This window comes from Clostridium sp. (assembly GCF_029267215.1).
GTDB lineage: Bacteria > Bacillota > Clostridia > Clostridiales > Clostridiaceae > Sarcina.
Map to the genome: position 1 here is coordinate 115344 of NZ_JARIDH010000042.1, position 57671 is coordinate 173014.

Consider the following 57671-nt stretch of genomic DNA (forward strand, 5'->3'; position numbering starts at 1 on the left):
AAAACATCTCTTTATAGCAGTTGTTTCAAATTTATCATTTAAAGGAGTACTAGTTCCATGAGCATTTATGTATGAAACTTCATCCTTATTTATATTTCCTTCTGAAATTGCATTTTCTAAAGATCTCATTGCCCCTTCTCCTTCAGGATCTGGTGATGTTATATGATAAGCATCGCATGTAGCTCCATAACCTATTATTTCGCCATAAATTTTAGCACCTCTTTTTTTAGCACTTTCCAAACTTTCTAAAATTAATATTCCTGCCCCTTCACCCATGACAAATCCAGATCTTTCTTTATCAAAAGGAATTGAAGCTCTATTTGGAATATTATTAGTATTTAATGCTTTAAGATTAGTAAATCCAGCAATGGACGCTCTTGTTATTGCAGCCTCTGCTCCTCCAGAGATAATTATATCTGAATAACCATGTTTTATATTTCTATAAGCATCTCCTATAGAACTTATACCTGTTGCACAGGCTGTAACAACTGATTCACATATACCTTTTGCCCCATATTTAATAGCTATATTTCCAGCAACTAAGTTTATTATTCCAGCAGGAATTGCAAAAGGAGAAACTCTAGATGGTCCTTTATTTAATAAAACATCAAATTGATTTTCTAAAGTTTTATATCCACCTATTCCAGATCCTATAATAACACCAACTCTATTTCTATCTATATTTTCATCATTCAAATCTAAGTTAGCGTCTTTAATAGCCTCTTCTGTGGCAACAAGTGCAAAATGAGTAAATCTATCTAAACGTTTAGCTTCTTTTTTATCAATAAAATCTTCTACATTAAAATTTTTAACTTCCCCTGCTATTTTAACTTTATAATCAGTTGTATCAAAAAGAGTTATCTCATCAATTCCACAAACTCCTTTTTTTGCATTATTCCAAAATTCATTTACATTATTTCCAATAGGAGTGACAGCTCCCATCCCCGTTATAACAACTCTATTTTCCATAAAAAATCCTCCTACATTACCATTCCACCATCAACATTAATTACCTGACCTGTTATATAATTTGATAAATCTGATGCTAAAAATCCTACTAAGTTTGCAACATCATCTGGATTCCCAAGTTTCTTTAAAGGAATATTTTTAGCTGCTTCCTCTTTAACTTTATCTGATAGTCCTTTTGTCATATCAGTATTTATAAATCCAGGTGCTACTGCATTTACAGTTATTCCTCTACTTCCTAATTCTCTTGCTAAGGATTTAGTTAACCCTATAACTCCAGCCTTAGAAGCTGCATAGTTAACCTGGCCTGCATTGCCTGTTATTCCAACAACAGATGTCATGTTTATAATCTTACCAAACTTTTGTTTCAACATTATGGCAGAAGCATGCTTTGCACAATTAAATGTACCTTTTAAATTAACATCTATTACATTATCAAAATCCTCTTCTTTCATTCTCATAATAAGAGTATCTTTTGTTATTCCAGCATTGTTTACAAGTATATCTATTTTTCCAAACTCATCTTTACATTTATCAATAAGATTTTTAGAATCTTCAAAATTACTTATATCACACTTAACAGTTAGAACTTTTACTCCCTTTTCTTTAAGTATAGCTTTTAATTCCTCTGCTTCTTTATCTGAATTTCTATAGTTTACAACTATATTAACTCCTTGATCTGCCAATTTTAAAACAATTGCTCTTCCAATTCCTCTAGTACCACCAGTTACTATTGCTACTTTATCTTTTAACATATTTTAAATTACCTCCATCTCTTTTAATTTTGATAATGTTTTGTCTAATGAATTTAAATCTTCAACATTAAGAACTGTAACATTTTTATCTATCTTTTTAACAAATCCACTCAATGCTTTACCAGGCCCTATTTCTATAAAAGTATCAACGCCAGCATCAATCATATTTTGTATGTCATTTATAAATAAAACAGATTTTTTTACTTGAGAAGTTAAAAGTTCAATTATACTATCATCCTCTGAGTATGCTTCTCCTTTAACATTAGACATAACAGTTCCATTTATTTTATTTATTTTAATATTTTCTAATTCTTGTTCAAGTTTTTCAGCTGCTGGCTGTAGCATTGAACAATGGAATGGTGCTGAAACTGGAAGTTTAATAGCTCTTCCTCTAGCCTCTTTTACAAATTCAATTGCTTTCTCTAAAGCCTTTAATTCTCCAGATATAACTATCTGAGCAGGTGAGTTATAGTTTGCACCTTCAACAATTCCAAATTCAGAACTTTTTTTTATTACTTCATCTACTTGTTCTTTATTCATTCTTAAAACTGCAACCATGCCACCTTTTCCTTCTTCAACAGCTTCTTGCATGAATTTCCCTCTTTTTTTAACTAGTTTTACTCCATCCTCAAAATTAATAGCACCACTATGGATAAGTGCAGAGTATTCTCCTAGACTTAAACCACAGCTTATATCAGAGTTTATTCCTAATTTTTTTAATACTGATAATATAGCCATATTTGTTGTTATTATTGCAGGTTGAGTGAATTCAGTTTTATTTAATAATCCTTCTTTATCGTTAAAACATAATTCTTTCATATCTATTCCTAATGCATTACTACTTATTTCAAATATTTCTTTACTTTCATCAAATTTATCAAAGAATTCTTTTCCCATACCTACATATTGAGCTCCCTGCCCAGCAAATAAAAATCCTAGTTTAGCCATTAAAAATACCTCCTAAAACCATTTTGATTTAAAAACTTATTAATTTTATAAATAAAACAGATTATAATCTAACCAAAGTAGCTCCCCAAGTTAAGCCACCACCGAAACCAACTAATATTATATTATCGCCTTTTTTTATTTTTCCGCTTCTTACAGCCTCACAAAGTGCTATTGGAATACTTGCACCAGAGGTATTACCATAATTATTTAAGTTTAGTACAAACTTATCTGTTGAAATATTTAGTTTTTTACCAACATAATCTATTATTCTTAAGTTTGCTTGGTGTGGAATTATTGCATCTATATCATCTATTTTAATATTTTCTTTTTCTAATATATCTAAAATACTTTCTTCCATTACTTTGGTAGCAAATTTAAATATTTCTCTACCATTCATTTTTATGTAATTTTCAACAACATCATTCTCAGGTTTAAATGGATTATTAAGTGGTAATCCTTGAATAATAAGTGAATCTCCTTTAGATCCATCTGATTTAACATTTACACATCTTATTCCACAATCATCTTCAGTTGAAGTTAAAACCGTAGCCCCTGCTCCATCTCCAAACAAAACACAACTTCCTCTATCTTCCCAATTTAATGACTTTGATAAAGTTTCAGCTCCTATTATCAATGCATTTTTAGCTTCTCCTGACATTATTAAAGATCTTCCCATCTTAAGTGCATATATAAATCCAGTGCAAGCTGCATTTATATCGAAAGCCCATGCATTTTTAGCTTTTAATTTATCTTGTACAATACAAGCTGTTGAGGGTGTAAAATTATCTGGTGTTACAGTAGCTAATATTATTACATCTATATCATCTGGATTTAATCCTGCTTCTTCTAAAGCTTTCATAGAAGCTTTCGTTGCTAAGTCTGATGTATTTTCCCCAGTTGAAATATATCTTCTTTCTATACCAGTTCTACTTCTAATCCACTCATCGCTAGTATCTAAAAATTCTTTTAATCTTTCATTTTCTATTAAATTTTCAGGTGTGTACAAGCCGAAGCCTATCATTTTAGCATTTTTCATTATTAAATCTCCTTTGATTTTATAAGTTCTAGCTTCTTTAAAAAGAACTTATCTAGCTTCTCTAAAGAACTTATTAAAACCTCCTCTTCATCAACACACAGTTCCTCTAGAACGTGCTCTATCATTTCTTCATGAAAAGTTTCATGTACTTTATAAGCTAAAGTTCCTCTTTCTGTAAGCTCTATCATAACAACTCTTCTATCTTCTTCTATTCTTCTTCTATTAACATAGCCTTTTTTTATTAATTTGTTTATAGCCGTTGTTAATGTCCCTACAGTAATATTTAAATCAAGTGCAACCTCTGACATTGTTCTTGATTTATTTATCCCTATAGCTTCTATAGTATGCATTTCTGTTATAGATAAATCATTAAAAGGTGCACTTTTTAGCGCAAATTCCTCTATTCTTAAAATATTATTAAATAATTTTACTAAAACATTGTTTAACACTAATTCGCTTTGTTTCATCTTAAAACGCTCCCTTACAATCAAAAATTTAGATATCAATTTTCAAACATTTTGAATATCAAATCAAATATTTTGATATTCAAAATATACTATAATCAATTTAAATTGTCAACTCTTCTATTTTTTATTTAAAAAGCTCATAGGAGAAAAATCCTACGAGCTTACTATTTTAAACATCTTCTGGTCTAAATGATATTAATAGATTTTCTCTTTTGCTATTTAAATATCTATACTTTATATTTGCTTTTTCAAACATAAGTTTAGATGCTTTTACAATATCTGTTTCTTTATATTTATCTGATAAATAAATTACTTCTTTTATTCCAGACTGAATTATCGCTTTAGCACACTCATTACATGGAAATAAAGTAGCATAAACTCTGCAATTTTTAACACTTTTACCTGTACTATTTAAAATTGCATTAAGTTCTGCATGACATGCATATGCATATTTTGTATCTAGGAATCCTCCTTGATTTTCCCAAGGTAATTCATCATCTGAACACCCTTTAGGAAAGCCATTATATCCAATTCCAACTATTTTATTATCATCATCTACAATGCAAGCTCCAACTTGTGTATTTGGATCTTTACTTCTCTTTGCACTTATAAGTGCAATCCCCATGAAATATTCATCCCATGAAATGTAATCTTCTCTTTTGCTTTTCATGTTACCCCTCCTAAAAAGAACTTAACACTAATTTAAATGTTTTTTATATTTTTTTCAAGGGGATATAAACCATTTATTGATAATTTATGAAAAATACTATGCTATTCTCTAATGTTTATTACCTTTTTAGGACATTTATCTTTACAAATTCCACATGAAGTACATTTTTCATAATCAATTTTTGCAAGGAAATTTTCAACTTTAATTGCTTCATTTGGGCAATTTTTCTCACATATTTTACATCCTATACATCCTGTTGAGCAGTTTTGATTTACTAATTTTCCAGCATCATTTGAATTACATTTGATGGTAACTTTGTTATTATCTTTTATAATACTTATTAGATTTTGTGGACAAGCATTTACACAGGCTTTGCAACCTACACATTTTGATTCATCAACTTTTGCTAATCCATCCTCAATTTTAATAGCTCCAAACTTACATACAAAAGCACATTTTCCTAATCCAAAACATCCATAATTACATCCAGCTACTTCATTATTAGATATGAATTCCTTAGCTTCATCACAGCTAATTCCAGATGGAAGATTAAGAACAATCTTCTTTTTATTACAATCTCCATTACATTTTACATATGCAACATTTTTTTCAACTTCTTTTACTTTAACTCCTAAAACTTCTCCTATAGCCTTAGCTACGCTTGGCCCACCAACTCCACACAAAGTTGCATCTGCCCCATCTTCAACAACAGCTGTAGCGTATGCATCGCATCCTGGATATCCACACCCTCCACAGTTTGCACCAGGTAATATTTCTCTTATTTTTGGAATTTTTTCATCAACTTGAACTTCAAATTTTTTAGAGGCAAATCCTAAAAGAATTCCAAACAAAAAACCTAAAATCCCCAAAATAAAAATTGAATATAAAATACTTATAAAATCCATATAACTCTCCTCCTAATCTATATAAGTCCTTGGAATCCTAAAAATGCTATAGACATAAGTGCTGCCGTAAAAAGAGTTATTGGTAATCCTCTAAAATATGGATGAATTTCTTCATTATCACCTATTTTTTCTCTTAAAAATGACATTAATACAATTGCAAGCATAAATCCGCCAGAAGCCCCTAAGGCATGGACTAACGATTGAATAAATGTATATCCTTCTTCAACATTTGTAACGGCCATACCTAAAACTGCACAGTTTGTTGTTATTAAAGGAAGAAATATACCTAAAGCTTTATAAAGACTTGGGCTATATTTCTTTACAACCATCTCAACAAATTGAACTAAAGATGCTATAACAAGTACAAATACTATGGTTTTTAAATAAGTTATACCTAATTTATCTAAAACCAAGTTATAAACAAGCCAAGATATAGCACTTGCTAAAATCATTACAAAGGTAACTGCAAATCCCATACCTACTGCAGCCTCCTTCTTTTTAGATACACCTATAAATGAACAAATTCCTAAGAATTTTGATAATACAAAATTATTTACAAACATTGCTCCAATAAAAATAAGAAATAATTCCTTCATTTATTTCACCTCTAATCTCTAAATTTAAGATTTCTTTCCACAGCCTGAGCATGTGCTACAATTATGTTCTAAACATTTAGCTTTTGAACCTTCTTTTTCTGCTTTCTTTATATTTCTATAATTTAAGAAAGTCATTAATGAGCCTAAAGTTAAGAAGGCACCAGGTGCTAAAATCATTATAGTAGCTGGCTTAAAACTACTTGGCATAATACTCATTCCTAAAAAAGTACCAGCTCCTAATATTTCTCTAAATGTTCCTATTGAGAAAAGAGCAATTGTAAAACCTATTCCCATTCCAATTGCATCAAATATTGAAGGAATAACTGGATTTTTTGATGCATAAGCTTCTGCACGTCCTAATATTACACAGTTAACGACTATAAGCGGAATAAATATTCCAAGTGATTTATAAAGTGATTGAACATAGGCATTCATAAGCATATCAACTATTGTAACAAATGAAGCTATGATAACAATATAAGCTGGTATTCTTATTTTACTTGGAATAAATTTTCTTAAAGCCGATATTATCATATTAGAAAATACTAAAACAATTGTAGAGGCAATTCCCATACCTACTGCATTTTCTACACTTGAAGTAACTGCAAGTGTAGGACACATAGCTAACACTTGAACAAATATTGGATTTTCACTAACTATACCATTTTTTAATCTTTCAAATAAAATCTTCACCTTTTTCACCTCATTAATTTCCTAAATTATTATTATAAAAATTAAGTACATTTGTAACTCCTTTTATAATAGCCATAGAACTTTTAGTAGCTCCTGTTATGGCATCAACATTTAGTACTTCTCCATAAACACTCATATCAATTTCTTCTGTATTTTCTTTAATATTTGTCTTATCTAATGCTGATATTCCAATAAATTCATTTAAAAATTCTTCTTGTTCAATAAGATCTCCAAGACCAGCTGTTTCTTTATGATTTATTATTTGAACACCAGTTATTATTCCTTCTAAAGAAAGACCAACTCCAAAAGTTATAGGATTATCTTTATACATTCCAACCTGACTTCCTTCTATAGCATATCCAACTTCTCTTCCATCTTTAGAAACTAAATAAACTTTATTTATACCTTCTTCTAAATTTATAGTAAGTTCTTTCATTTCACCATGAAGATTTAATTTTTTTAAGTTTAATTCTTTTACTTCTACTACTTCTTCACCTAAGATATTTCCCTTTAAAAAATTCAAAGCATCTTTAATCCCACTTAATACAGCATTTGAAGAAATAGTAGCTCCTGTTAACCCTTGAATTTCAGTATTATTTTTAGGGCTACTTTTAACAATTTTAACCTCTTCTTTTATTCCTATCCCTTTGAATTTATCTGTAAATTCTTTTTCTTCAACTCTAGCTCCAAGTCCTGGAGTTTCAGCTTGTGATAATATTTTTATTCCACTAATTTCACCTTCATTACTTATGCCTACAACCATATCAATTGCTCCATTAAAGCCTTTAGGAGAAACCTTTAAAACAAATCCTTCAGTATTAGAATCTTTTTTTGCCTCATAAACTTCAGAAACTTTAGAATCCTCTGATTTTTCAAAGGCATAATCTTCTATTTTGTTAGCATTAGGTAAAATTTCCTTTAAATCATCTGAACTTAACTTTGAATTTTGAGCTATAACCTCCTTAGTAAAATCATTAGCTACCCCTAATAAGAGACCTGCAAATGATGTTATCAAAAAAAGTATAAGTCCTAATTTTAGATTTTCCCTCATAAATAAAATCTCCTCCTATAAATAACATAATATTTAAAAATCTAAAATCATTAGTAATCTGATTTTTTTATCTTTAAGTTTACTAATTTACTTCCTTTGAATAATATTAGATATATGTTATTCCTTTAACATAAACTTACTTCTAAGCCTATATTAAAAGGTAGTATATTAATCTTAAAAATATTACAAAAAATAAAAAAACATAAGACTAAATTTGTATAGTCCTATGTTTTTCTTTTAATTTATAATACTAAAAAGTTCTTATTAATATATATATCTTTTTTCTATGCTTGATTCAGATATTATTGGAGAAATATCTATCTTAAGTTTTGAATCCTTAGTTAAGTTTTCCATAGATATTATTGTTATGTTCATATTAGCTTTTCCAAGTATTTTAACTGGAGTGTTATTACAAAAAATCACACTTCTTTCTTTAAATCTTCTATAAACCAATCTAAATATATCATAGAATATATTGTTTTTTATTTCTCTTGCTACTCCAAGACCATGAACATTACCACATTCTATAATTCCTATTTCCATATCTTTATCAGCTTTAAATAAACAGCCATATCCTATATTTTGTCCTTTAGCTACTTTATAAGTATTTACTGGCTTTGCGTAATATTCATAAGTTTTCTTTATTCCTTTATTGAATCCTATGTATCCATAAAGAACATTTCCAGCCCTTGCCCCTGTTGTGAAATCACAAGCTTTTCTAAGTTCATCATTAACTATGGCACTAGATGCCATACAATGAATAACTTTTACTTTATCCACATATTTCTCAGCAGTATTTTTAAATACATTTATCTGATTTAAAGTATAATTTACATCTTTAGCATTATGTAAATGAGTGTATATTCCCTCTATCTCTATGTTAGGAAAATCTTTCTCCACTCTATTAATAAAATCATCTAGTCTTGATGGTTTTATTCCCATTCTATTCATACCTGTATCTACATATATATGTACTCTTTTTTTCGTATTCTTTGGAAGTTTATCTAATATCTCTTCATTATCTAAAGTTAGTATTAGATTTTCTCTTTCATCCTTAAAATCTTCCTCTGTACATAAAGGAGAAAGTATAAGTATATCCTTATTTATATCTTTTAAAAGTAAACTTTCCTCTATGTTACCTACTGCAATTATATCAACCTTATCCTCTATGAATTTAGCTATTTCTACACTACCTAATCCGTAAGCATCTCCTTTTATAACAGATATAAGTTTTTTGTCACCTATAAGCTTACGTATAACATTTATATTATTTTCTATGCTTTTTAAATCAACATCACACCAAAAAAAATTACTCATGCTTAATCCTCTTTCTAACTAAAATTACATTTTATATAATATCATCTTTTTAAGAATATTTGAATATAGTCATTATTTATATTAAATAATAACATAATTTCAAAGTTGTTTTCTACAATAAACTTTTAAAACCTAAGCTTAATAGAAACTCTAAACTGATTATTAAGATGGTCATAAAGTTCTATCTAAAATCATCAACACTAGTTTAAAACAGAACCTAAAATAAAAAAACCTCTACTTAAAAAGTAGAGGGTAAACTAAATTCCTACGTAAGCCTTATTTAAGACTCAAAAATATTATATTCTATTAAAGTATATTTTATTCATATTTTAAAATTCAAAATTATTTTTTATCTTTTTTTAACATTTCTCCAATGGCTGCTATACTTCCTAAAGAAGAAAGTGTTTCGTTTGGCAATATAAGTTTATTTGCTGGATTATTAGCCATTTCTTTTAAGGCTTCAATTTGTTTTAATGCAATTACTGTTTCATTTGTTCCAGATTCAATTATTGAAGTGTTTATTCTAGCAATGGCTGCAGCTTCTGCTTTAGAAACCTCTTCAATAGCTTTTGCTTTACCTTCAGCTTCAAGAAGTTGAGATTCTTTCATACCTTCTGCATGTCTAATATTTGCTTCTTTTTCAGCCTCGGCTTTTAAAATCTTAGCTTGTTTCTCTGCTTCAGCTTTTGCAATCTCACTTTGTTTTAAACCTTCAGCTTGTAATATTGTAGCCCTTTTATCTCTTTCAGCTTTCATTTGCTTTTCCATGGCATCTTGTATTTCAGCAGGTGGAATTATGTTCTTAATTTCTACAGATAATATTTTTATTCCGTAAGCATCTGTAATAGAATCTATAATAGTTAAAAGTTCTAAGTTTATTTTATCTCTTCCTGATAAAACTTCGTCTAAAGTCATATTACCTACAATATTTCTCATGTTTGTTATAGTTGAATAAACTATACCTGATTTAAAATCTTCTATGTTATAGACTGCATCTTTTGCATTTAAAATTTTATAAAAAATAACATTATCAATTTCAATTTTAACGTTGTCTTTAGTTATAACATATTGAGGTGGTATATCTAATATTTGTTGCTTTGTTGATATTTTCTTTCTAACAAAATCAGCAAATGGGATAATTAAATGCCATCCAGGTTCTAAAATTTTACTAAATTGTCCAAAACGTTCTAATACATAAACATACCCTGTATTTACAACCTTAATTGAAGAAAGTGCTGCAAAAACTACGATTAATAATAAAATTATAATAATTATAGTAGCTACCATAAGTAACCCCTCCTATTTCTCTTTTTTTACTAAAATTTTATTTCCTTCTATTCCAACAATTTTAACTTCTGTCCCTTTTTCTAAAGGACCGCTAAGACTTTTGAATGTCCAGTAAATCCCATCAAATTTTACTAGCTCTGATAAATTAACATCTTTATCTAGTGTTAATTTTCGTCCTATATAAGACTCTTCCATTGTCTTAGTTCCTATATTATCTACTTTAATTTTCTTTTTAATCTTTGGATAGACGTAGAAGAAAAAGAAAATTGTTATAACAGAAAAGAACAGAAATTGGAATATTACATTAACATTAAAAAATGCTAATACTATTCCTATTAAAGCACCAAATGAAAATCCTACAAAAAGAACATCTGAACTTAAATAATCAATTATCACACCTAATAAAATGACTACTAACCAAAGCCATACCATTCACTTACCCCCTTTTTTTATTTTTTTATTAATATTTTATTAAATTTTACTTAATTATACAATTCAAACAATATTTTTTCAAGTACTATTAATCACTTTTTAAAATATTATTTATAAACATATTATATAGTATAAAAAACATTATTAGTCATTGGTTGATTTTATTTAATTTTCACATTAATATTTATAATATAAAAGTATTTAGTAAAAGTTTCTATGGTAATTATTATATATGTTTTTAAATTAAAATTTATTTTAAAGTAATATTAATTTTGAACATAAATATATAGAAATATTTTTAAGCATTTTAAAATTTAATTTACTATTTAAGAATAACAGTTTAATAAAGAAAGTTTATTTGACCTTAAATTACTTTCTTCAATTTAAAATATTCTATCTTAAAATAAATTTATATTAGGATAAAGTATTCTTATATAGAAATACTAAAAATAAAAACAACTGGAGATGATATTATGGATTTCATAAAAGTGGGTGCAGCTTCACCTAAAATAAAGATAAGCGACACAAAATATAACCTTAAAGAAATAGAGTCTATGATTTCAAAAGCTGTGGAAGAAGAAGTTAAACTTATAGTATTCCCTGAGCTTTGTATATCAGCATATACTTGTGGGGATTTATTTACAAACCAAAAACTAATAGACAATTGTAATTTAGCATTAGAGAGTTTAGTTGAATTTTCTAAAGGAAAAGATATTTTAATAGCTGTTGGTGCTCCTTTATTATATAGATATTCATTATATAACTGTGCTTATATTATTTTAAATGGAAAGGTACTTGGAATAGTTCCTAAAAGCTATATTCCAAACTACTCAGAATTCTATGAAAAAAGATGGTTTACTGAAGGTCTTAATATAAAAGGGCTAAATGTTAGCCTTCCATTCCAAGAAGAAGTTCCCTTTGGAACTGATTTAATATTCTCATGTGGAGATTTAAAGGTTGGATTTGAAATATGCGAAGATTTATGGGTAACTATACCACCTAGCTCAAATTTAGCCCTTATGGGAGCTAATGTAATTTGTAATCTCTCAGCTTCAAATGAGCTTGTATCTAAAAGTTCTTATAGAAAATCCTTAGTTCAAAATCAAAGCGCCAGAACAATGAGTGCTTATATATATTCTTCAGCAGGTGTTCATGAATCTACTACTGACTTATTATTTAGTGGACATATGCTAATTGCTGAAAATGGATCTATCCTAAAGGAAAATAAAAGATTTAAAAGAGAAAATGATTTATTAACAGGAATTATTGATTTATTTAAATTAAATGCAGAAAGAACTAAAAACATAAGTTTTAGAAATTCTACTTTTAATGAATCTACAGAGCCAAGATTTATACCATTTACTTTTGAAAGTATAAAAATAAGTAATTTTGATAGAGAAATTGATAAGCATCCATTTATACCAAAATCTAAGTATGCTATAGAAGAGAGATGTGAGGAAATACTTAATATACAAGCCTCATCCCTTGCAAAAAGATTAGAACATACCAATTTAAAGAAAGCTGTAATTGGTATATCTGGAGGATTAGATTCTACCCTTGCCCTATTAGTAGTTGTTAAAACCTTTGATCTTTTAAATATTAAAAGAGAAAACATAATAACTGTAACTATGCCAGGTTTTGGTACAACAGATAGAACTTACAATAATGCAGTTGCTTTATGTAAGGAGCTAAATTGTGATTTTAGAGAAATAAATATTGTTAAGGCTGCCCTTCAACATTTTGAAGACATTGGACATAATAAGGATATTCATGATGTTACTTACGAAAATGTTCAAGCAAGAGAAAGAACTCAAATTCTTATGGATATAGCTAATAAAGAAGGTGGACTTTTAATAGGTACTGGAGATTTATCTGAGTTAGCCTTAGGATGGTGTACTTATAATGGAGATCATATGTCTATGTACTCTGTTAACTGTTCAATACCTAAGACCTTGGTAAGATTCTTAGTTAAATACTTTGCAAATAATGAAATTTCAGAGTCAGCTAAGTCTGCACTTCTTGATATATTAGATACACCTGTAAGTCCAGAGTTACTTCCAAAGGATAAAGAAGGAAAAATCACTCAGAAAACTGAAGATATTGTTGGACCATATGAACTTCATGATTTTTATCTTTATCATTTTATAAAACATGGATCAACTCCAGAAAGAATATTATTCTTAGCTAAAAATGCCTTTAAAAATGATTATGATGAAGAAACTTTAAGAAAATGGTTAGATAAATTTACAAGAAGATTCTTCACTCAACAATTTAAGCGTTCTGCTCTTCCAGATGGTCCTAAAGTTGGGACAATATCACTTTCTCCTAGAGGAGATTGGAGAATGCCATCTGACGCAGTTTATAATGATTTTTTAATTTAAAATTTTAATTATTAATTAATCTTTTAAAACCTTTCAACTTGTTAAGATTTTTTCTTTTTAAATTGAAAGGTTTTTATCTTTTTTATAAATTTCACATATCTATATAAATTTTATAATTTTAATGTAATTTAAATTTGTAGAAATAAAAGTACTTTTATAAAAGGAAAATAATTGAATATTATCCATATAAAGACTTTAAAATATAAAAAAATATAAAAACTTAATAACATTGACATATTTTTGCCAAAAACATATTGTACACTTACATATATATAATGTATAATTAACATTTAGACAGATACTTATTTTTATTAGGTATTTAAAAATATCTTTTATACAAATTATAAAAAAGGAGGAGCTATTAAGCTATGAGTAGTAAATATGATAAAAAACTTAAAAAAGCATTAGCTCAATATGAAAAAGGAAATTACGAGGCAACATTAGATATATGTGAAAAAGTTCTTGATAAGGACTACAATAATGAAGAGGCACTTACTTTAGAGGCAAGATCTCTTGAAAAGTTAGACAGAATAAGTGATGCAGTAGTTTCTTGGAAAATAAATGCTGAATATAATAACAATGAAGAGGCTAGAAAAAAACTTAATCAGTTTGATAATATAGATGAGAAAAAATTAGCTATGAGTACTATTTTTAGTAATTCATTAAAAGACGAAATAAAGGCTAAACTTCAAGAAAATGCTCAAAAAGAATTTTCTAAACAATTAGAAAAAAGAGAAAAAGAAGTGACAATTAATAAGCCTACTGAAAAAATTAATATTAAAGAGGAAATTAAAATAGAAAAGACTCCTAAGGAATCTAAAAATAAAATAATAAATGAATTAAAGGAAAATGAGACTTTTAAAGAAAATAATATTCATAATGTAACTAAGGTTGATTTTTCTAAGAAAGAGGAAGTTAAGTTTGAAAAAAGTACTATTACACCTACAATAGAGGATAACTCTAAAGTAGAAGAACCTAAAGTTATAAGTACTCCAAACTTTAAAAATGAAAATTCTAACTCAAAAAAATCTGGAAAGAAAAAGCCAGTTAAGTACATTGCAATAGCAATTTCAGGAGTAATAGTTTTAGGACTTGCATATGGTGTTAATAAGCATATGAAAACAGCTGCTAATAAAAATCAAGTGGCAGTAGCTGATAATATTGATAAAAATACAAATAAAAATAATCAAACTAAACCACAAACTCCAAAAGAAGAAACTAAAAAAACTGAAGCTCCTAAATTTAATGTAGATGAATTAAACAAAGCTATTCAAAACGATGATATGAATGCGCTTTATACTATTTTACATTCTACTCCAAAAGATAAGGTGCCAGCTAATGATTTAGATAGTTATAATAATGCTGTTACTTTTATGCAAAACGAAGGGGTTAGAAATTTATATTTAACAGGATCTAAATTCTTTGAACAAAAGAAATATGAAGATGCTTTAAATGAATTCAATAAGGCATATGAATTCTCAAACAATTCATACTTAAAACCTCATTTAATTTACTTTATGGGTTCTGCTAATCAAAACTTAGGAAATGATGCTGAGGCTATAAAATTATTCCAAGATTACTTATCAAATTATAAAGCTAAACCAGGTGATAATGATGTAATGTATACTCCTCAATGTCTATATAATTTAGCTACTATATATGATAAAGAAGGAAATAAAGCAGAAGCTAAAAAATACGCTCAACAAATAGAAGATTCTTATCCAAATTCAATGTTCTATAATGATGTAACTAAGAAAATAATATACGGCTAAAATAAATTTTATCAAAAATCAAAAGACCATAGAAATTTTTCTATGGTCTTTTTTAGTAATAAAAAAGCTTGATTAATTATATGTAATTATTCCATGTTATATAAATTATATTGCCTTTACCTCTGGAAAAATCATATTTGCAACTTTTTCAAACTCTGATCCAACGTATTTTGAACTGTGTGAATCTGATCCTAAAACCATAGGAATATTATACTTCAAACATAAATTTAAGAATACTCCTTGAGGGTGTACTTCTCCACACTTCTTTCTTCTTAACCCTGAGGTATTTAGGTCTATTTCATATTCACCTTTTTTCATTTCCTTCAAAACTTTCTCTAAAAGGTCTAAATTATACTTTTCATTAGGAAAATCATCTTTATATTTTCTAACTAAAGTTGGATGTCCTATTCTTTTAGGCTTATACTTTCCTAAATCAGCTTTTAATGATTTAAGCATTGTTTCATAGTATAAATCATAAAGCTTGTCCATACCACCAATTTTCTCTACTAATTCACCAATCATATCAGAACCATTTCCAATTTGATAGTACTCATTATTAAACTTAACTATGTGAACTGAAAGTATTGCATCATCTAAAAATTTACCATACTTATCTAAAATAGCTTTAGTTTCTTTTTCATATCCTTCAATATAATCAACTTCTAAACCAACATTTATTTTAATTTTATCTTTATACTTCATTTTAAGAGCATCAATTCCAGCTAAGTACTCTTCTAACCTATAAAAGGCAAGGGCACTATTTTTTCTTGGTGATGGATCTTCTATAGGAATTGGCATATGCTCCGTAAATGTTATTTCATTGATGTTGTTCTTAAGTGCAGTATCTATATACATATCTAAGGAGTCATCACTTCCATGAGGACAATAAGTACTATGCACATGTCCATCTCTTCTTATGTTTAAAATCATATTCTTCCTCCGTAACTTTTATTTAAATTTCACATAACTATTATACATTATTAATTTAATATAATAAAATTTTAATTTAACTTTACTAAATTCTATAAATACATAAATTATAGAATAATTATTTTATATACATACTTTTAATTAAAATGAAAAAGCAATTACTTTGTGTTCTAATCCAAAGTAATTGCTTTAAAATACTTACTTTTATCTTTAAATTAAGTAGGTCTTATGAGATATCTAAAATAAACACTCTCTTAAAACAGGATCTTAAATTAAAACTTAAGTGATGAAATTTGCTTAAACATATTTATTTCTTTTTCAGATTCAACAGCATTTAAGGTTTCATTCCAATTTTTGTCAAACTTGATTTTATAAAGTTCAATATCCTCTTTATGATTTTTAGGTGCCATAGCAACAAACTCTTCTCCACATACTAATCTTTGTTCTAATATAATATAATCAATTTTCTTTCCATTTTCATCTCTAAAACTTACTATTTGTTCATTCATTATATTTCCTCCTTTACATTTTTATCCAATTGAAATTTCTTTTTCTTTTATTATTTTGTTTTGTTTTTTTAATTTTATTCTTTTTTTTGTTTATTACTCATTTACGAGTATATTATTTAAGAATATTAAATGGTCTTTTTTAAATACTCATCATATGTAATTTCTTTGTTACTTACTTTTTTTCATATTTACTTTTAGATAATATTACTGCTCCTTAATTTATAAAAAATTATTTACTTATTTTAATATCTCCTAATAACCTTTTATTTAATTACAAATAAAAATACCATATAGAATAGGCTTTTTAAATAGTCTATTCTATATGGTATTTTTTGTTATTTACTATATTTTTTAGATTTTATAAAAAGAATCATTAGCCAAAAAATTTGTATTAAAAAAACTACTATTGCTACCATTATAAAGTAATAATATGCTAATAAATTAGAAAATAAATTAGATTTTATTACAAAAATCAATACACTTGCCATTATTAAGCTTATTTTTGTTTGTAAAATACAAAATGTATCTTTTTTATTTTTAATTGCATAAAAAATTATTACTAGAAATGCTACTGCTAAGACCAATGTAATTATTGACAATATATTTAATTTTTCAACTGTTAAAATATTTGAATATTCATACCTTTTAAAATATACATAATGCATTACACCAGCACTTTTTTTAGTCATATTCTGAATAACACAAACGCCAACCCACATTAATATTTGAATTAACAGTATAAATGGATATACTATTTTTACTACTCTATTATTTTTCATATCTATTTTCTTGGTTCTCCAGTTTCTGTTGGCAATCCAGCATCACTCCAACCAATCCATCCATCACTATATATTGATGTATTATGAAGTCCCATTACATTTGCATAGGTATAAACTTCAGCAGCTCTCCAACCACTTCCACACATAAATGCAAGATGATTTTTTAAGTTTATTCCTTGCTTTTCCCACATTTTTTCTATTTCATATCCATTTCTCATAGTATTATCTACATTTCTATAATAATCTAAGGATGTTGAACCATGTGTACCTGCATATCCATATACAGCACCTGGTATTCTTCCTTTTTTATCATGGTAGCTATAACCTGATATTTTTCCTATATACTCATCCCAAGAACGATTATCAACTAATGTAAAATCTGATTTTTTTAAATCTTCCTTAAGTTCTGGAATTGTAGTCATTACACTTTTATCACTTGGTATTTTTTCACCAAAACCATTCCCTGGCTTTTTAGGATTAACCTTAGTTTCTAACTCATATCCTGCACTAGTCCAAGCACCATTTCCTCCATTTAATACTCTTACATCTTTAACACCCATATATTTTAATACACTAGCCACTCTGTAAGATGCCATTTGTTCTTCACCTGTAAGTATTATAGTATCATCTTTATTAATGCCAAAATCTTTTGAAAAATTACTTAGCTTTTCTGGTGATGCTAAAAGCCATTGTGGTGGATTTTTTGTAGGTGGTTCAATTATATCTGTATTTATATGTACACTTGTTGGAACATGTCCTTTTTTATAACTTGGGCTATCCTCTCCCCAACTTGCTTCAAATACTTTTATATTCTTTGCATTCTCAAAAGTTTCTGGTTTCTTACCATCAATTACTTCTTTAAGTATTTTAGCTGGCACTATTAAATCATAATCAGCATACTTTTCTAAAGGAAGATTCTTATCCTCTGCCCATTTTTTAATATCATATGAATAAAGATTTTTATATCCTTTATCATAAAGATAACTAGCTACAACCTTTGAATCTTTTCCATTTGCATCATATAAAATTATATTTTTATCCTTTGTTATTCCTTTAGTTTTTAAAGCTTCCTCTAATTTCTTTTCTTTTTCCTTATTATCCTTAGCTTTAAATGTTATCCAATTTGCTGAAAAATCTTCTGCATTTGGAATATGTCCCCCTCTTTTTTCACCATCTAAAATCCATCCATTATAGGAGTCACTTAGACGAGTATCAACAACGATCCAAGATTTATTCTTTAAATCATTTTCCACCTCTTTTGTTGTTAAACTCTTAAGATTTACATCTTTTATCTTGCTTTGTTCTTTATTATCACAAGAGATTAATGTAAATATAGAAGTGACTAAAATTAAGCTTAAAGACGCTTTTTTTAATAAACTCATAAATCTACTCCTTTGTTTTACATTGGTTTTATTGTCCTTTTAAAGGATATCAAAATTATTTTATTTAGTAAATAACCATTTGAATTTTTATGAATATTATACTTAGGTACAATTAAAATTACATTTTGATCATTTTCTAGCTTTTTAATTATTTTTTTAACAAATTTAACTTCAAATTAAAACTTTTTACATAAGAATACTTAAGAAATAATGAACTATTTTCGATATTTAGTAGATTATAATGATTTATAAGTAATTTTATAGAAGCCAAAATTCTAATTTAGATGTATTATAAAACATATGACATTTAATTTTAAGAGGTGACTATTATGGAAATGAATAAAAGCATAGTTAAAAGTATTGCTGAAAATCTTTCAGATAAAAGTTTTAATTTAAGATTTTGGGATGGAGAGGTTATTACTTATGGTAATGATGAAAACCCTGAATTTACTCTAATAATAAATAGCTTTCCTAGCAAGAAAGACCTTTTATCAGATGCTAGCTTAGCTTTAGGTGAAGCTTATATGAATGGAGATATAGAAATAGAAGGAGATTTACAGAAGTTTTTTGAAAGTATTTTACGTAATAAAAATAGCTTCATGAATAAAAGTACTTTATTAAAATTAGCATCTAAAATAAAAGCTCCTTCACTATTAAAATCAAAAAAAGATATTGCACATCATTATGACATAGGAAATGATTTTTATAGCCTTTGGCTTGATGAAACAATGAGTTATTCATGTGGATATTTTAAAGAAGAAACAGACACTCTTTATGATGCCCAAATGAATAAAATTCATCACATACTAAAAAAATTAAATTTAAAAGAAGGTCAATCTCTTTTAGATATAGGATGTGGATGGGGCTATTTAATAATAGAAGCTGCTAAACTTTATAAAGTTAAAGCTTTAGGAATAACTCTTAGTGAAGAACAATTCAAAAAAGTTAATGAAAGAATAAAAAATGAAGGTTTAGAAGATTTAGTAAGTGTTAAATTAATGGATTACAGAAACCTTGAAAAATCTGGTTTAGAATTTGATAGAGTTGTAAGTGTAGGAATGGCAGAGCATGTTGGTCATACCAATATACCATTATTTTATAAAAATGTAGATTCAGTATTAAAAGAAAGTGGATTATTCTTACTTCACAATATAACAAACTTAGTTGAAACTGAAGGAAACAAATGGATCACAACTTACATATTCCCAGGTGGATATATTCCAACTTTAAGAGAAGAACTTTCAATTGCTGCAGATCTTAACTTCCATGTTATAGATATAGAAAGTTTAAGACTTCATTACATGAGAACATTAGAAGAATGGGTTAAAAACTTTATGGCTCATTTAGACGAAGAAAAAGAAATGTTTGATGAAAGATTCTTAAGAATGTGGCATTTATACCTAGCAACTTGTGCTGCTGCTTTCCACTACTGGGATATAGATATACACCAAACATTATATTCTAAAGGAATAAACAACTCTCTTCCTATGACAAGAAAATATTTATACGAAGACTAAAATTATAGATTTATAATATTTAAATACATAAAAATACCCATGAACAAAATTTCATTCATGGGTATTTTTTTATATTAAATTCTCTTCATCTAATAATTTGTATAAAGTCGGACTTAAATTAAATTCTTCCACTAAGTTATTGACTTCTTTTAAAGACTTCTCTTTTTTATCCTTTGAAACCTTTCCCTTTGTTGCCCTTATTAGAATATTTTTAGGTGAATGTGCTATGTCTATAAATTCTAGTAACTGAGTTTTATATCCTGCACACTCTAAAAGATTAGCTCTAACTGAATCTGTCATAAGAGCTGATATTCTTTCTTTTATAATTCCATAGTTAGTTAATATAGAGAATTTATCAGTTTTTATTTGGCTATTAAACTCATGTTGACAGCATGGCACTGAAAATATCATTTTAGCATTCCACTTTATTGCATTATATAAAGCATAATCAGTTGCTGTATCACAAGCATGTAATGTTATTACCATATCTACCTTATTGTTATATTTAAAACCATTTATATCTCCAAGTTCAAAATGTAAATTCTCATAGTTGTATTTCTTAGCTATATCATTACATTTTTTAATTACATCAGCTTTTAAATCTAATCCTATCATATTAACCTTTATTTTCTTTATTTCAACAAAGTAATAATAAAGAATAAAAGTTAAGTATGATTTTCCACATCCAAAGTCTAGTATTGTAAGTTCTTTTTGATCTATTTTTTTAATCTCATCATCTACGATTTCTATGAATCTATTTATTTGCTTGTACTTATCATACTTTGAATTTACAACCTTTCCTTCCTTAGTAAAAACTCCAAGGTCTATAAGAGGTTCTATGATCATACCCTCTTCTAAGATGTAATTTTTCTTTCTATTATGCTCTTTCTTAACTACTTTTAAATTATCACTATGCTGTATTCCTAAAAATACTTTTCCTTTTTTAGAAACCTTAAGATCAAAGGATTTATCCTTTGAAAAAGCATTTAATTGTTTATAGTTTGAAGTAAATATTTCTAAAATCTTATCTTTTATTTCTGATTTCTCTATATTTTCATGAAAAACTTGCTTTTCAGTATATTTTTCTATTTGATAAAAATCTTTTTTATTTTTCTCTTTAAGCAAAAAAACTATCTTCTTATATTCAACATCCTTATTAAGCTTATTGCTTATTACTACCTTTACTAATTCCTCTTCATTAACCTTATCAATTGCTTTTATTAATTCTTCCATTAAATCACCTTACAAACTTTTCTTATTAAGCTAAATTAATTCACAAAACTTAACTTGCTATATAATATAATACCTAAGATTTTGTCATATATCAAATAAAGTTAATATAGTTAGGTTTTACTTAATAAGATATGCCAGTGTAAATTCATTGATATAAAATAATATTTTTTACACAATAAAAAAGAACCTAGCTTTTATTTTGCTAAGTTCTTTTTGTAATATTAAAAGCATCTTTTACAAGCTACGTATCCTTTTGCCTCTGCTTCACTTCTTGTCATCTTTATTGCACCTTCCATTTTATGTGCAGTAGGTGAACTATGATATTTGTTGCTTTTTGATCTTCCTCCATTTACATACACATAATCACCTTGTGGTTCAGATTGATTCACTGAAGGTGTAGAATTATTTGAAACATTTTTACTTCCATTACTAACACTATTACTGTTATTGCTAGAATTTGATTGTTGTTGTTCTAACTGTTTTTGATTTTTTATTTGAACCTGTTGTTGTGCTTGTTGTTCTTTTTTCTGTTGGATTTCCTGTTTCTTCTCTTCAAGATTTTTAATTTGCTCATTTTTCTTATCTAGTTCATTTTGTAATGTTTTATTATCTTGTTCTATTTTTGTATTTTCTTTTTCCATATACGCTAAAGAATTATTGATTTTTTCAGTTTCGCTATTAATCTTTTTTATTTCATTTGCTTTTGCATCATATTGGTTTTTATAATCGGTGGGATTTAAAAAAGCTATAATAGAAAATATTATTGCTATTATTATTGCGATTTTGTATTTAAATAAAAATTTTACAAATTTATTATCTTTCATAATTACTTAACTTCCTCACTTAACTCTTTTATTCTTTTGTCTGCATTTTCTATTTCATTATGCAAACTGTCTTGATTAGTAATTAATTCCTGTTTCTTTTCTGATAATTCTTGTCCTTTTGTTTTAAAATTTTTATTTAACTTATCAAAATCTTTTGCTAGTTTTTCTTCTTTGCTTTTAATCTCATTATATTGATCATAATTAATTTGCACACTCTTCTGAGGAAATGGAGTTAATATAATAGAACAAATAATAAGTGCTAAAAAAAATACGCCTAATTGTTTTAAACCTTTGGTTATAATTAAATAATTCTTGTTTTTCATAAAACCTCCTAAATTAAGATTTTTTTACATAATTCTTTTAATTATAACATTTTTTAATAACAAAATAAAGATACTAAAAAAGAACCTAGGACGAGATTTAGTGTAGAAATAAAACTCAATGTACATTTTATAAATTTAATGCTGTATTTTATTAATTTCAATAGTTATATAGTGTTTTAACTTTCTTATTTTTAGTTATTAATTTCACAACATTAGATCTTTAAAAATTCACTATAATATTTTATAAATATTTTTAAAACACATAATTTCCACATATTTACATATTATTTTATTTAATAAAGCCTAATATTTTCTATAATTGTTTTAAGGAGGATTATAATGATGAATACTAATAATAATGTATTTGAAAAAAGTCTAGCTATAAATGATAATATAAAAGCAATAAAGGTATTTGATAAGGATAATAATATATGGAATTCAAAGTATTTTAGAATTCCAAATCTACAGTTATTAAGTGATGGCACTATTTTAATATTTTCAGATATCCGTTATAATGGTCCAAATGATCATGCTTATATAGATATCGGTTGTGCTAGAAGTACTGATTTTGGAAAGACATGGAGTTATGAAATAGCAATGAAGAATGATCGTATAAACTCTACTTTTTCTCGTGTAATGGACTCAACAACAGTTATTACAAATACAGGTAGAATAGTATTAATTGCAGGCTCATGGAATACAGATGGTAATTGGTCAATGACTACTCCTACCTTAAGAAGTGATTGGTCTGTTCAAATGGTTTACTCTGATGACAATGGATTAACTTGGTCTGAGAAAATAGATTTAACCACAAACTCCTCAAAAATAAAAAATCAGCCTGAAAATACAATTGGATGGCTAGGTGGTGTTGGCTCAGGTATTGTAATGGAGGATGGAACAATAGTTATTCCAGCACAAATCTCCTTAAGAGAACATAATAAAAATAACTATTATTCATTAATTATTTATTCAAAGGATAACGGTGAAACATGGGCAATGGGAAATAAAGTTCCAAGCTCAAATACCTCCGAAAACATGGTTATAGAATTAGATGGATCTTTAATTATGAGTACAAGGTATGACTATTCTGGTTATAGAGCCTCATATATATCTCACGATTTAGGAAGTACATGGGAAATATATGAACCTTTAAACGGTAAAATTTCAACTGGAAAAGGAGCAGGATGCCAAGGTTCTTTTATAAAAGTAACTACTTCAAAAGGTCACAGAATTGGATTAATTTCAGCACCTAAAAACACTAAGGGTGAATATGTAAGAGATAATATAACTCTTTATATGATTGATTTTGATGATTTATCCAAAGGGGTTCAGGAAGTATGCATCCCTTATCCTGAAGAAGGGAATAAATTAGGTGGTGGATATTCTTGTTTATCATTTAAAAATGAACATTTAGGAATTGTGTATGAAAGTGATGGAAATATAGAATATAAAGATTTAACCCCTTATTATCTACTAATTAATAAACAATAATACCACTATTAATAGACCAAGATGTAAAGTCCAGAAAAAAAATTTACTGGACTTTATATCAAATTACAAATCAAAATTAAATTTTAATAACAATATTTTTTAATCACCCTTAACTTCAAAATCTTTTAAAGTCTCAATATCTACTGGCTTTGAATAAAAATATCCTTGAATATACATTTTTTCATATTGAACTAATTTAACAATATCAACTTGATACTTTTCTTCTATTCCTTCAAATATTATAGTTCTATTACATAGCTTACATATTTCTACTATGAATTCTATTGTCTTTTCATTTAAAATAGACTTATTTAAATTATCAGCAAAATACTTGTCTAATTTTACTATGTCAGAATCTATCTTATTCAATAAATCTAAGTTAGAATATTCAACACCAAAATCATCTATAGCTATTAAAAATCCATATTCTTTCAATAAACTTAAAGTGTTTTTTATCTTATTTGCATCTTCCATACCAAACTTTTCTACTATTTCTAAACAGATATTGTAATTTTCCATATCATAATCTTTTAAAATATTCATTACTCCTTTTAAAAACTTAGGATTTTCTATTTCTTTGAAAGAAACATTTAAAGATATGTAAAAATTAATTCCTTTAACACTTTTATAGTCTTTTATTTTATCATAACCTAAAAAAACTTTTCTTAGAATCCATAAAGCTAAATCTAAAGACATATTATTTTTTTCGATTTCATTTATGAAACTATATGGACTTAATATTTTACCATCTTTCTTTAATCTCAAGAGAGTTTCAAAGCCTTTTACCATATTTCTCTTTGGATCTACTATAGGTTGATAATATAAAAGATATTTATCATTTTTCATATAATTTTTAATTTTTCTTCTAGTTTTTATCTTATTTATCCTATCTTTTCCTTTTGTATGTACATAAGCTAAAATTATAACCATAAATATACGAATTAATATTTTTTCCATTTTTAATTTATATAAATATTTATTAAAATATTTTGAATAAACATCATATCCTAAGTTCCTATTATTTTCTTGGATTTCTCCAAGTACTGAATCTATATTTTCAATTAATTTTTTATTTTCTTTCCTAGCTACTATGTAAACTGGACCTGCGGAAAACTCGAAAAACTTTTTAATGTTTTTATCTTTAATATTTAAATTGCTTCTTGTATTTTCTACAATAAAGTCAACTTTATTATTTAATAAATATTCTTCTGCCTTATAATAAGATGGAACATTTACAAGTTTTACATTTATGCCTTTATTTTTTAAAATCTCTAAAATAAATTGATTATTTTGGTATCCTTTTAAATAAGCCATTTTCAATCCGTTTAATGCTTTTAAATTTCCAATTTTTAAATTTTTATTAGTATATATTGCAAAATTATCATTATTTATATACTGATCAGTAAATTCAAATTCTTTTTCTCTTTCTTTAGTTTTAACTATTCCAAATACTAAATCAACTTGTCCCGATTTAAGTTTTTGCAAAGTTTCTGTTGCTTCACAATTTACATATTCATAATTAAAATTCAACTTTTTAGCTATTATTTTTAATAATTCATTATAATATCCATAGGGCTTTAAGTTTTTATTAAGATAATAACAAGGATGATTTTCATAAAAAGCCACTTTTATTGTTTCCTTATTATCATTAAATTTATTTATATTGAAATTCAATATTATACATCCAATAATTACACCTATTAAAGTTATAAGAAATATTATACTTGCAAAAAGCCCCCTTTTCTTCATAAATTAACCCCTTTCCAACTTTTGATATAAAAAATATCTATTTTAAATCTTTATACCTTGTAATATTAACACAATTCATAATATAATTAATTTTAAACAATTATTATATTGCTATTAATAAGCTAAAATATAACTATTTTCATCATAAAAAAAAGATAATTTATAGAAAATAATTATATAATATCCTTTTAAGGAATTAATATATTATTTTGTAATTATTAATATAAAGTTAAATCAAAATTTTATAAATAAATAATATAGAAACAAAATTCTTTTAATAATATAAAAAAAGAATGAGTTTAATATAAAAAATCAAACTCATTCTTCTTATAAATTACTTAGTGAAATACTCACTGCATATAAAATTTAAAAGAAAACACCTTAAAAAGCACCTTCTAAAATCTTACGGCTTACTTCTAAAGTTATTTCTCCTTTTTCTCCTATTGAAGTCATATTATGCTCTTCTAAAGCTTTTATTAAATCATCAATACTTTCTTTCTTAACTCCATAATCACCTAATCTAGTTTTAATTCCTAAGCTTTCAAAAAATTCTCTTGTCTTAGAAATGGCAAGGTCTATTCTTTCTTCTTTACTTCCTTCAGTTATTTTAAATACTCTCTCTCCATATTGTAATAACTTTTCTCCTTTACTCTCTCTCATAACATTCCAAAGTGATGGTAGTATTATTGCAAGAGTTTTTCCATGGTCTATTCCAAACATAGCAGTTAATTCATGTCCTAAAAGATGTGTTGCCCAATCCTGAGGAACTCCAGCCCCAATTAATCCATTTAACCCCATAGTTGCACACCAAACTAAATTTGCTCTTAAATCATAATCAGTTGGATTATCTATAGTTTTTCTTCCAATCTCGATTAATGTTAAAAGAATTCCTTCTGATGCTCTATCTTGGAACCTTCCTTCAGCTGGATAAGTTAAATATTGTTCAAGAACGTGTATAAAAGTATCTACAATTCCATTTGCAACTTGAGTTTCTGGTAATGTATAAGTTAATGTTGGATCTAAAAATGAGAATTTAGGAAATACTAATGGATTACCAAAGGATCTTTTTCCAACCTTAGAAGTAATTACTCCTCCACTATTCATTTCTGACCCTGTGGCAGGTAAAGTACAAACAGTTCCTAAAGGAATTGCTTTAGAAACTTTTCTAGAATTAGCCTTGTCTCTTAATAAGTCTAATGCATCTCCTTCATAATAAGTGGCTAAAGAAATAAACTTAGTTCCATCCATAACAGAGCCCCCACCTACAGCTAAAAGAAAATCGATATTTTCCTTTTTAACTATATCAACAGCTTTCATTAAAGTATCAAACTTTGGATTTGGCTCTATGCCTGAAAACTCTATAACCTCTCTTCCTTTTAATCCTTTTAATACCTTATCTAAAGTGCCAAACTTTTTAACACTTCCTCCTCCATAAGTTACAAGAACCTTTGCATCTTTTGGAACCACCTTATCTAATTCCTCTAATCTATCTTTTCCAAATATTATTTTTGTTGGATTGCAAAAGTCAAAATTATACATATATATTCTCCTCTCAAAATTTAATCTATGTAATTTCAAACTCTGTTTTGAGTTAATTTTTTACTATATTATTTCTTTAATCTTATTTATAAATATATCCCTAACTTCTTTATATTCTAATAAACCTTTTTCAATGAAGCTAACCTTAATTCCTTCTTTTTCAAGCTTATTTTTCCAAGAATCATCCTTCAAAATCATATCCTTTTTAGTATGCCACCCAGCAAATATCATCAAAGGTATTATGGTTATCTCTTTTATATTCTTTTCTTTAATTCTTTCTAACACATTAGAAAAACCAATATCTCCTTCTAAAACTCCAACTAATGTATTATTATATCCAAGTTTATTAATCTCAATTTGCAAAGTCTTATACTCACTATTATACATATTATAACTTCCATGACCAATCAATAAGGTATTTTTATTATTACTTATTAATTTTTCTATGCTATTTATAAAATTATTATAAGGCTTAGAATTCATATGGTCTTTATTTATTAATATATTTTCATCACTTAATGAATTTTTAAATAATAAGGGGGTTCCAATTTTTATACTTTCAAAGGATTCTTTATATTCAAAAAATATATCTTCTACTCCCCTATATTCTTCTCCATTCATTATATATATAGGTGCTATTACAACCTCTTTATATCCATCTTTTTTTAATTTTTCTAATACAATATTAGGTTTATATATATCTATATTATGCTTATTTTTAATTTTTCTAATTATTTTTTCAGAAGTAAAACTCCTAAAGACTTCATAACCTTTTAAAACTTCTTTTATCTCCTCTTCTAACCTTCCTGTAGAATTTTCTAATGGCTCTAAGAAACTTGTACCAAAACATACAATTAATATAGCTTTTTTCAAAGTTTCACCTTCTTTTATTTTTTCTTGATTATATCATATTTTTTTATATTATTTATACTCATTTACGATTATATTAATTAAGATTATTTATAAAAATATAAAAAAATCCTCCCATTATAAAACAGTTTTATTATTTTAACTATCTACTATAATGGGAGTACAGAAATTTGTCTAATCTATTTATTCAATTAAAAACATTCTTTTAAAAGAAAATGCCTAATTTTTATAAGAATTTAATCTTTATTATTCACCTAAGAACATTTTTATATCTTCTTCAACATTTGTTATTCCACCAATTCCAAAATTTTCAACTAAAACCTTAGCTACATTTGGTGATAAGAATGCTGGTAAGGTTGGCCCTAAATGTATGTTTTTAACACCTAAGTATAATAATGATAATAATACTATTACAGCCTTTTGCTCATACCAAGCTATATTAAATGATATTGGTAAATCATTTATATCTTCTAATTCAAATACTTCTTTAAGTTTTAATGCTATTAAAGCTAGTGAGTATGAATCATTACATTGACCTGCATCTAGAACTCTTGGAATTCCATTTATATCTCCTAAAGAAAGTTTATTATACTTATATTTTGCACATCCTGCTGTTAATATTACAGTGTCTTTAGGTAATGCTTTTGCAAAATCAGTGTAATAATTTCTTGATTTCGCTCTTCCATCACATCCTGCCATTACAAAGAATCTTTTTATAGCTCCTGATTTAACAGCTTCAACAATATTATCTGCTAATGCTAGAACCTGATTATGAGCAAATCCACCTACTATTTCTCCACTTTCTATTTCTTTTGGAGCTTTACACTTCTTAGCTTGTTCAATAATAACTGAGAAGTCCTTATCCCATTCTGAATTTCCTTTTATATGCTTACATCCTACAAATCCAGCTGCTCCCGTTGTATAAAGTCTATCTTTATAAGTATCCTTTGGTGGAACTATACAGTTTGTTGTCATTAATATTGGTCCATTAAAACTTTCAAACTCTTCTTTTTGTTTCCACCATGCATTTCCATAGTTTCCTGCAAAGTGAGAATATTTCTTAAATGCTGGGTAGTAATGAGCTGGTAACATTTCTGAGTGAGTATAAACATCTACCCCTGTTCCTTCTGTTTGTTTTAATAATAATTCTAAGTCTTTTAAATCATGTCCTGATACTAATATACCTGGATTCTTTCTTACTCCTATATTAACCTTAGTTATTTCAGGATGTCCATAAGTTCCAGTGTTTGCACTATCTAATAAAGCCATTGCATCAACACCAACTTTTCCTGTTTCTAAAGTTAGAGTAATTAATTCATCTATACTTAATGAATCATCTAAAGTCTTAGCTAATGTACTTTGCATAAAGGCATTTATATCTTCATTATCATATCCTAAAGCATTAGCATGTTTCATATAAGCTGACATACCTTTTAATCCATATATTATAAGCTCTCTTAAACTTCTTATATCCTCATCTTTAGTAGCTAACACTCCAACCCTTATTAATTTTTCATCTAAGATTGAATCTACTGATACTTCTTCCTTACTTTGAAACATATTTTTTATTTTCTGTAATAAACTTACCTTTTCATCTATTTCACTTTTATTAGTAGCACTCCATAGAGCTGCTTCTGATAAAGCTTTTTTATTTTTTAACTTTCCTAATAACTCTTCCTTAACACTTAATGTTTCCTTAACTCTCGCATAGAATATTTCATCATCAAAGTTTGCATTAGTTATTGTTGTAAATAGGTTTATTGTTATTAAATTATTTATCTTTGAATCTATTTTAGTTTCTTCTTTTCTTAATCTAGTAGTAACTTCGCTTAATCCCTTAGTAACATATATTAATAAATCTTGCATTCTAGCTAAATCTGGTGATTTTCCACAAACCCCAAACTTTGTACATCCTGTACAACCTGCTGTTTCTTGACATTGAAAGCAAAACATTTTATTTTCCATTTAAAATTCCTCCATTTATTAAAACTTCTTCTTTTGTTTCTTAACCTAAACTTTTTCTTTTGTGCTTATTTCCTGTTGACATTTATTATCATATAACAAAACTCAAACTTTTCCCGTAACCTATGTTACCAAAATTCAAATTTCATATTTCCTAATTTATACATTTTAAATATTATGTTTTAGACATTCAAAGTATCTTCTGTAAAATAAAAATTTAAACTAAATTAAATATAAAAAATAAGAACCCTATTTAGAGTTCTTATTTTACTTGTATTAAATTTTCAACATATTTCATATCTATGTTTTCATCTAAAAGTTCACAAAGCTTATCATACTGGCTTATTTTATAAGCTTTATAATCAATTTCTTTACTTTCCTCTATGTTAATTTCTTTCTTTAGCTTATTTATAAGAATTTCTCCAAAATCACCTTCATCAAAAATTCCATGTATATATGTTCCAAATACATTTCCCTCTCCATTTTTCATTCCTAAGACTCTTCCATCAGAATCCTTAATCCATATGTTTTCTTCTTTAGTTGGTAGGCTTTCTCCATTATGAATTTCATAACCTTTAAACTCTTTTCCATCTAAATCAAAGGCACAAACTTGCTTAGTAGTCTTAACTTTATTAAACTTAGTTTCTATGTTTAAGAATCCTAAAGCCTCTTCTTCACGAGCTTCCCCTTCAATGCCTAAAGGATCACTTATTTTTTCCCCTAGTATTTGATAACCACCACATATTCCAAAAATTAAAATTCCTTGTTTTTTCTTTTCTTCTAATGCTTTTTGGAATCCACTTTTCTTTATGTAATTTAAATCATCAATTGTATTTTTACTTCCTGGAATTATTATTAAGTTTGCTCCTTCTAATTCCTTAGGATTTTCTATATATCTAAGATTTACATCCTTAATTCTTGAAAGAGAATTAAAATCCGTAAAGTTTGACATATGAGGAAGTTTTATTACTGATACACAAATTCCTTCATCTTTCTTTTCTCCTAACTTAATAGAAGTGCTATCCTCTTCCTCAATATCTAAATCAAAATAAGGCATTACCCCTAAAACAGGAATATGTATAATATCTTCTATTTGTTTCATTGCTGATTTAAAGTATTCTGGTTTTCCTCTAAACTTATTTATAATAACCCCTTTAACTCTTTTTCTTTCTTCACAAGTTAAAAGCATTATGGTTCCTACAATAGAGGCAAAAACTCCTCCTTTATCAATATCAGCAACTAAGATTACATCTGCATCTGCCATTTTAGCCGTATGCATATTTGCAATATCTGTTTCCCTTAAATTAATTTCTGCACAACTTCCTGAACCTTCTAATACTATTAAGTCATAATCCTTTGAAATGTCTTCATAAGCTTCTTTTGCTTTTTCCTTTAAATATTTATTTAAGTCCTCATACTTATAAGCATCCATTGTACAATGAACTTTTCCTCTTACTATAACCTGAGTTTTATATCCTGTACTAGGTTTCATAAGTATTGGATTCATATATTCCTTAGGTTCTATTTCACAAGCTTCTGCCTGTACAACCTGAGCTCTTCCTATTTCGTCACCTTCCTTTGTTACAAAGGAATTTAATGAAATATTTAAGGCTTTATATGGAGCTACACTATATCCCTTTTTCCTAAAATATCTACAAAAGGCTGCTGCCAATGTACTTTTTCCTACTGAAGAAGCTGTTCCAAGTAACATTATTCCTCTATATTTCATAACTTTCACCTACTTAATATCTAAATACCCATGAGTTTCTGTAAGAATATTTTCTCCAATATTAAAGTTTATTTTTTCTTTAAATAATGGACCATCATAAACAAAAGTATGATATTCTCCATTCTCCCCACATGGGTCAGATCCTGCTTCTTTTATTTTCTCAACCAAGTCCTTAGTTAAAACTTTTCCTAAGAACTCCTCTCCTAAGACATCTAGTCTTACATTCTTAATAATCGCTTTAAAGCCACTATCTATGAATTCATAAGTTAAATCTTCTCTTCCTTCTTGCCAAAGTGGAAATATTGCTTCAATTTTAGCTTCATTACATCTATCTTGGCACCAAGTTCTGTGTTCCTCTAAATCTATATCTCCAAAGACACAAGCTGTTGCTCCCATATTCTTAGCTTTCTTTAAGGCTTCTTCAAAAGTTTCTGTATAATTAGTTCCATCACTTTCTACTAATAATAAAGGAATATCTAATGATTTTGATACATCATTTAAAAATTTATCTGGTATCCCATGAAACCAACTTCTTAAAACTTTCTTATCTACTGTTACTAATAAAGCAACTGGTTTATGACCATCTTTTATCATTCTATATAGTGATAATGTACTATCTTTTCCACAGCTATATGACATTATAAAATTCTTTTTCAAATTGCACACCTACTTCCATCTTTCTAAAGCATCTAACATAAAGTTTCTAATATCTATTCCATACACTTCTTTTACTTTCTCACTATTTAAAACTTCTTTTGCTTTTCCTTCACTATAAATTTTCCCATGATTTACAAGTATTACTTTTTCACTAAATTTTTGCACTAAATTTAAATCATGTAAAACACCTATAACACATTTATTATTTTCTTTAGTCCATCTATTAATATAATCTAAAATCTCTATTTGGCATTTTAAATCTAAATGATTTGTTGGCTCATCTAAAAGAAGTATATCAGGTTCCTGTGCAAAAGCTCTTGCTAAATATACCCTTTGTAACTGTCCACCAGATAACTCACTTATAAGTTTATCCTTCTCATTTAAAAGCCCAACACTCTCTATACAGTCTAATACTATTTGTCTATCTTTTGTATTTAAACTTGAAAACAGCCCCTCCATATGAGCATATCTTCCTAATGATACTGTTTCAAAAACTGTATAAGAAAAATATATATCTGAACTTTGACTCATTAAAGCAATTTTTTTAGCTAATTCTTTTCTTTTTAAATCCTTAACTTCGGTTCCATCTAATTTTATTTCGCCTTTATAATCCATAAGATTAACTAAAGACTTTAAAATTGTTGATTTACCACATCCATTAGGCCCTATGATTGAAAGATTTTCTCCCTTATTAATTTTAAATGATACTCCATGAATAACCTCAAATCCATCATATCCACATCTTAAATCTTTAACCTCTAACATTCTATCACCCATTTCTCTTTCCAAAATAAATATATGCAAAAAATGGTGCCCCTATCAAGGCTGTTATTGCACCAACTGGAAGCTCTGATGGAGATATTATAGTTCTTGAAATTAAATCAGTTAAAACCATCAATGTTCCACCAACTACAATACACATAGGTATGACAATTTTATGATTTGAACCAAATATCTTTCTTACTATGTGAGGAGTTATTAAATCTATAAATCCAATTACCCCACTTAAAGCCACCGCACTTCCTGTTAATATTGCCACTGAAATAAGTAAACTTTTTTTAACTTTCTTTGTTTCTACGCCTAAACTCTTTGCACTATCTTCTCCAAAGCTTAGTATGTCCATTTCTTTTGTGTATTTAATTACCCTGACTAGCCCAACTAAAAAAAATGGGAAACCAGCTATAACATAACTCCAACTTTTCATAGCAAATGAACCCATTTGCCACATTGTAATAGCTTTTATATCCTCACTACATAAAGATGTTATTGTTGTTAAAATTGCACTTGTAAAAAGTGATAAAACCATCCCTGCTAATATTACTGTGTTATTTGAAAGTCCTCTATCAACTTTATTAGAAAAGATTATAACCATAAAAACAGTTATTACTCCACAAATAAAGCCTATAATTGGCATTGCTAAATTTCCTATGTAAGGAATTGATATTCCTAAAACTATATATATTCCTACTCCTAAAGAAGCCCCTGATGAAACTCCTAATGTATAAGGAGAAGCAAGTGGATTTTTTAGTATTGATTGAATTACAGCTCCACTGACTGCTAAGGAAGCCCCTACACCAAATGCCAATAAAACTCTTGGTAATCTAATTACCCAAATAATTGCTACGTCCTCTGGTCTAATTCCTACTCTTAAAGGAATATCAAAAAACTTATTCCCTATAATAGAAATAGTATCCCATATATGAATATTGGAACTTCCAATGGAAGTTCCAATACAAATAACTAATAACACTAGTGGAATTGCTAGTGTTATTAGAAGTTTTCTTTTTTTATATTCCTGCATATTGTTCTGGATAAATATCCTTTGCAATTTGTTTTAATGCATTTATTACATATTGGCTTCCACGAGATGAAGCATTTTGGTCTACTAAGAATATTTTTTTATTCTTAACAGCATTTATTGTATTCCAGCCTGGACGTTTAGCAATTAATTCTGTAGCATCTTTTATATAGCTTTCATTTGTTAATATTACATCTGGATTAGCTTTTATTATAGATTCTTCACTTGGTGATATCCATCCTTTTTGATCCTCAAATATATTTTTTGCTCCAACTATATTTAATAAGCTATTTAAGAAAGTATCATTTCCAAAGCTATATAACTTTGATCCTGAACCTATTTCAAAGTAAACTGTTTTCTTATCTTTTATAGTATTACCTATAGCTTTTATTTTATTAACTTCCTTTTTCATTCCGTCAACCATTTCAGTTCCTTTTTTCTCTGTTTTAGTTAACTTAGCTAAGAAGTTTATATCTTCATAAATTCCATCCATACTTTCACTAGTTGGAATATAAACTACAGGTATTCCAGCTTCTTTTAATACCTTAAATGGATCTTCTTTTCCTTCTCTATTATGTCCTGAAGCTATTACAACATCTGGTTTTAAAGCTATTATTGCTTCTGAATCTGGGTTTCTAAAATCAAATTTAGTTACATTAGAATTTATTCCCTTTACATCTTCCGAGTATTTATCAATACCTACAATTTTACTCCCTAGCCCTAATCCTACTAATATTTCAGTATTAGAAGGTGCTGTTGAAACTATTCTTTCAATCTTTTTAGGTACAGTAAACTCTGTTCCCTCCATGTCTTTCATGGTTACAGTTTTCTTTCCACAACCTACAAAAAGTAGTAAAGACATAGTCATTACCATTAAGACTGCAAAAACTCTCTTAAAATTTTTCACTTTTTAGCCCTCCAATTTAATATTTGTAACATTTAGTTTTGAGGTTTAAGATTAACATTCAAAAAAGCATACCTAAAGGAAAGCATACTAAATATTTTAACACATATTCTATTATTCCAATATCAGAGAATAATAGTCATTATATAAGGTCAGATTTACATACTTTGAATCATCCTCCATCTTGCCTTCCTAAATATAGCATGCAGTGAACCAAAATAAACTTTCGTAATCTTAACGTTTTCTTAGGTGGTTGAAGCTTTTTACTTCATTCACTATAAAGTAAATCTCTCCACATTATGTGTTAATCTTTATTGATTATATTATTATATTTTCCTCATGTCAAACTCTTATACTCTATATTTTTTTCTATTCTTAAACCAAAGAATTTTCCTTAAAAAAATTTCTTGATTTAAACTTTATTTAAAGTTTTTTAATAGGAATTGATTTTAAAAATAAATGTTTTCTCGCATTAAAACCTTTCTATTATTCTTAATTTTATATTTTCATCTTCTCTTAATACCTCTACTTTATATCCACTGGCACACTTAGGCTGATATGTATAAAAATCTTTTCTTTCTTCCTCAAATATTTCTAAAAGAGTGGCTATGGTTCCTCCATGTGAAATTACTAAGGCTTCCTCTTCATGAGACTTTTCTATTAATTCTATTAGGTTTAAAAATTCCTCTTTAATCCTTTTTTCAAAAAGCTCTCTAGATTCTCCATTTAAACAAGGCACCTTTTTGCTTTCATCTAAAATCCAATTTAAGTAGTCATTGTTTTCCTTAAGCATTTCATAAGATTTAAGTTCAAAATCTCCAAAGTCATATTCAGAAAGCCCCTTAAAAATCTCATATTTTTTATTTGGATATATGTATTCAAAGGTTTCATTAGCCCTTTTAAATCCACTTGTAAAATTCAAATTACAATTTGGATAAATTCCAAGGGCTACCCTTTCTTTAATTTCCTTTATTCCATTTTCACTTAAAGGTACATCACTTTTGCCACAATAAAGTCTTTCCTCATTACAGTAAGTTTTTCCATGTCTAATTAAATAAAGTTTCATTTAATATTCTCCCTTTAACTTTGTGCATATTCCAAAGAAAATCCTATAAACTGCCTCACTTTCCTTACTTAGAAACTGAAGTACTTTTCCAGTTTCATCTCTCCAAAGTCTTTCTTTTTTATTGGAACTATACCACTTGTTATTTCATCACAAATCACTATCTTTCCTCTTAAATTTTCTAAATTATCTTTAAAATAATTTACTGCCTCTTCTTCATTTAATACCTTATTATAAATAAACTTATCTATTCCATATATAACCTTTTTTGAAAAATCAATTTCTTCTTTATATGAAGTATTCTCATAATTCTTTAACTCTTTAAGTTTTCTACAAAAGAAAATCTCCTCATCCTTTATATTGAAATTATCCTTAACATATTGAAGCTTACCATTATAAGCTCCCCCAAAGAAAAGTTTCATATTTCCCCACCTTTCAAACACCTTTTAGTTTATTATAAAATAGCTAGTAGTATTATCCCTGTAAACTCTACTAAAGTAAGTATGTAGCCAGCTACATCCCCATTTATTCCTCCAAGCTCTTTTTTCATCTTTTTATATAGTATCATTCCTATAAGTCCCATAATTAAGATTACTAGTCCATATTTAAATCCTAAAGCAAAATATGCAACTAAAAAAATAAAACTATACACCAAAATTAAAAAAACTGCATCCTTTTTACCAGTACCCTTTTTAAAGAATTTACCTAAAGAACTTTCTCCAATCATTTCTTTACTTATTATTAAATATCCAGAAATACATCTAGATACAATTGGAATTAATATTAGTATAAGCATATTTATCTCTTTCTTTAAAAGAGTTTCCATGCCACTAAATTCAATTATTAAAAGTAGTACTAAAGAAATTGCAGAAAATGCCCCAACCCTTGAATCTTTTAATATTTTAAGTTTAGTTTCCCTATCTCTTCTTGATAACACTGCATCAGAAACATCCATAAATCCATCTAAATGTAAAAATCCAGTTGTGAAACATGGAACTCCTATAAGTAGTGATGCCATAAGAATGGTTGAAATATTTAATTTATGTAATATAAAGTATGATAAATACCAAATACATCCTATTAATGCCCCTATTAATGGATAAAATCTCATTATGTATTTTGATGCATTCTCATCCCATTCATATTTAGGAAGTGGAATTACTGTAAACATGCTAATTGCCATATTTAATGCCTTATATAAGATTTTCACTTTCCAACATCTCCTTTCCCTTATGTACTATTAAATTGCCAAAAGAAGCCTCTATAACCACATCATAATTTTTTGCAAGGTTACAAGTTATATTCCCAAGCTCTCTTCTAAAATTCTCAGTATAAGAATCGTAAATTATACAGTCACTAAAAACATAGTCTGAAACTATGACCATATTTTTAACCTTATTCCCTAACTCCACTATATGATTTATAATCTTGCTTGCTATAAACTCATTAAAGTTTTCATTATTAAACATCTCATTTGTTACTAAAGATGTTAAACTATCTAAAAGAACAGTGTCATTTTCAGAAAAAGTTTCAATTATTTCATTTAAATCTCTGTGTTTTTCAACGGTTTCAAAGTCATAATCCTTTCTATTTTCTAAGTGATTCTCTATTCTTTTTAAATCTTCTAAATCATAAGGATTCATTGTTGCTATATAATAAAGAGTTCCTTTTTCTTTTTTGCTTAATCTATAACTAAAAAGCTCTCCATAGCTAGATTTACTACTCTTACTTCCCCCTATTATTAAAATTTTCATACAAACTATATTTCCTCCACTCATACTACTTTATAAAACTTAGTAATATTATTTTGACTTTATATTTATTTTTATATAAAACTTTAGAAACTATTTACCAAACTAAGTAGTTTCAAAGAGTTAACTAAAAATAAACATGTCTTTAAAATAAAATTTATCAACTTTTTAAATCTAACTCTATTTTTGATATAATAAATTAATTAGATTTTAAGGAGATAAAAATGATTAATGAAAATAAATTCAAAAAAATAACAAAACTAGGTGGTCTTAATAATACTAATTTTCTCTTAGAAAATGATAATTTTAAGTACGTACTTAGAATACCTAGCAAAGAAAATAAAAATTCTTTTAAAAAGGAGCATTATATCTTAACATTTGCATCCCTTAATGAACTTTCACCACCTATTATATATCATAATGAAGATAATGGCCTATTGATAAGTAAATTTCTAAAAGATTCAAATGTTAGTTTTTCTAAGTTTACTTCTTATGAGTTTTTAGAAAAACTAAGTTCAACACTTAAGAAGTTTCATAAACTAAAGGCTCCATTTTACTTTAATCCTTTTAACCTAATAAGAGAAAATTTAAAATTTTTAAATGAAAATAACTTTGAATTTCCTAGGGAGGTAGCTCCTCTTTTACATAAACTTAATTATTTAGAAGAAAAGCTTAAGGAAAATAGATTAATTGGACTTTGTCATAATGATCTTAATTCATCCAATGTACTTTATTATGATGATAAAGCATATCTTATAGACTTTGAATTTTCTGCTATGGGAGATATATTCTTTGATTTAGCTACACTTTCATGGATGCTTGAAGAAAAGGAAAGATATTTTTTACTTAAATCTTACTTTGGATATTATTCACAAAGTCTTATGAATAGGCTTACTGATTATCTTTTTGTTGTCAAACTTTGGAATGCTTCTTGGAGCTTTATAAAATCATTAGACTCTGATTCTACATATGACTACAGATTAGGCGGAAATATGATACTAGATGACTTATACCCTAATTATTTATCTTAATAAAGAGCTCTATTTTAAACTAGTTTTGATTTTACATAGAACTTAAAGAATAACTAAAATAAAAACCTTCTTAAAACATAGCAAAAAATCCAACAAATTAATGTTGGATTTTTATTTCAAACACATTCTAGTAACTAATTTAAAAGTTACCCCTAATAAATTATTTAGTTTTATTAAATGTAACACAAATTCTTGAAATGTAAGTTTAAAAAATTGCGGTTTTTTAAAAGTAAAATTTCTAAAATTAGTTTTTAATTAGTGATTACACCCATCATGATTACAAGTATGTGTTCTTGAAAACTCACTTAATTGACCTAATTTTAAAGCTTCTAAGTTAGCCTCAATATTTTCTTCTAAGGCTTTATAAACCTTAATTCCCATGGAATTTAGTTTGTTAATTGCCCCACTTCCTATGCCACCTACTATTACAGCATCTACAGTTTCTCCTGATAATGCTTTTATAGGCTGACATTTTCCATGTTCATGACCTAAATCTCCATTACCTACTGTTTTAACTTCATTATTTTCTAAATCTACTATTATAAATGTTGGAGCAGTACCAAAGTGACCATATGGAAGACTTTTTAATCCTTCATTACTTTTAACTGGAAAACAAACTCTCATTAACTTTTCCTCCTCAAACTTATTAATATTAATACATTTTATATGTTTACAACCCTTTATACATTTTTCATAAAGTTGTTCTTTTTTATTCTCTTCATCATTTACAATATAATCAATTAATCTAGTAATACTCTCAAGCTTTTCTATGTTTAGATCGTACATGATGTGATAACCAATCTTATATCCAATAATTAGATTTGCATCCTTTAAAATTTTTATCTGCTGAGAAACTGCTGACTCAGATATTTCAAGTTCTCTAGCAATCCCCTTTGCACACATGCTCTTGTTCCTTATAATATGGAGAATGTTTATTCTTGTTTCATCTCCTAGTGCCTTAAAAATTTTAATTTTTTCCTCCATAAAAACTCCTTCTTTTATCAAAAGTTTTTAATTAAGTATTTCCTTAATTAAATTTTACTACTCTAAATTTAAAATTGCAATACTTTTCGCAAATTTAATTAAGCATTTTCTTAATTAAATTTAGCAGGGATTATTTTAAAAGCCTAACTATAAAACTCTTCTATTATCTCAACTACTTCTATTCTTCCATCTACAATAGTTTCAATAAGTTGATTTTCACAAGGTTCATTATTCCAATAGGCCTTAGCAAATTCAAATTGCTTATTTATTGAAACTGTCTCTGTTTTTATATTATATGAATTACCTTCAAAGTATCTTCCTGTAACTTTAAGTTTGACTATTTGGAAAGTAGGTCTTCCAAAGTAAATAAAGCTTTCCGCCCATTTTTTAGCATCTTCTAACTTTTTTGATACATACAAACAAGCCATTCTTGATGGTACTTTCTTATTTTCTCTTTTTCTTTCTATTTCTAAAATTAATTCTCTATATCCTTTAGTTGCCCACTCTAAATAATTAGAAACTACATTAGTATCCTCTTCATTTAAACTAAGTTTTCCATCCTTTATTCTTTCTTTTACTATTTCTAATGCTGTTTTACCTTTTGAATTTCTAAACTCAAAGTCATAAGTTCTGTTATAAACTCCATTTTTATGATGCTCATCAAAAACTATAACTTGTCCAATCTCCATAGGTTTTTCAGTAACAACATGATAAAAATATTGTTCTTCTCTCATATTTTCTCCTTTTATCAATAAACTATATTATTTTTCTAATTCTTCTTCAAAAACTTTAGAAATTCCAAAACTTCCAAATTCTTTGTTTCCTAATAAGCTAAATACCATTTTTTCATTTGGATATATTGATGAAATAAATGTTACTCCTGGATCTTCACCCTGTAAATAATATTTATATATTTTATCTTCTCTTTTAATAATCCAAATTCCATAGCCATAATAAACATCATAATTTACATAAATCTTTGGAGTTAGAATATTCTTAGTCATTTCTTTATTTAAAAGTTTATAGCTTAATAATCCATTCCAAAACTTATTCATATCCTCTTCCGTAGTGAATATTCCTCCATCTCCTCCACCCACAACAGGTATTGAATAAATATTGCTTTTAAACTTATTTTCTCCTATTTCTTCATAACCATAGGCACAGTTTTCAGGAAGCATATCCATAGCATAATATCCTGTATTTTTCATATCTAAAACATCTAAGATATTTTCCTTAACATACTTTGAAAAAGCTTGTCCACTTACTTTTTCCACAACTAAAGATAAAATTACAAAAGCTGAATTGTTATAAGAAAACTTCTCACCTGGCTTTGATTTCATATATCCTTCTTTTAAAATTTTAAGAAAATCCTTTGGCTCTCTTAAGGTGTACATAGGAGTTTTCTTCCAAATTTCCGAAAAATCATCCATTATATCTTCATCAAAGTAATCTGATATTCCAGAAGTATGAGTTAAAAGTTGTTCTATTGTTATGGAGTTATCATAATTAGGTAGGTCAATATAATCCTTAAGTAATGAATTGAAACTTAACTTTCCATCCTGAATTAATTTACAAATAGCTAATGAGGTGAAACCCTTAGCCCCTGATGCAATTCCAAATTTCGTTTCTAAATTATTTTCTCTCTTATTAAATAAATCAGCATATCCTTCTACCTTTTGAAATAATATTTCTTCATCTTTTCTTAAGCTTACAACCCCTGAAAAGTTCTTTGTTTCTTCTATTTCTTTTATTAAATTCTCAAATTTTTTCATAATACAATCACCTATTTCATTAAACAGTATACTTAAACCTTTACTTTATACCATAAAAAGTACTATAAATACTTAATTACTCACTATATTCACCATCTTTCTTTTTAATACCATATAAAAAAAATTATACCATTAAAAATTTTAAATATGCTATAATTAATATTGGAAATTTTTAAATAAAATAGGAGATGATTTTTTATGGCTGTAGCAATAGTTCAGCAGCAACAACAACCAAATGATAAAATCACCATTGATTTAAATAACTCCAAAGTTGTTGTAAATAAAGATAATAAACAAACTAATTCTTCTAAAAAAGAAGAAAATAATTCCAAAATAACAAACAATAATCTTAATACTACTAATGATTTAAAAGAAAATCAGTCTAAAACCAATGTAAAAGTTAAAGATGAGTCAAAGGTTAAAAATGACATAAATAATAGTAGTAAAAAAAATACGAAGGCTGAAATAAAAAAAGAGGTTGCATCTAATAAGCCTGTTATGGAAACAATTAAGTTACCTACTCCAAAACCCTCTAGATTTATTTCCTTTGCATTATCTCCTTACGACTTAAATGGATATGCATCAGAAATAAACAAAAAGTTATATGAATATGAAAAAGTTAAAAGTAATCAAGCTGCTGCTATGAAAGAAGCTATTAGATTACACAATGGAGATCCAAGCAATACTTGTGTTTTCTTCCAATCTTCTTGTTTAAGAGCAATAGGAGTTCCTGTACCAAATAATATTGGTTATACTTCTGTTCTTTGGAATTGGTTAGAAGATAATAATTGGGAAATGCATAGAGACTTTGGAAACATACAAAAAGGTGATATTATCTTTGCTGGAGAATATCATACAATGTGTTTTATGGGATGGAAAGATAAAGCCAATGGAATTGCATATGTAATGGGAAATGAAGCTTATACTGAAGGAGAATCATATTCAAATCGTAATATGAATGGACAATCATCTGCTGAAGAAAATGGATGGAATAATCAATATAAAGCTACAAGATATTATAAATACAAAGGTACTCAAATAAAAGGAGATCCTAATTCAGATACTTCTAATATGAGTAATGTTGTTTACAATTCAGAATATCATAAATTCACAGTTACTCCTTTAAAAGGGTCTGTAATTGCCAAGCAAGATGTTTACATAAACGAGAAACCTTTTCCTACAAGCCAAGGAATTAAACCTATAGGACTTGCTCATGGAAAAGAGGAATTTAGTGTTATAGGGAAAACATCAAATGGATGGTATGAGGTTCTTTATAAAGGGGAAAAGGGATACATAAGTAATAAGTACACTAATTATATAGAAGAAAAAGATTCTTCAAAGGATAAACAAGTTAATAAAATTAAGCCAAAGACTGAAAACAAACCTGTAACTCCTGATAAAACTATTAAGCCTACTGATAATACAAATAAAAAAGAAAAATCAGTAGAACCAATTACCCCTTCAAAACCTAGTAATAAAGTTAAACCTACTGAGCCTAGTAAGCCAGCTGAAAAAATCATAAAAACAGCTTATATAAAAGCTAATGGTGGGTTGTGGTTACATTCATCTCCAAATTCATCCTCCTCTTCTAGAATGAGTTTAATGGGAAATGGAGAAAAAGTTACTATTTTAGACAAAAATGATTTTTGGTTTAAGGTTAATTATAATGGAAATACAGGATGGTGTTCAAAGAAATATTTAAGCACTCCTACAGAAATAAAAATTCCATCAACAAAACCTGTAGAACCTAGTAAGCCAATAGCTAAACCTAATAAACCTGCGGAATCTAATGAATCTAATATAAAAACAGCATATGTGAAAGCAAATAGTGGGTTATGGTTACATTCTAATAAGGATTCTTATATTTCCTCTAGATTAACTATTATGGAGAAAGATTCAAAGGTTATAATATTAGAAGAAAGTGGCTCTTGGTTTAAAGTTAATTATAATGGTAAAACTGGATGGTGTGCAAGAGAGTATTTAACTTCACCAAAGGCTTTACCTACAGAAAGTCAAAAGCCATCAGAACAAAGTAAAGAAGAAAAACCATCAAATAAAGTTTCACAGACTAAACCTAATAAACCTAGTGAAGCATCATTAAAAACAGCTTATATAAAAGCTACTGGTGGATTATGGTTACACTCTAGTCCTGATTCTCATATTTCTTCTAGATTAACTATTATGAATAATGGAGAAAAAGTCCAAATTTTAGATGAATCTGGCTCTTGGTATAAGGTAAACTATAATGGAAAGATGGGTTGGTGTTCTAGTAAGTTTTTAAGTGAACCATCACAAAGTTCTAAAGCTTCAGAAAGTAAGCCTAATAACCAAGTAACACCTACTAAACCTTTAGATACAAATCATAGTGAATCAAAAATTGAATCAGCTTATATAAAGGCTAATGGAGGATTATGGCTACATTCTACCATGAGTTCATCCTCAAGTTCTAGAATGACCATAATGGGTAACGGTGAAAAAGTCACTGTATTAGAGAAAGATGGGTCATGGTTTAAAGTTAATTATAATGGAAATATAGGTTGGTGCTCTAGGGAGTTCCTAAGTTCTCCTACTAGTTCAACTGTTATAACTACCCCTAATACTCAAAGCCTAAAAGTAGCTTATATAAAAGCCAATGGTGGATTATGGTTACACTCTGTTCAAAACTCTTCTCCTTTGTCTAGAATAACAATAATGACAAACGGAGAGAAAGTTAAAATCTTAGAAGAAAGTGGCGCTTGGTATAAAGTTGATTATAATGGAAATATAGGTTGGTGTTCTAGTAAGTTTATTCATTAAATAAAGATGTTTTTATTTATAACTTTAATTTAGATTTACATATAAACAATAGCAATAGGAATCTATCTTAAAAATATAATTTGATTTATGTAGAATATATTAACATAAATCAAATTATATTTTATTTAGGCTGCATTCAAGACTTTAAAATCAATTTTATTACATGTATTATAAGAAAGCGCTGAATGCAGCCTTTTATTATTATGGCTTTTATTCCTAATTCTCTTATGAATATTCAAGTTTTTATAGATTAATCAATTATTAATAACAAAATATATGTTGTTTAAATTAAGTATTATTATACAAAAAATCCCCCATGCTAATATTAAACATATTAATTGCTTGTCTTTTAGTATTAAATCAGTAGGATTTTCCACTTCATTCTTAGAATATATTAGATAGTAATATCTTATTATAGCCCAAATTACAAAGATACTCGTCCAAACAAATAGATTAATTGATGTTCCTAAAACACAATATATTGAGTAAAACACTATTGTGCATGTTAAAGATATATTTATTATTTTATCTAAAAATGTAATAGTATATTTTGATAAATTTTTTCTATGACTACTTGCCTCTTTACCAAGGGAAATAATTTCATTTCTTCTTTTGCTAAAACCTAAGAATAAAGATAAAAATAATGTACATAAAATTATCCAATTTGATGCAATCACTCCAGTGGCAAAACTACCAGCTAAAACTCTTAATATAAACCCAATAGCTATTGAAAATACGTCTATAATAACGAAGTTCTTTATTTTAAATGAATAAGCTACATTATTTATTAAATAAAGAATTATAATTACAAATATAGAAACTTTTAAACTAAATGATATGTATAAAGAAGTTATACAAAGTACTAGTCCAATTAATATGGCTTCTTTAATACTTACATTTCCACTAGCTATAGGTCTTTTACATTTCTTTGGATGCTTTTTATCTTTTTCCACATCTACAATATCATTCATTATGTAAACTGTAGAGGATATAAAGCAAAAAGCTATAAATGTAAGTATATTATTTTTTATAATATCAATATTAAAGAAATTATTCGAAAAAATTATTGGTCCAAATATAAATAAATTCTTTATCCAGTGCTTTGGTCTAAGAAGTTTAATTATGTATTTAATATTATTCATAATCTAAAGCCTCCTCATCTTCCTTTGAGTTAAAAGCAGTTATAGCAAGAATTATAAATATCCAAGATAAAGGATATGTATATCTATCTTGAGATTCTATAAGTAATAACTGTAGTGACATACCTCCAAAAATTATATAAAGAAGATCAATTAAGTTCTTTCTTTTTGACTTGTTTCTATATAATCCAACATATGATAATAAAATAAGTATAATGTAGAAACTTTGAGTATATAATACACCCTCTTTGCTAATTCTTATAATCATATTTCCATTTTCTTTACCTAGCATTTTTAGATAATCTATTTTATTATAAGCTTCATCTAATCCAGCTTCAGACCAATAATCACCTGCAAAACTTCCATTACTCCAAAAGTCTTTAAATTTTAAAACATAAAATTTTAAAAGTTTTAACTTAGGTGTATTAACTAATCTTTCTTTTATTATTTCTTTTGCAGCTTTATCTACCTTTTCATAATCTCCATTATATTTTTCAAACACTTTATGATCTTCCTCATTCCATCTACCACCAGACTTTATATTAGTTCCTTTTAACATAGAAATACTTGGAGGTTCTGTTCCATGCCAAAGGGGATATTCAGTTATATTAAGTTTTATAAGAAATGTACTTACTAAAACAAAAGGTATTATGAATGAAATTAATATAACTAAGCTATTTTTAAACTTAATAATAATTTTATCTTTAAAATAAATACATAAATACATTATGTAAGCTATGATGAAAACATATCCATTAGGCCTAAATAAATGAGATAAGCTTAAGAAGATTCCAGATAAACATAAATATGATATTTTTTCTTTATTATTTATTGACTTGAAAAACATAAGCACACTAAATAATAATAATGGCATAGCTAAGTTTTCTGAACAATAAACATTATTGTATAGTATCATAGGTGGATATAAGGCACTTATTAATAAAACCCAAATACTTTTCTTTTCATCTTTAAAAATCTCTTTAGAAATTAAATAAAGTATAACTATGTTAAACATTGAAAGTATTAAGTTTATAAGTCTTATAACTATTAAAGGGTTAGCAAAAAAATTTCTTATTAATGCAAAATAAAGCACTGTTAATGTCATATGTGGAAATCTTCCAAAGTAAGCTGTTCCTTTAAACATATAGCTAGTACCATTTAAAAACTCACCTGCACATATAAACATCCTATTAAAATCACCTATTGGAATACTATCTATATTTAAAAACCATAAAACTCTAAATATCAAGCCTATTAATAGAATAATGAAAATCAAGAGTTTTTTATTATAATTTTTCTTTAAATATAAAAACACAAATGTTACTAATGATATTGATATTATGGAAAATATTAATGAAGTAGCTGAGAATTCAGAATATGAATTCATGTACATAAGACTTCCCACTAAAATTAAAAGGAACAAAATTTTTAATGAGAAATTTAAAAAACTACTAAGCCATACATTTTTTTTCATTATAAACCTCCAATCTATATATTTTTTGTAAAATTAAATGGACTAATTTCATTTTTAAAAGCTAATTATAAAAGCAAAGAATTTCTTTATATAGAAATTAATATTGATCCTAAAATTATTAATACTGTACCAATAATTTTATTACGAGTTATTTTCTCACCTAAGGCTATTTTAGCTAAAAGCATAGTCCATATATAAGTCATAGCAGTAAGTGGTAGTACAATGCTATAAGGTAAATATTTTAGTACAAAGATATTTAACAGAGCTGCCGTTACATAGAAAATTCCACCAATATAAATCCTATAATTTAATATTAAAGATGTGAAGTTTTCAATATTTTCAGCACCTTTTTTAAAGAAGAAACCTCCTAATGCTCCTAAAAAGGTCATTATTGGAAAAACTAAATATATATTATTCATTTGAACCACCTCTTGCTATAAAAACAACTCCTATTATTATAATTATAATTCCTAAAAATTGTATAAATGAAATTCTTTCTCCTAAGAAGAAATATCCATTAATTAATGCAAATATATAACCTGTACACATTAAAGGATGTAAGATTGAAAGATCTCCAAATTTTAAAGCTATTATCATGCTTAGAGCGCCTAATCCATAGAGAATAAAACCTATGAGTAATAAAAGCAGGTTAGAATCAACTCCCATTTTCCAAAGTAATTGTCCAAAAGAAGTACATAATGCAGATAAAAGTATTAAAATTATTCCTTTAGTTAGATTTTTATTCTTCAAATTTAGTACCTACTTCCATTTTAATATTTCATACTTAGTGTTTGAATTTTTACTATTTATAAGGTATGCCTTATTAACAAGGTTAAACATTGGTAAGTCTGATAAAGAGTCAGAATAAGCAATAGAATTTTCTTTATCAATTGCTAAATTATGTTCTTCTAAGAACCTATTTATTCTTGAAACCTTTTCTTCACCTTTGCAGTTTAATCCACTTATTTTATTTATAAATCTATCATTCATAAATTCAAGATTAGTTCCTATTACATAGTCTATAAATTCTTCATCTTCAAAGTACTTTAAATAGCATTCTGGAGAAGCAGAAACTAGTAATATGTAGTATCCTCTACTTTTTAAATCTTTAATTTTTATTAATGCATCTTTATAAATCTTAGGTTTTAAAATTGTATTATAGAAGTCTTTTAAATCATCTTCATATAGATAATTTAAGGTGTAAAACATGCTTTCCTTTGCTTTTGTTGTATCTATTATTTTAGCTTTATATGCTAATAGTTTTAAAAATAATATAGGTAAATTAAAAGCTAAATAAGGTTTTTTCTTTATTGTGTATTTAAGTAAATCAAACATAGAATCACTATGTATCAATGTTTTATCTACATCAAATAAAGCTATTTTAATAGTATTCATCTTATTTCTCCTAAGTTATTTTAAATTTAATATTCCTTTTATAAATTTATAAAATATAATTTTGTATATAAGTATTTATATTAGTAAAATACTTCCCTTAGCATTTTACCATATTTAATCAAAAATTGAAAATATATTAAAAATCATTTTAATAATATGTATTTATATGAATTAAAACCCAGTAGAAAATTACTCTCTACTGGGTTTTATTAGAATTCGATTTTTATGAAATTATTATTTTTATAAGCTATTTCTTTAAAGCCTCAACAACCTCTATATCTGCTGGTATCCAATTTTGAGAATCTAACTCTTCCAATGTTACCCACTTAGCATCATTATGAACATTTAGACTTATTTCTCCACATACTATATCACATATAAAACAATGCATTGTTAAATGGAAATTAGGATAATCATATTCAACTGTAGTTAAAAATTCTCCCACATTTATTTCTAATTCTAACTCTTCTCTTATTTCACGCTTAAGAGCCTCTTCTTGACTTTCACAAGGTTCTATCTTTCCACCTGGAAACTCCCACATATCAATAAACTCTCCATACCCTCTACGTGTAATAAAAATCTTATCTTCTTTTTTTATTACTGCTGCAACAACTTCTATGTTTTTCATATCAATCTCCATATCTCATCTGTTTTAATTTTGAACTCTTTATTATTTTATAAGGTTTCTTATTTTTAATCAAATTTTCAGTAGAAATATGTAAATAATTATTCTAAGCCAAAATTCAATGAGCATTAACCATGTTCTATAAAAAAGTTAAAATCTAAATTTCAACCCTATCAACTAATGGTTTCCCATCAGCCCCTAATAAAGGAGTAATTACATTTTGTCCACTTCCAATTGTCATTAAATAATTCACCCCAGTTTTAGTGTCAACAATTACCTGTATCACACTAAATCCTAGTGATTGCTCTTCTTTAATGATAAATCTTTTATCCTTTTTCTCTTTTCCAAACATAATTTTTTCCTCTTTTCATGTTTATTTAAATAGCTATTTTTCGATTTCAACTTTAAATGTATCTATCTCTTTTGCTTTTATAAGAACTTTATTTTCTTCCATAGATTTATTTTCATTCTCATAAAAAACCTTTCTATGAGCCTTTAAATAATATTTATTTTCATCTGAAATCTCTATAATAATATTATCATTTAATCCTAATATATTTTTATCACTTTCAGAAAGCCTTTTTGATATAATAATCTTCCCATCATGAGAAAAAGTAATTAAATGCTTATCAAATAAAGAATCATGCTTTGAACATAATAAAAACCCATTATTAGGATCAAGCTTCTCTTCTTTTGAGCTCTTGCTCCAAGCTTTAATATGACTTGCTACTAGTAATTCTTTACAAGCTAGTCCACAAATCTTACATTTATCCTCTCTTTTTAATAATGCTTGTCTAAACTTATTTTGATTCTTTCTAGCCTTAATAACCCTCTCAACTACTTCTCCAACATCCTTTGAATTTTCAATATCTTTATGCGAAATATTTAAACCTAGCTTGTCCATTTCTTCCACAAAATCAATGCTATACTCTGTACTCATCTCCACATCATATCTTAAAGAAGTTTGTTTTATAAACTTAAGCTTAGGAACTCTAAGTTTAAGTTCTTCTGAATCTTCAAAGTCATTTATTTCATTTTTAAAAACTTTCTTCATTGTTGGAATCAACTTGTTCCAATTCATTCTAATTCCACCTGAGGCCTCTTTCTCTATATCAGCATTAAATATTTTTCCATCATAAATAAGAATAATCTCTTTCTTATGTCCATACTGAACATTTTCACATTCAAAAACTTTCCTAACCTTTATAGGAATATGACTTCCCCTCTTAAATGAAGATTTATCTAAATCCTTTATGGCATATTTAAACTCTTTATCATCATATTTCCATGATTTTACTCTACCCACTTATTATCCTCCAACCAAAAACTAATTAATATTATTTTATACCATTAATTATGATTTTATTATAACATTATTTGTATAATATTTCTTAAATTTAATCATTTAAGAGTATATTGTTTAAGATTATAGTATTAAAACTATTTTTATTTGATTTATCATCTTTAAAAATTCAGTATTTGTTGTATAATGATAAGATAAACAAATTCATTATAAGGGAGTATTATTATGAACAATTATTTGACACAAGAAAACATAAATAAGTTAAGAGAAGAATTAGATTATAGAATGTCTGTTGTTAGGGCTAAAATTGCAAAGGAAAAGCTTGAGGCTGCAGCCCATGGAGATAGATCAGAGAATGCTGAATACAAGGAGGCTTGTAGAAATTACAGAGAAAATGATAATAGAATACAATATCTTTTAACTATGATTTCTACTGCAATCGTAGTTGAGGATGAATCAAAGGATAAATCAGTTTTAGGTTTGAATAGCAAGGCTAAAATAAGATTTGTTGAGGATGATGAGGAAGACATTATTACTTTAGTTACTACTTTAGATTTAGACCTTGAAAATATGTGCATAAGCATAGAATCAGATTTAGGTAAGGCTTTAGCTGGGAAAAAGGTTGGAGATATTGTGGAAGTTGCAGCCCCTGGTGGAAGTTATTCAGTTGAAGTTTTAGAAATACTTTAAAAAATTCAAAGGTTTATATTATATAAAAAAGAGAGTATGAATTTTCATACTCTCTTTTGGAAAACTTAGTTATTTGCTTTATATTCTTCTAAAGCTTTTGCAAGTTGATCTGGACAAGATGTTCCTTTTCCTCTACAATCTATTCCTTTTAATCTAGAAATAGCTTCATCAACTTCCATCCCTTCTACAAGTTTAGAAACTCCCATTAAGTTTCCTGGACAACCATTTATAAAGGTAACATTCTTTATTTTGTTATCCTCAATGTCAAATATTATTTCTTTGGCACAAACACCTGTAGTCTTATAATTCATTCTAAGTATCTCCCCTAAATTATTCATATTAAATTATAGCAATTATTTTAATGTAGCTATAACTTCAATCTCTATTTTAGCATCTTTAGGCAATTTAGCAACCTGTACTGCACTTCTAGCTGGTTTATTTTCTGAGAAATAAGTTCCATAAACTTCATTCATTCTAGAGAAGTTATTCATATCATCTAAAAAAACAGTTGTTTTTATAACATTATTCATAGATGTTCCAGCTTCTTCTAATATTGCCTTAATATTTTCTAATGATTGAGCTGTTTGTTCTTCTATTGACTCTGCCATTTCACTTGTTTTAGGATTTAGTGGAATTTGACCAGAAGTATAAACTAACTCTCCTATTATAATTCCTTGTGAATAAGGTCCTAGTGCTCCAGGTGCCTTGTCTGTTTTTATGATTTGTTTTTCCATATAAAACATCTCCTATTCTTCAATACATTTGTTTAATGTCTACACCTTAATTTTAATACACTAGAACCTTAAATTCAATTGTTATTAACTATTTATTCTTATTTTCCCTTTTAATAGTTTTTTCACTAACCTCATCTAAAGTCTTAGGTTCTAAATTTTCCTTATCATCAACAAATCCTTTTGTCTTAGTTGTTGGATTATTTAATATACCAGCCATAACAAGTATTGACAAAATAGCAGTTACTATTTGACTGTAATTATCAGGTAAAATATGAATCTTAAATCCTTCAAGAACAAGAGGGATCAATGCAAAAATAGATACCCAAAGTCCATAATTTTTAAATCTTTTCAAATCTAACATAAGATTTCCCTCCAACAAATATAATCATAGTTCATTATATTCAAGGAGGCTATGATAGTAACTAAAAAAATTTTTAAAACTATCTTTTTTTAAAAATTTTATATATCAGCCATTATAAGTCTAGCACTTCCTGAATTAGTAGCTAGTGGAACCTTATAAACATCACAAAGTCTAAGCAACGCACTTATGTCTGGTTCATGAGGCTGAGCTGTTAGTGGATCTCTTAAAAAGATTACCATGTCAACATCATGATTTGCTATCATTGCTCCAATTTCTTGATCTCCACCAAGTGGGCCACTTTTACATCTTTTAATATCTAATCCTGTATTTTGCATAATCTTTAAACCAGTTGTTCCAGTTGCAACAAGAATATGTTTTTTTAACTTGTCCTCAAATTCCTTTGATAATTCAATCATTTCTTCTTTCATCTTGTCGTGTGCTATTAAAGCTATTTTCATAAAAATATCTTCCTTTCCCTATTTTCTATGACTACCTCTTAATTAATTATATATTAACTCTAGAATTCAAACAAGATTTCACTTTTGTTGAAGACTTTCTTTTAACAAAAGCAATCTTTATTAAAAACTTTTATACAACTATTTTTGATTCAAACTTAACGACTAACTCAAAATCAAAGCCACTATAAATTATAAATATATTATAAAAACTGTACTAAAAGTACTAAGTAATTAATATAACTTAGAAAAAATTTAGTTAGATATACTTAAAAATTTCTTTAAGTTTAAATTCATAATTAAAGTAAAATAAAAAAACAAACTAAAATAAAAATAGCCATGTAGATAAACTACATAGCTATTTTTATTTTTAAGCTTCTTCATAAAATGCTTTATAACATTTTTTAGTTTCAAATATATCAGCCTTTGAAGCCACTTCATATGGTGCATGCATATTTTGAAGTGCAACTCCACAATCTATTACTTCCATATTGTATTGTGCTAAGATATAAGCGATTGTACCACCGCCACCTTGGTCTACTTTACCAAGCTCAGCTGTTTGCCATACTACATTATTTTTATCCATTATATTTCTTAAGTGAGCTAAATATTCAGCATTGGCATCATTACATCCTGATTTTCCTCTAGCTCCAGTATATTTACTAAATACAACTCCATTTCCAAAGTATGCAGTATTTTTCTTTTCACATACTGATGGATAATTTGGATCATATGCAGCTGTAACGTCAGCTGACAACATAACTGAGTTTTGAAGGCATCTTCTAAGCTTAAGTTCTGAATACTGTCCCATTCTATCCATAAGCTCTGCAACTATGTTTTCAAAGAATCTAGATTGCATTCCAGTAGCTCCAACACTTCCTATTTCTTCTTTATCAACTAATAAAGCCACGCAAGTTTTATCAACTTCTCCTAAGTCCATAATAGCCTCTACTGAAGTATAAGCACAAATTCTATCATCATGACCATAAGCTAAAATCATACTTCTATCTAATCCATAATCTCTTGCTTTTCCTGCTGGAACTATCTCTAATTCAGCAGAAACAAAATCTTCTTCTGTAATACCATATTTTTTATTTAATAGAACTAGGATATTAGCTTTAACTGCCTCTTTTTCCTCTGTGTCTTTTAGTGGCATACTTCCAACTAAAACATTTAAATCTTCTCCTTCAATCACCTTAGACCCTGTTTTACCAAGTTGATCTGCTGAAAGGTGAATTAAAAGATCTGAGATTCCTATTACTGGATCACTATCCTCTTCTCCAATTACTATATTAACTTTAGTTCCATCTTTTTTGATAACTACTCCATGTATTGCAAGTGGCATAGTAACCCATTGATATTTTTTAACTCCACCATAATAATGAGTATCTAATAATGCTAATCCTGAATCTTCATATAAAGGATTTTGCTTAACATCTATTCTTGGTGAATCTATATGTGCACCTACTATTCTTAATCCTTTTTCTAAGGCTTCTTTTCCAACTTTGATTAAAGTTATTGTCTTATCCATATTTACTGAATATAACTTGTCAGAAACTTTAACCTCTTCTCCATTTTTAATAATTTCATTAAGGTTTTTGAATCCATCTTTTTCAACTTGTTTAACGATTTCAGATACACACTCTCTTTCAGTTTTTGCAACTGACATAAAGTTTCTGTATCTCTCACTTAAAGAAAATACTTCCTTCATATCGTTTTCTTCATAAATTCCCCAGGCATTTTTTTCATCTCTTTTTAGATTTTTTATATCTTCCATAACATTGCCCTCCTTAATCTTTTCTTAATTTAATTTTAAACTTTAAGAAAATTTTTGTCAAACTACAAAATTTTTCTTTTTTTAAATAACAACAGTAGAAATATTGCCATAAAAATCAAAACGCCTATTAGTCCATAAAAGGCATATGGACAGGTTTTAAAGGGCATAGAATCAAAGCCCATGGAAAATATTGCTGTTATTAATTCAAGAGGAAGAAAAACGGCTGTTATAATGGTAAAAACCTTCATAAGTTCATTAGTTTTATTAGCAAGTTCAGATTCATAAGCTTCTCTAACTATAGCAAGTTCTTGAGATAAGGTATCTAATGAATTTATAAGTTTTTCTATTTTATTACTTATGTTTTTAAAATAAATAATATTTTCTTTTTCTATTACTCCATTTTCATTTAAAACTAAAGAATCTCCTATATATCTAATAGGTTTTATTAATTTTCTTAATTTATAAGCTTCTCTTCTTGTGAATAAAAGAGAATTTAAATAAATACTATCTGGATTCTTAAGAATTTCAAGTTCTATTCTATCTCCTTCACTTTCAAGCTTAGAAATTATATTATAATTACTTCTTATAATCCTATCTAATAGATAATAAAGAATTATGGAAGGGCTTTTATCTCTCTTAAAAAGATTACTATTTTTCCCAGCCTTGATATCCTCAATTAATTCATATAGAATTGATATATTACTTTTATAAACAGTTACTATGAAGCTTTTTCCTAGAAATATATCAAGTTCCTTTGATATTATCTGATTACCTTGTTGCTCTAATATATCTATAAGTATAAATATATAATCTTTAAAATAGTCTATTCTTTGCTCCTGCTTATAATCTATACATTCTCTTATACATTCATAAGAAAATAACTCTTCTAAGAGATGCACTTCATCCTCTTCCATAAGTATCCAAGCTGGAAACTCATCTAAATTCCAACTTTCTTCAATTTTAAAATTTTCTTTAATATTAAAAATAACCATATCATCACCTTTTAATTATGATATGGTTATATTTTGTGTAATTTATTTAATTTTAATCAAAATAGAAAATTCTAATTTATATTATCCTTTTCCATACTCTCTAACATTCTCTTTTCAATAATATCTACTGGAGTAATATCAGACATTCTTTGATATCTATAGTTTGCAGCAGCTGCTTCTATTATCACAGCTATATTTCTGCCTGGTCTTATAGGAACTCTTAATTTTTTAACCTTAACTCCTAAAATATCTTGATATTCATCATTAACACCTAATCTATCATAATCTCCATCATCTTTCCAATGTTCAAAATGAATTATGATTTTGATTTGCTTAGAGTTTAATATTGAACTTAACCCATAAAGAGCAGACACGTCAATTATTCCCATTCCTCTAACTTCTAACATTCCAAATGTTATTTTTGGTGATCTACCTATTAAATCTCCATCAATCTCTTTTATATCTACAGCATCATCTGTTACTAACCTATGTCCTCTTTTAATAAGTTCTAAGGCAGTCTCACTTTTTCCAATACCACTTTCTCCTGTTATTAACATTCCTATACCATAAACATCAACTAAAACTCCATGTAATCTTGTTTCTGGAGCCATTTTATCTGATAAATACATTGTAAGTTTACTTATGAACTTAGTTGTTATCATGTTAGTTCTAAGAATCCAAAGGCTTCTTTTTCTAGCTGCTCTAATAAGTTCATCATGTATTTCTAAATCTCTAGTTATAACAAGACATGATATATCAAAAGAAAAGAACTTACTTAATCTTTTCTTTCTTAAATCTGTAGACATGTCTTCTAAGAAACTCCACTCAGCTTTACCAATAACCTGAATTCTCTCTGGAGCAAAATAGTTATAAAAACCTGCAAGTTGTAATCCTGGTCTATTAACATCGCTAACATTTATAGGTACATTTTGCTCTCCTGTTTGGACCACCTCAAGATTAAAATCCCTTATTAACTTTTCTACTGTAACACCCACATAAATCACCCTTAATTTTTCTTATTTTTTGGCTCTATCCCTTTTAATTGGTCTCTTAAATTATTTTTAAACCTATTTATATATTCTCTTCTAAGCTCTTCTCTCTCTTTATGCTCTTCTTCACTTAATCCTTCTTCTTTGTGTTTTTTATGTAACTCATTTATTCTTTTAGTTAACTCTTCTATATGCATTTTTCTTCTCCTTTGCTAATATAACTTTATTTATAATATTATTTTACATTTATATGTATTTTTTATCAAGAATTCTTTCTTATTTTAAACTCTTAATATAATCATATTAAGTATTTAACCAAAACTCTGTTTTAAGAGAGTTTTGATTTTATCTATACCATAAGACCTTGCTTATTAAGATGGTCTTATAGTTCTATGTAAAATAAAAACTAGTTTAAAACAGAGCATTAAATAAAAATTTTGATACCAACAAGTAAATTTTTTAGAAATTTTTCCATTTTTCCCCTTAAATCTTCTTAATTTATCCTATAATAGTTATATAATATTTATAGAATGACAAATTTCATATTATAAGGTATAAGTTATTTTGTAGACAAGGGTGGGATTTATGGATGATAAAAAAAATTCTTTAAAAAAACTTAGTAATTCAGATAAGGTTAAATTAATAAATAACTCCTTAGTTTTAGAAGGATTAACACTTAAAGAACTTTCAAAAAAACTAAAAATACAAAAAAAAGAAATAATATCTTTCATGGAAAAGGAAGGTTTCGTATTTAATTTAGAAGAAGGTTATTTTAAAAAGCCTTGTAATTCTTCTAAAATTAAGATTCTTTCAAACTCTATTAAGGATAATAAAGAAAATGAACCAAATGTTTCAAAGGAATATATTG

Annotated in this window: 59 protein-coding genes and 1 pseudogene (2 of these 60 cut by a window edge); 8 read left to right on the top strand and 52 right to left on the bottom strand. The window is 27.1% G+C overall.

Annotation, left to right across the window (positions count from 1 at the left end):
• The 13 genes from fabF to Q1K13_RS07490 form a co-directional block, all read right to left on the bottom strand.
• A protein-coding gene (gene fabF / locus Q1K13_RS07430; protein ID WP_300348982.1) for a beta-ketoacyl-ACP synthase II crosses the window boundary here: on the bottom strand, positions 1–969 show its 5' portion. It extends 273 nt beyond the left edge of the window; the window shows 969 of its 1242 coding nt (coding positions 1–969); it begins with the start codon at positions 967–969; its stop codon lies beyond the left edge, outside the window.
• Positions 970–980: 11 nt separating this feature from the next.
• On the bottom strand, positions 981–1721 hold the full coding sequence (gene fabG, locus Q1K13_RS07435) for a 3-oxoacyl-[acyl-carrier-protein] reductase (protein WP_300348985.1): 741 nt from the start codon (positions 1719–1721) through the stop codon (positions 981–983).
• A 3-nt stretch (positions 1722–1724) separates the two neighbouring features.
• Entirely contained in the window at positions 1725–2669 is a 945-nt protein-coding gene (gene fabD, locus Q1K13_RS07440; RefSeq protein ID WP_300348988.1) for an ACP S-malonyltransferase, read from the bottom strand.
• A 61-nt stretch (positions 2670–2730) separates the two neighbouring features.
• A complete protein-coding gene (locus Q1K13_RS07445) occupies positions 2731–3705 on the bottom strand; it encodes a beta-ketoacyl-ACP synthase III (RefSeq protein WP_300348991.1) in 975 nt (324 codons plus the stop codon).
• Between the two features lie 2 nt (positions 3706–3707).
• Positions 3708–4172: a MarR family winged helix-turn-helix transcriptional regulator gene (locus tag Q1K13_RS07450; RefSeq protein WP_300348994.1), complete on the bottom strand. Its 465-nt coding sequence runs from the start codon at positions 4170–4172 to the stop codon at positions 3708–3710.
• Between the two features lie 169 nt (positions 4173–4341).
• Positions 4342–4842, bottom strand: a complete 501-nt coding sequence (locus Q1K13_RS07455) for a deoxycytidylate deaminase (RefSeq protein WP_300348997.1) — start codon at positions 4840–4842, stop codon at positions 4342–4344.
• Positions 4843–4943: 101 nt separating this feature from the next.
• Complete coding sequence (locus Q1K13_RS07460; protein WP_300349000.1) at positions 4944–5747, bottom strand: RnfABCDGE type electron transport complex subunit B; 804 nt, start codon at positions 5745–5747, stop codon at positions 4944–4946.
• A gap of 17 nt (positions 5748–5764) precedes the next feature.
• On the bottom strand, positions 5765–6343 hold the full coding sequence (locus Q1K13_RS07465; RefSeq protein ID WP_300349001.1) for an electron transport complex protein RnfA: 579 nt from the start codon (positions 6341–6343) through the stop codon (positions 5765–5767).
• Between the two features lie 24 nt (positions 6344–6367).
• Positions 6368–7036 carry an RnfABCDGE type electron transport complex subunit E gene (locus tag Q1K13_RS07470; RefSeq protein ID WP_300349003.1) on the bottom strand — a complete coding sequence of 223 codons (669 nt, stop codon included), beginning with the start codon at positions 7034–7036 and terminating at the stop codon, positions 6368–6370.
• Between the two features lie 13 nt (positions 7037–7049).
• The gene (locus Q1K13_RS07475; RefSeq protein ID WP_300349005.1) at positions 7050–8087 is read right to left on the bottom strand and encodes an RnfABCDGE type electron transport complex subunit G; all 1038 of its coding nucleotides are present in this window, start codon (positions 8085–8087) and stop codon (positions 7050–7052) included.
• A 264-nt stretch (positions 8088–8351) separates the two neighbouring features.
• Complete coding sequence (locus tag Q1K13_RS07480; RefSeq protein WP_300349007.1) at positions 8352–9404, bottom strand: alanine racemase; 1053 nt, start codon at positions 9402–9404, stop codon at positions 8352–8354.
• Between the two features lie 342 nt (positions 9405–9746).
• Entirely contained in the window at positions 9747–10691 is a 945-nt protein-coding gene (locus Q1K13_RS07485; RefSeq protein ID WP_300349010.1) for an SPFH domain-containing protein, read from the bottom strand.
• Between the two features lie 12 nt (positions 10692–10703).
• Positions 10704–11123 (bottom strand): NfeD family protein, encoded by a 420-nt coding sequence (locus Q1K13_RS07490; protein ID WP_300349012.1) that lies wholly within the window; start codon positions 11121–11123, stop codon positions 10704–10706.
• Between the two features lie 473 nt (positions 11124–11596).
• On the opposite strand from Q1K13_RS07490, the gene Q1K13_RS07495 reads away from it, so the two are divergent.
• Together Q1K13_RS07495 and Q1K13_RS07500 are read left to right on the top strand one after the other, a co-directional pair.
• A complete protein-coding gene (locus Q1K13_RS07495; RefSeq protein WP_300349014.1) occupies positions 11597–13504 on the top strand; it encodes an NAD(+) synthase in 1908 nt (635 codons plus the stop codon).
• Positions 13505–13872: 368 nt separating this feature from the next.
• Positions 13873–15276: a tetratricopeptide repeat protein gene (locus Q1K13_RS07500; RefSeq protein WP_300349016.1), complete on the top strand. Its 1404-nt coding sequence runs from the start codon at positions 13873–13875 to the stop codon at positions 15274–15276.
• Positions 15277–15381: 105 nt separating this feature from the next.
• Here the strand turns inward: Q1K13_RS07500 and hisJ are convergent, their stop codons facing one another.
• The 4 genes from hisJ to Q1K13_RS07520 all read right to left on the bottom strand — a co-directional run bounded on the left by hisJ (position 15382) and on the right by Q1K13_RS07520 (position 18876).
• Positions 15382–16206 (bottom strand): histidinol-phosphatase HisJ, encoded by an 825-nt coding sequence (gene hisJ / locus Q1K13_RS07505; protein WP_300349018.1) that lies wholly within the window; start codon positions 16204–16206, stop codon positions 15382–15384.
• A 272-nt stretch (positions 16207–16478) separates the two neighbouring features.
• Positions 16479–16715: a DUF1292 domain-containing protein gene (locus Q1K13_RS07510; protein WP_300349020.1), complete on the bottom strand. Its 237-nt coding sequence runs from the start codon at positions 16713–16715 to the stop codon at positions 16479–16481.
• A 335-nt stretch (positions 16716–17050) separates the two neighbouring features.
• On the bottom strand, positions 17051–17494 hold the full coding sequence (locus Q1K13_RS07515) for a hypothetical protein (protein WP_300349023.1): 444 nt from the start codon (positions 17492–17494) through the stop codon (positions 17051–17053).
• A gap of 2 nt (positions 17495–17496) precedes the next feature.
• Complete coding sequence (locus Q1K13_RS07520; protein ID WP_300349025.1) at positions 17497–18876, bottom strand: rhodanese-like domain-containing protein; 1380 nt, start codon at positions 18874–18876, stop codon at positions 17497–17499.
• A gap of 329 nt (positions 18877–19205) precedes the next feature.
• On the opposite strand from Q1K13_RS07520, the gene Q1K13_RS07525 reads away from it, so the two are divergent.
• Positions 19206–20393 (top strand): SAM-dependent methyltransferase, encoded by a 1188-nt coding sequence (locus Q1K13_RS07525; RefSeq protein ID WP_300349028.1) that lies wholly within the window; start codon positions 19206–19208, stop codon positions 20391–20393.
• A gap of 69 nt (positions 20394–20462) precedes the next feature.
• On the opposite strand, the gene Q1K13_RS07530 is transcribed toward Q1K13_RS07525, so the two are convergent.
• The 3 genes from Q1K13_RS07530 to Q1K13_RS07540 all read right to left on the bottom strand — a co-directional run bounded on the left by Q1K13_RS07530 (position 20463) and on the right by Q1K13_RS07540 (position 22773).
• On the bottom strand, positions 20463–21626 hold the full coding sequence (locus Q1K13_RS07530) for a class I SAM-dependent methyltransferase (protein WP_300349031.1): 1164 nt from the start codon (positions 21624–21626) through the stop codon (positions 20463–20465).
• A gap of 221 nt (positions 21627–21847) precedes the next feature.
• On the bottom strand, positions 21848–22450 hold the full coding sequence (locus tag Q1K13_RS07535) for a hypothetical protein (protein WP_300349034.1): 603 nt from the start codon (positions 22448–22450) through the stop codon (positions 21848–21850).
• A gap of 2 nt (positions 22451–22452) precedes the next feature.
• On the bottom strand, positions 22453–22773 hold the full coding sequence (locus tag Q1K13_RS07540) for a hypothetical protein (protein WP_300349037.1): 321 nt from the start codon (positions 22771–22773) through the stop codon (positions 22453–22455).
• A gap of 342 nt (positions 22774–23115) precedes the next feature.
• On the opposite strand from Q1K13_RS07540, the gene Q1K13_RS07545 reads away from it, so the two are divergent.
• The gene (locus tag Q1K13_RS07545) at positions 23116–24264 is read left to right on the top strand and encodes a sialidase family protein (protein WP_366522624.1); all 1149 of its coding nucleotides are present in this window, start codon (positions 23116–23118) and stop codon (positions 24262–24264) included.
• Between the two features lie 99 nt (positions 24265–24363).
• Here the strand turns inward: Q1K13_RS07545 and Q1K13_RS07550 are convergent, their stop codons facing one another.
• The 13 genes and pseudogenes from Q1K13_RS07550 to Q1K13_RS07610 form a co-directional block, all read right to left on the bottom strand.
• Entirely contained in the window at positions 24364–26013 is a 1650-nt protein-coding gene (locus Q1K13_RS07550; RefSeq protein ID WP_300349042.1) for an EAL domain-containing protein, read from the bottom strand.
• A gap of 381 nt (positions 26014–26394) precedes the next feature.
• On the bottom strand, positions 26395–27552 hold the full coding sequence (locus Q1K13_RS07555) for an iron-containing alcohol dehydrogenase (RefSeq protein WP_300349045.1): 1158 nt from the start codon (positions 27550–27552) through the stop codon (positions 26395–26397).
• Positions 27553–27615: 63 nt separating this feature from the next.
• Positions 27616–28425, bottom strand: a complete 810-nt coding sequence (locus Q1K13_RS07560) for a sirohydrochlorin cobaltochelatase (protein ID WP_300349048.1) — start codon at positions 28423–28425, stop codon at positions 27616–27618.
• Positions 28426–28668: 243 nt separating this feature from the next.
• Positions 28669–30387, bottom strand: a complete 1719-nt coding sequence (gene hcp / locus Q1K13_RS07565; protein ID WP_300349050.1) for a hydroxylamine reductase — start codon at positions 30385–30387, stop codon at positions 28669–28671.
• A 259-nt stretch (positions 30388–30646) separates the two neighbouring features.
• Positions 30647–32113 (bottom strand): cobyric acid synthase, encoded by a 1467-nt coding sequence (locus tag Q1K13_RS07570; RefSeq protein ID WP_300349053.1) that lies wholly within the window; start codon positions 32111–32113, stop codon positions 30647–30649.
• Positions 32114–32122: 9 nt separating this feature from the next.
• Complete coding sequence (locus tag Q1K13_RS07575) at positions 32123–32770, bottom strand: Dph6-related ATP pyrophosphatase (RefSeq protein WP_300349055.1); 648 nt, start codon at positions 32768–32770, stop codon at positions 32123–32125.
• A 9-nt stretch (positions 32771–32779) separates the two neighbouring features.
• Positions 32780–33535, bottom strand: coding sequence for an ABC transporter ATP-binding protein (locus Q1K13_RS07580; protein ID WP_300349158.1), 756 nt, complete (start codon positions 33533–33535; stop codon positions 32780–32782).
• Positions 33536–33539: 4 nt separating this feature from the next.
• Complete coding sequence (locus Q1K13_RS07585) at positions 33540–34571, bottom strand: FecCD family ABC transporter permease (RefSeq protein ID WP_300349058.1); 1032 nt, start codon at positions 34569–34571, stop codon at positions 33540–33542.
• Entirely contained in the window at positions 34558–35475 is a 918-nt protein-coding gene (locus Q1K13_RS07590; RefSeq protein WP_300349060.1) for an ABC transporter substrate-binding protein, read from the bottom strand. Before Q1K13_RS07590 ends, Q1K13_RS07585 begins: the two co-directional genes overlap by 14 nt.
• 469 nt (positions 35476–35944) lie before the next feature.
• Positions 35945–36538, bottom strand: coding sequence for a histidine phosphatase family protein (locus Q1K13_RS07595; protein ID WP_300349062.1), 594 nt, complete (start codon positions 36536–36538; stop codon positions 35945–35947).
• A pseudogene (locus tag Q1K13_RS07600) lies at positions 36539–36957 on the bottom strand (bifunctional adenosylcobinamide kinase/adenosylcobinamide-phosphate guanylyltransferase). It lies immediately after the preceding gene.
• A 32-nt stretch (positions 36958–36989) separates the two neighbouring features.
• The gene (locus tag Q1K13_RS07605; RefSeq protein ID WP_300349065.1) at positions 36990–37745 is read right to left on the bottom strand and encodes an adenosylcobinamide-GDP ribazoletransferase; all 756 of its coding nucleotides are present in this window, start codon (positions 37743–37745) and stop codon (positions 36990–36992) included.
• A complete protein-coding gene (locus tag Q1K13_RS07610) occupies positions 37729–38289 on the bottom strand; it encodes a bifunctional adenosylcobinamide kinase/adenosylcobinamide-phosphate guanylyltransferase (RefSeq protein ID WP_300349068.1) in 561 nt (186 codons plus the stop codon). Before Q1K13_RS07610 ends, Q1K13_RS07605 begins: the two co-directional genes overlap by 17 nt.
• Positions 38290–38510: 221 nt before the next feature.
• On the opposite strand from Q1K13_RS07610, the gene Q1K13_RS07615 reads away from it, so the two are divergent.
• On the top strand, positions 38511–39317 hold the full coding sequence (locus Q1K13_RS07615; protein WP_300349071.1) for a phosphotransferase: 807 nt from the start codon (positions 38511–38513) through the stop codon (positions 39315–39317).
• Positions 39318–39572: 255 nt separating this feature from the next.
• Here Q1K13_RS07615 and Q1K13_RS13035 read toward each other — a convergent pair whose 3' ends face one another.
• From Q1K13_RS13035 to Q1K13_RS07635, 3 genes are all read right to left on the bottom strand, one after another.
• Positions 39573–40301 carry a metalloregulator ArsR/SmtB family transcription factor gene (locus tag Q1K13_RS13035; RefSeq protein ID WP_366522622.1) on the bottom strand — a complete coding sequence of 243 codons (729 nt, stop codon included), beginning with the start codon at positions 40299–40301 and terminating at the stop codon, positions 39573–39575.
• 143 nt (positions 40302–40444) lie between these two features.
• The gene (locus Q1K13_RS07630; protein WP_300349074.1) at positions 40445–41035 is read right to left on the bottom strand and encodes a DUF2441 domain-containing protein; all 591 of its coding nucleotides are present in this window, start codon (positions 41033–41035) and stop codon (positions 40445–40447) included.
• A gap of 27 nt (positions 41036–41062) precedes the next feature.
• The gene (locus Q1K13_RS07635) at positions 41063–42073 is read right to left on the bottom strand and encodes a serine hydrolase domain-containing protein (protein WP_300349077.1); all 1011 of its coding nucleotides are present in this window, start codon (positions 42071–42073) and stop codon (positions 41063–41065) included.
• A gap of 198 nt (positions 42074–42271) precedes the next feature.
• Here Q1K13_RS07635 and Q1K13_RS07640 point away from each other — a divergent pair, with 198 nt between their 5' ends.
• On the top strand, positions 42272–44869 hold the full coding sequence (locus Q1K13_RS07640) for an SH3 domain-containing protein (protein WP_300349080.1): 2598 nt from the start codon (positions 42272–42274) through the stop codon (positions 44867–44869).
• Between the two features lie 254 nt (positions 44870–45123).
• Here Q1K13_RS07640 and Q1K13_RS07645 read toward each other — a convergent pair whose 3' ends face one another.
• From Q1K13_RS07645 to Q1K13_RS07680, 8 genes are all read right to left on the bottom strand, one after another.
• Positions 45124–46011 carry a decaprenyl-phosphate phosphoribosyltransferase gene (locus tag Q1K13_RS07645; protein WP_300349083.1) on the bottom strand — a complete coding sequence of 296 codons (888 nt, stop codon included), beginning with the start codon at positions 46009–46011 and terminating at the stop codon, positions 45124–45126.
• Entirely contained in the window at positions 46004–47482 is a 1479-nt protein-coding gene (locus tag Q1K13_RS07650; RefSeq protein ID WP_300349085.1) for a glycosyltransferase family 39 protein, read from the bottom strand. Before Q1K13_RS07650 ends, Q1K13_RS07645 begins: the two co-directional genes overlap by 8 nt.
• 86 nt (positions 47483–47568) lie before the next feature.
• On the bottom strand, positions 47569–47901 hold the full coding sequence (locus tag Q1K13_RS07655; protein WP_300349088.1) for an EamA family transporter: 333 nt from the start codon (positions 47899–47901) through the stop codon (positions 47569–47571).
• Positions 47894–48232: an EamA family transporter gene (locus Q1K13_RS07660; RefSeq protein ID WP_300349090.1), complete on the bottom strand. Its 339-nt coding sequence runs from the start codon at positions 48230–48232 to the stop codon at positions 47894–47896. Before Q1K13_RS07660 ends, Q1K13_RS07655 begins: the two co-directional genes overlap by 8 nt.
• 9 nt (positions 48233–48241) lie before the next feature.
• Positions 48242–48877 carry an HAD family hydrolase gene (locus tag Q1K13_RS07665; protein ID WP_300349093.1) on the bottom strand — a complete coding sequence of 212 codons (636 nt, stop codon included), beginning with the start codon at positions 48875–48877 and terminating at the stop codon, positions 48242–48244.
• Positions 48878–49124: 247 nt separating this feature from the next.
• A complete protein-coding gene (gene mutT / locus Q1K13_RS07670) occupies positions 49125–49505 on the bottom strand; it encodes an 8-oxo-dGTP diphosphatase MutT (protein WP_300349096.1) in 381 nt (126 codons plus the stop codon).
• 154 nt (positions 49506–49659) lie between these two features.
• Positions 49660–49854 carry a DUF6440 family protein gene (locus Q1K13_RS07675; protein ID WP_300349099.1) on the bottom strand — a complete coding sequence of 65 codons (195 nt, stop codon included), beginning with the start codon at positions 49852–49854 and terminating at the stop codon, positions 49660–49662.
• Between the two features lie 33 nt (positions 49855–49887).
• Positions 49888–50808 (bottom strand): HNH endonuclease, encoded by a 921-nt coding sequence (locus tag Q1K13_RS07680; RefSeq protein WP_300349102.1) that lies wholly within the window; start codon positions 50806–50808, stop codon positions 49888–49890.
• Between the two features lie 222 nt (positions 50809–51030).
• Here Q1K13_RS07680 and Q1K13_RS07685 point away from each other — a divergent pair, with 222 nt between their 5' ends.
• Positions 51031–51495: a GreA/GreB family elongation factor gene (locus tag Q1K13_RS07685; protein WP_300349103.1), complete on the top strand. Its 465-nt coding sequence runs from the start codon at positions 51031–51033 to the stop codon at positions 51493–51495.
• A gap of 65 nt (positions 51496–51560) precedes the next feature.
• On the opposite strand, the gene Q1K13_RS07690 is transcribed toward Q1K13_RS07685, so the two are convergent.
• The 8 genes from Q1K13_RS07690 to Q1K13_RS07725 form a co-directional block, all read right to left on the bottom strand.
• On the bottom strand, positions 51561–51806 hold the full coding sequence (locus Q1K13_RS07690; protein ID WP_300349105.1) for a TIGR03905 family TSCPD domain-containing protein: 246 nt from the start codon (positions 51804–51806) through the stop codon (positions 51561–51563).
• Between the two features lie 42 nt (positions 51807–51848).
• Positions 51849–52229, bottom strand: a complete 381-nt coding sequence (locus tag Q1K13_RS07695; RefSeq protein WP_300349107.1) for a RidA family protein — start codon at positions 52227–52229, stop codon at positions 51849–51851.
• Positions 52230–52317: 88 nt separating this feature from the next.
• On the bottom strand, positions 52318–52590 hold the full coding sequence (locus tag Q1K13_RS07700) for a phage holin (RefSeq protein WP_300349110.1): 273 nt from the start codon (positions 52588–52590) through the stop codon (positions 52318–52320).
• 98 nt (positions 52591–52688) lie between these two features.
• Positions 52689–53048: a methylglyoxal synthase gene (locus Q1K13_RS07705; RefSeq protein WP_300349113.1), complete on the bottom strand. Its 360-nt coding sequence runs from the start codon at positions 53046–53048 to the stop codon at positions 52689–52691.
• 367 nt (positions 53049–53415) lie between these two features.
• Positions 53416–54822 carry an aminopeptidase gene (locus tag Q1K13_RS07710; RefSeq protein ID WP_300349116.1) on the bottom strand — a complete coding sequence of 469 codons (1407 nt, stop codon included), beginning with the start codon at positions 54820–54822 and terminating at the stop codon, positions 53416–53418.
• Positions 54823–54884: 62 nt separating this feature from the next.
• Positions 54885–55814 (bottom strand): magnesium transporter CorA family protein, encoded by a 930-nt coding sequence (locus tag Q1K13_RS07715; protein WP_300349119.1) that lies wholly within the window; start codon positions 55812–55814, stop codon positions 54885–54887.
• 71 nt (positions 55815–55885) lie between these two features.
• Positions 55886–56809, bottom strand: coding sequence for an HPr(Ser) kinase/phosphatase (gene hprK / locus Q1K13_RS07720; RefSeq protein ID WP_300349122.1), 924 nt, complete (start codon positions 56807–56809; stop codon positions 55886–55888).
• A gap of 11 nt (positions 56810–56820) precedes the next feature.
• Positions 56821–57000 carry a DUF896 domain-containing protein gene (locus tag Q1K13_RS07725; protein WP_300349125.1) on the bottom strand — a complete coding sequence of 60 codons (180 nt, stop codon included), beginning with the start codon at positions 56998–57000 and terminating at the stop codon, positions 56821–56823.
• A gap of 388 nt (positions 57001–57388) precedes the next feature.
• On the opposite strand from Q1K13_RS07725, the gene Q1K13_RS07730 reads away from it, so the two are divergent.
• On the top strand, positions 57389–57671 hold the 5' portion of the coding sequence (locus tag Q1K13_RS07730) for a hypothetical protein (protein WP_300349127.1). Its footprint extends 1112 nt past the window's final position; 283 of the gene's 1395 nt are visible here — the first part of the coding sequence; the start codon lies at positions 57389–57391; the stop codon falls past the right edge of the window.

Bases quoted from the DNA above. Each gene is read 5' to 3' on its own strand.
- fabG (WP_300348985.1), bottom strand. From the start codon at position 1,721: ATGTTAAAAGATAAAGTAGCAATAGTAACTGGTGGTACTAGAGGAATT.
- fabD (WP_300348988.1), bottom strand. From the start codon at position 2,669: ATGGCTAAACTAGGATTTTTATTTGCTGGGCAGGGAGCTCAATATGTA.
- Q1K13_RS07445 (WP_300348991.1), bottom strand. From the start codon at position 3,705: ATGAAAAATGCTAAAATGATAGGCTTCGGCTTGTACACACCTGAAAAT.
- Q1K13_RS07450 (WP_300348994.1), bottom strand. From the start codon at position 4,172: ATGAAACAAAGCGAATTAGTGTTAAACAATGTTTTAGTAAAATTATTT.
- Q1K13_RS07455 (WP_300348997.1), bottom strand. From the start codon at position 4,842: ATGAAAAGCAAAAGAGAAGATTACATTTCATGGGATGAATATTTCATG.
- Q1K13_RS07460 (WP_300349000.1), bottom strand. From the start codon at position 5,747: ATGGATTTTATAAGTATTTTATATTCAATTTTTATTTTGGGGATTTTA.
- Q1K13_RS07465 (WP_300349001.1), bottom strand. From the start codon at position 6,343: ATGAAGGAATTATTTCTTATTTTTATTGGAGCAATGTTTGTAAATAAT.
- Q1K13_RS07475 (WP_300349005.1), bottom strand. From the start codon at position 8,087: ATGAGGGAAAATCTAAAATTAGGACTTATACTTTTTTTGATAACATCA.
- Q1K13_RS07480 (WP_300349007.1), bottom strand. From the start codon at position 9,404: ATGAGTAATTTTTTTTGGTGTGATGTTGATTTAAAAAGCATAGAAAAT.
- Q1K13_RS07485 (WP_300349010.1), bottom strand. From the start codon at position 10,691: ATGGTAGCTACTATAATTATTATAATTTTATTATTAATCGTAGTTTTT.
- Q1K13_RS07490 (WP_300349012.1), bottom strand. From the start codon at position 11,123: ATGGTATGGCTTTGGTTAGTAGTCATTTTATTAGGTGTGATAATTGAT.
- Q1K13_RS07495 (WP_300349014.1), top strand. From the start codon at position 11,597: ATGGATTTCATAAAAGTGGGTGCAGCTTCACCTAAAATAAAGATAAGC.
- Q1K13_RS07500 (WP_300349016.1), top strand. From the start codon at position 13,873: ATGAGTAGTAAATATGATAAAAAACTTAAAAAAGCATTAGCTCAATAT.
- hisJ (WP_300349018.1), bottom strand. From the start codon at position 16,206: ATGATTTTAAACATAAGAAGAGATGGACATGTGCATAGTACTTATTGT.
- Q1K13_RS07510 (WP_300349020.1), bottom strand. From the start codon at position 16,715: ATGAATGAACAAATAGTAAGTTTTAGAGATGAAAATGGAAAGAAAATT.
- Q1K13_RS07515 (WP_300349023.1), bottom strand. From the start codon at position 17,494: ATGAAAAATAATAGAGTAGTAAAAATAGTATATCCATTTATACTGTTA.
- Q1K13_RS07520 (WP_300349025.1), bottom strand. From the start codon at position 18,876: ATGAGTTTATTAAAAAAAGCGTCTTTAAGCTTAATTTTAGTCACTTCT.
- Q1K13_RS07525 (WP_300349028.1), top strand. From the start codon at position 19,206: ATGGAAATGAATAAAAGCATAGTTAAAAGTATTGCTGAAAATCTTTCA.
- Q1K13_RS07530 (WP_300349031.1), bottom strand. From the start codon at position 21,626: ATGGAAGAATTAATAAAAGCAATTGATAAGGTTAATGAAGAGGAATTA.
- Q1K13_RS07535 (WP_300349034.1), bottom strand. From the start codon at position 22,450: ATGAAAGATAATAAATTTGTAAAATTTTTATTTAAATACAAAATCGCA.
- Q1K13_RS07540 (WP_300349037.1), bottom strand. From the start codon at position 22,773: ATGAAAAACAAGAATTATTTAATTATAACCAAAGGTTTAAAACAATTA.
- Q1K13_RS07545 (WP_366522624.1), top strand. From the start codon at position 23,116: ATGAATACTAATAATAATGTATTTGAAAAAAGTCTAGCTATAAATGAT.
- Q1K13_RS07550 (WP_300349042.1), bottom strand. From the start codon at position 26,013: ATGAAGAAAAGGGGGCTTTTTGCAAGTATAATATTTCTTATAACTTTA.
- Q1K13_RS07555 (WP_300349045.1), bottom strand. From the start codon at position 27,552: ATGTATAATTTTGACTTTTGCAATCCAACAAAAATAATATTTGGAAAA.
- hcp (WP_300349050.1), bottom strand. From the start codon at position 30,387: ATGGAAAATAAAATGTTTTGCTTTCAATGTCAAGAAACAGCAGGTTGT.
- Q1K13_RS07570 (WP_300349053.1), bottom strand. From the start codon at position 32,113: ATGAAATATAGAGGAATAATGTTACTTGGAACAGCTTCTTCAGTAGGA.
- Q1K13_RS07580 (WP_300349158.1), bottom strand. From the start codon at position 33,535: ATGTTAGAGGTTAAAGATTTAAGATGTGGATATGATGGATTTGAGGTT.
- Q1K13_RS07585 (WP_300349058.1), bottom strand. From the start codon at position 34,571: ATGCAGGAATATAAAAAAAGAAAACTTCTAATAACACTAGCAATTCCA.
- Q1K13_RS07595 (WP_300349062.1), bottom strand. From the start codon at position 36,538: ATGAAACTTTATTTAATTAGACATGGAAAAACTTACTGTAATGAGGAA.
- Q1K13_RS07610 (WP_300349068.1), bottom strand. From the start codon at position 38,289: ATGAAAATTTTAATAATAGGGGGAAGTAAGAGTAGTAAATCTAGCTAT.
- Q1K13_RS07615 (WP_300349071.1), top strand. From the start codon at position 38,511: ATGATTAATGAAAATAAATTCAAAAAAATAACAAAACTAGGTGGTCTT.
- Q1K13_RS13035 (WP_366522622.1), bottom strand. From the start codon at position 40,301: ATGGAGGAAAAAATTAAAATTTTTAAGGCACTAGGAGATGAAACAAGA.
- Q1K13_RS07630 (WP_300349074.1), bottom strand. From the start codon at position 41,035: ATGAGAGAAGAACAATATTTTTATCATGTTGTTACTGAAAAACCTATG.
- Q1K13_RS07635 (WP_300349077.1), bottom strand. From the start codon at position 42,073: ATGAAAAAATTTGAGAATTTAATAAAAGAAATAGAAGAAACAAAGAAC.
- Q1K13_RS07640 (WP_300349080.1), top strand. From the start codon at position 42,272: ATGGCTGTAGCAATAGTTCAGCAGCAACAACAACCAAATGATAAAATC.
- Q1K13_RS07645 (WP_300349083.1), bottom strand. From the start codon at position 46,011: ATGAATAATATTAAATACATAATTAAACTTCTTAGACCAAAGCACTGG.
- Q1K13_RS07650 (WP_300349085.1), bottom strand. From the start codon at position 47,482: ATGAAAAAAAATGTATGGCTTAGTAGTTTTTTAAATTTCTCATTAAAA.
- Q1K13_RS07655 (WP_300349088.1), bottom strand. From the start codon at position 47,901: ATGAATAATATATATTTAGTTTTTCCAATAATGACCTTTTTAGGAGCA.
- Q1K13_RS07665 (WP_300349093.1), bottom strand. From the start codon at position 48,877: ATGAATACTATTAAAATAGCTTTATTTGATGTAGATAAAACATTGATA.
- mutT (WP_300349096.1), bottom strand. From the start codon at position 49,505: ATGAAAAACATAGAAGTTGTTGCAGCAGTAATAAAAAAAGAAGATAAG.
- Q1K13_RS07675 (WP_300349099.1), bottom strand. From the start codon at position 49,854: ATGTTTGGAAAAGAGAAAAAGGATAAAAGATTTATCATTAAAGAAGAG.
- Q1K13_RS07685 (WP_300349103.1), top strand. From the start codon at position 51,031: ATGAACAATTATTTGACACAAGAAAACATAAATAAGTTAAGAGAAGAA.
- Q1K13_RS07690 (WP_300349105.1), bottom strand. From the start codon at position 51,806: ATGAATTATAAGACTACAGGTGTTTGTGCCAAAGAAATAATATTTGAC.
- Q1K13_RS07695 (WP_300349107.1), bottom strand. From the start codon at position 52,229: ATGGAAAAACAAATCATAAAAACAGACAAGGCACCTGGAGCACTAGGA.
- Q1K13_RS07700 (WP_300349110.1), bottom strand. From the start codon at position 52,590: ATGTTAGATTTGAAAAGATTTAAAAATTATGGACTTTGGGTATCTATT.
- Q1K13_RS07705 (WP_300349113.1), bottom strand. From the start codon at position 53,048: ATGAAAATAGCTTTAATAGCACACGACAAGATGAAAGAAGAAATGATT.
- Q1K13_RS07710 (WP_300349116.1), bottom strand. From the start codon at position 54,822: ATGGAAGATATAAAAAATCTAAAAAGAGATGAAAAAAATGCCTGGGGA.
- Q1K13_RS07715 (WP_300349119.1), bottom strand. From the start codon at position 55,814: ATGGTTATTTTTAATATTAAAGAAAATTTTAAAATTGAAGAAAGTTGG.
- Q1K13_RS07725 (WP_300349125.1), bottom strand. From the start codon at position 57,000: ATGCATATAGAAGAGTTAACTAAAAGAATAAATGAGTTACATAAAAAA.